At 44.2% G+C, this 57,671-nt stretch carries 60 protein-coding genes and 1 tRNA gene (1 of these 61 running past the window's edge); 55 read left to right on the forward strand and 6 right to left on the reverse strand.

Features of this window, described 5'->3' with window-relative positions:
* Positions 1 to 253 precede the first annotated feature (253 nt).
* The 11 genes from DWX57_RS11630 (at position 254) to DWX57_RS11685 (ending at position 12,022) form a co-directional block, all read left to right on the forward strand.
* Positions 254 to 324: transfer RNA gene (locus DWX57_RS11630), tRNA-Trp, on the forward strand.
* Between the two features lie 185 nt (positions 325 to 509).
* Positions 510 to 1,415, forward strand: coding sequence for a cysteine synthase A (cysK, locus tag DWX57_RS11635; protein ID WP_055147632.1), 906 nt, complete (start codon positions 510 to 512; stop codon positions 1,413 to 1,415).
* 141 nt (positions 1,416 to 1,556) lie between these two features.
* Positions 1,557 to 3,086, forward strand: coding sequence for a glycoside hydrolase family 32 protein (locus DWX57_RS11640; RefSeq protein ID WP_120124312.1), 1,530 nt, complete (start codon positions 1,557 to 1,559; stop codon positions 3,084 to 3,086).
* A gap of 263 nt (positions 3,087 to 3,349) precedes the next feature.
* A complete protein-coding gene (locus DWX57_RS11645) occupies positions 3,350 to 4,162 on the forward strand; it encodes a hypothetical protein (protein WP_243106228.1) in 813 nt (270 codons plus the stop codon).
* A gap of 50 nt (positions 4,163 to 4,212) precedes the next feature.
* Positions 4,213 to 4,422 (forward strand): helix-turn-helix transcriptional regulator, encoded by a 210-nt coding sequence (locus DWX57_RS11650; RefSeq protein ID WP_118017118.1) that lies wholly within the window; start codon positions 4,213 to 4,215, stop codon positions 4,420 to 4,422.
* Between the two features lie 55 nt (positions 4,423 to 4,477).
* Positions 4,478 to 5,257, forward strand: a complete 780-nt coding sequence (locus DWX57_RS11655; protein ID WP_120124317.1) for a DUF3169 family protein — start codon at positions 4,478 to 4,480, stop codon at positions 5,255 to 5,257.
* Positions 5,258 to 5,479: 222 nt separating this feature from the next.
* Positions 5,480 to 5,938 carry a ferritin-like domain-containing protein gene (locus DWX57_RS11660; RefSeq protein ID WP_120124319.1) on the forward strand — a complete coding sequence of 153 codons (459 nt, stop codon included), beginning with the start codon at positions 5,480 to 5,482 and terminating at the stop codon, positions 5,936 to 5,938.
* Positions 5,939 to 6,196: 258 nt separating this feature from the next.
* Positions 6,197 to 7,348, forward strand: a complete 1,152-nt coding sequence (locus tag DWX57_RS11665) for a DNA/RNA non-specific endonuclease (protein WP_243106229.1) — start codon at positions 6,197 to 6,199, stop codon at positions 7,346 to 7,348.
* A 422-nt stretch (positions 7,349 to 7,770) separates the two neighbouring features.
* Positions 7,771 to 8,400: a TetR/AcrR family transcriptional regulator gene (locus DWX57_RS11675; RefSeq protein WP_120124322.1), complete on the forward strand. Its 630-nt coding sequence runs from the start codon at positions 7,771 to 7,773 to the stop codon at positions 8,398 to 8,400.
* A gap of 123 nt (positions 8,401 to 8,523) precedes the next feature.
* Positions 8,524 to 10,287, forward strand: a complete 1,764-nt coding sequence (locus DWX57_RS11680; protein WP_117551028.1) for an ABC transporter ATP-binding protein — start codon at positions 8,524 to 8,526, stop codon at positions 10,285 to 10,287.
* Between the two features lies 1 nt (position 10,288).
* Entirely contained in the window at positions 10,289 to 12,022 is a 1,734-nt protein-coding gene (locus DWX57_RS11685; RefSeq protein WP_120124324.1) for an ABC transporter ATP-binding protein, read from the forward strand.
* Between the two features lie 89 nt (positions 12,023 to 12,111).
* Here the strand turns inward: DWX57_RS11685 and DWX57_RS11690 are convergent, their stop codons facing one another.
* Together DWX57_RS11690 and DWX57_RS11695 are read right to left on the reverse strand one after the other, a co-directional pair.
* Positions 12,112 to 12,348: a hypothetical protein gene (locus tag DWX57_RS11690; RefSeq protein ID WP_015533578.1), complete on the reverse strand. Its 237-nt coding sequence runs from the start codon at positions 12,346 to 12,348 to the stop codon at positions 12,112 to 12,114.
* A gap of 103 nt (positions 12,349 to 12,451) precedes the next feature.
* A complete protein-coding gene (locus DWX57_RS11695; RefSeq protein WP_120124327.1) occupies positions 12,452 to 13,138 on the reverse strand; it encodes a Crp/Fnr family transcriptional regulator in 687 nt (228 codons plus the stop codon).
* 145 nt (positions 13,139 to 13,283) lie between these two features.
* On the opposite strand from DWX57_RS11695, the gene DWX57_RS11700 reads away from it, so the two are divergent.
* From DWX57_RS11700 to trhA, 6 genes are all read left to right on the forward strand, one after another.
* Entirely contained in the window at positions 13,284 to 14,123 is an 840-nt protein-coding gene (locus DWX57_RS11700; RefSeq protein WP_120124330.1) for an ATP-binding protein, read from the forward strand.
* 34 nt (positions 14,124 to 14,157) lie between these two features.
* Positions 14,158 to 14,706: a hypothetical protein gene (locus DWX57_RS11705; RefSeq protein ID WP_117551021.1), complete on the forward strand. Its 549-nt coding sequence runs from the start codon at positions 14,158 to 14,160 to the stop codon at positions 14,704 to 14,706.
* A gap of 207 nt (positions 14,707 to 14,913) precedes the next feature.
* On the forward strand, positions 14,914 to 16,356 hold the full coding sequence (locus DWX57_RS11710; protein WP_117551019.1) for an MATE family efflux transporter: 1,443 nt from the start codon (positions 14,914 to 14,916) through the stop codon (positions 16,354 to 16,356).
* Between the two features lie 60 nt (positions 16,357 to 16,416).
* Positions 16,417 to 17,127, forward strand: coding sequence for an ABC transporter ATP-binding protein (locus tag DWX57_RS11715; protein ID WP_015533583.1), 711 nt, complete (start codon positions 16,417 to 16,419; stop codon positions 17,125 to 17,127).
* Entirely contained in the window at positions 17,124 to 18,722 is a 1,599-nt protein-coding gene (locus DWX57_RS11720) for a putative ABC transporter permease subunit (RefSeq protein WP_120124333.1), read from the forward strand. The genes DWX57_RS11715 and DWX57_RS11720 overlap by 4 nt, the downstream gene beginning before the upstream one ends.
* 40 nt (positions 18,723 to 18,762) lie before the next feature.
* The gene (gene trhA / locus DWX57_RS11725) at positions 18,763 to 19,515 is read left to right on the forward strand and encodes a PAQR family membrane homeostasis protein TrhA (protein ID WP_120124336.1); all 753 of its coding nucleotides are present in this window, start codon (positions 18,763 to 18,765) and stop codon (positions 19,513 to 19,515) included.
* A gap of 52 nt (positions 19,516 to 19,567) precedes the next feature.
* Here trhA and DWX57_RS11730 read toward each other — a convergent pair whose 3' ends face one another.
* Positions 19,568 to 20,617 carry a site-specific integrase gene (locus tag DWX57_RS11730; RefSeq protein ID WP_120124338.1) on the reverse strand — a complete coding sequence of 350 codons (1,050 nt, stop codon included), beginning with the start codon at positions 20,615 to 20,617 and terminating at the stop codon, positions 19,568 to 19,570.
* A gap of 181 nt (positions 20,618 to 20,798) precedes the next feature.
* Positions 20,799 to 21,191 carry a helix-turn-helix transcriptional regulator gene (locus DWX57_RS11735; RefSeq protein ID WP_165852799.1) on the reverse strand — a complete coding sequence of 131 codons (393 nt, stop codon included), beginning with the start codon at positions 21,189 to 21,191 and terminating at the stop codon, positions 20,799 to 20,801.
* A 156-nt stretch (positions 21,192 to 21,347) separates the two neighbouring features.
* Between DWX57_RS11735 and DWX57_RS11740 the strand changes: the two genes are divergently transcribed.
* From DWX57_RS11740 to DWX57_RS11835, 20 genes are all read left to right on the forward strand, one after another.
* Entirely contained in the window at positions 21,348 to 21,545 is a 198-nt protein-coding gene (locus tag DWX57_RS11740; protein WP_120124344.1) for a helix-turn-helix domain-containing protein, read from the forward strand.
* A gap of 49 nt (positions 21,546 to 21,594) precedes the next feature.
* Positions 21,595 to 21,780, forward strand: a complete 186-nt coding sequence (locus tag DWX57_RS11745) for a LysR family transcriptional regulator (protein WP_120124346.1) — start codon at positions 21,595 to 21,597, stop codon at positions 21,778 to 21,780.
* Positions 21,777 to 22,193, forward strand: coding sequence for a helix-turn-helix domain-containing protein (locus tag DWX57_RS11750; RefSeq protein ID WP_120124349.1), 417 nt, complete (start codon positions 21,777 to 21,779; stop codon positions 22,191 to 22,193). The genes DWX57_RS11745 and DWX57_RS11750 overlap by 4 nt, the downstream gene beginning before the upstream one ends.
* Complete coding sequence (locus DWX57_RS11755) at positions 22,186 to 22,482, forward strand: hypothetical protein (RefSeq protein ID WP_120124352.1); 297 nt, start codon at positions 22,186 to 22,188, stop codon at positions 22,480 to 22,482. Before DWX57_RS11750 ends, DWX57_RS11755 begins: the two co-directional genes overlap by 8 nt.
* A gap of 13 nt (positions 22,483 to 22,495) precedes the next feature.
* Positions 22,496 to 23,266 (forward strand): helix-turn-helix domain-containing protein, encoded by a 771-nt coding sequence (locus DWX57_RS11760; protein ID WP_133300887.1) that lies wholly within the window; start codon positions 22,496 to 22,498, stop codon positions 23,264 to 23,266.
* A gap of 12 nt (positions 23,267 to 23,278) precedes the next feature.
* Positions 23,279 to 24,145, forward strand: coding sequence for an ATP-binding protein (locus DWX57_RS11765; RefSeq protein WP_120124357.1), 867 nt, complete (start codon positions 23,279 to 23,281; stop codon positions 24,143 to 24,145).
* A gap of 3 nt (positions 24,146 to 24,148) precedes the next feature.
* Complete coding sequence (locus DWX57_RS11770) at positions 24,149 to 24,433, forward strand: hypothetical protein (protein ID WP_120124359.1); 285 nt, start codon at positions 24,149 to 24,151, stop codon at positions 24,431 to 24,433.
* A gap of 1,100 nt (positions 24,434 to 25,533) precedes the next feature.
* The gene (locus DWX57_RS11775) at positions 25,534 to 25,956 is read left to right on the forward strand and encodes a hypothetical protein (RefSeq protein WP_120124362.1); all 423 of its coding nucleotides are present in this window, start codon (positions 25,534 to 25,536) and stop codon (positions 25,954 to 25,956) included.
* Positions 25,957 to 25,970: 14 nt separating this feature from the next.
* The gene (locus DWX57_RS11780; RefSeq protein ID WP_118649796.1) at positions 25,971 to 26,840 is read left to right on the forward strand and encodes a hypothetical protein; all 870 of its coding nucleotides are present in this window, start codon (positions 25,971 to 25,973) and stop codon (positions 26,838 to 26,840) included.
* Positions 26,841 to 26,951: 111 nt separating this feature from the next.
* Positions 26,952 to 27,722, forward strand: coding sequence for a sigma-70 family RNA polymerase sigma factor (locus DWX57_RS11785; RefSeq protein WP_120124364.1), 771 nt, complete (start codon positions 26,952 to 26,954; stop codon positions 27,720 to 27,722).
* 756 nt (positions 27,723 to 28,478) lie between these two features.
* Positions 28,479 to 29,123, forward strand: coding sequence for a sugar O-acetyltransferase (locus DWX57_RS11790; RefSeq protein WP_120124367.1), 645 nt, complete (start codon positions 28,479 to 28,481; stop codon positions 29,121 to 29,123).
* Positions 29,117 to 29,860: a tRNA pseudouridine(38-40) synthase TruA gene (truA, locus tag DWX57_RS11795; protein WP_120124369.1), complete on the forward strand. Its 744-nt coding sequence runs from the start codon at positions 29,117 to 29,119 to the stop codon at positions 29,858 to 29,860. The genes DWX57_RS11790 and truA overlap by 7 nt, the downstream gene beginning before the upstream one ends.
* Positions 29,861 to 29,889: 29 nt before the next feature.
* Entirely contained in the window at positions 29,890 to 30,537 is a 648-nt protein-coding gene (locus DWX57_RS11800; RefSeq protein ID WP_117551062.1) for a DUF6709 family protein, read from the forward strand.
* A gap of 42 nt (positions 30,538 to 30,579) precedes the next feature.
* Entirely contained in the window at positions 30,580 to 31,392 is an 813-nt protein-coding gene (locus DWX57_RS11805) for a threonine/serine exporter family protein (RefSeq protein ID WP_117551007.1), read from the forward strand.
* Between the two features lie 13 nt (positions 31,393 to 31,405).
* The gene (locus tag DWX57_RS11810; RefSeq protein WP_055222929.1) at positions 31,406 to 31,870 is read left to right on the forward strand and encodes a threonine/serine exporter family protein; all 465 of its coding nucleotides are present in this window, start codon (positions 31,406 to 31,408) and stop codon (positions 31,868 to 31,870) included.
* Between the two features lie 46 nt (positions 31,871 to 31,916).
* A complete protein-coding gene (locus DWX57_RS11815) occupies positions 31,917 to 32,195 on the forward strand; it encodes a hypothetical protein (protein ID WP_120124372.1) in 279 nt (92 codons plus the stop codon).
* A gap of 173 nt (positions 32,196 to 32,368) precedes the next feature.
* On the forward strand, positions 32,369 to 33,847 hold the full coding sequence (locus DWX57_RS11820; RefSeq protein WP_120124374.1) for a DUF6034 family protein: 1,479 nt from the start codon (positions 32,369 to 32,371) through the stop codon (positions 33,845 to 33,847).
* A gap of 70 nt (positions 33,848 to 33,917) precedes the next feature.
* Entirely contained in the window at positions 33,918 to 35,360 is a 1,443-nt protein-coding gene (locus tag DWX57_RS11825) for a DUF6034 family protein (protein ID WP_118649792.1), read from the forward strand.
* Between the two features lie 116 nt (positions 35,361 to 35,476).
* Complete coding sequence (locus DWX57_RS11830) at positions 35,477 to 35,695, forward strand: hypothetical protein (protein WP_118649791.1); 219 nt, start codon at positions 35,477 to 35,479, stop codon at positions 35,693 to 35,695.
* 12 nt (positions 35,696 to 35,707) lie between these two features.
* Positions 35,708 to 35,923 (forward strand): hypothetical protein, encoded by a 216-nt coding sequence (locus DWX57_RS11835; RefSeq protein WP_015533594.1) that lies wholly within the window; start codon positions 35,708 to 35,710, stop codon positions 35,921 to 35,923.
* A gap of 121 nt (positions 35,924 to 36,044) precedes the next feature.
* Here the strand turns inward: DWX57_RS11835 and nrdD are convergent, their stop codons facing one another.
* Positions 36,045 to 38,240 carry an anaerobic ribonucleoside-triphosphate reductase gene (gene nrdD, locus DWX57_RS11840; protein ID WP_022216859.1) on the reverse strand — a complete coding sequence of 732 codons (2,196 nt, stop codon included), beginning with the start codon at positions 38,238 to 38,240 and terminating at the stop codon, positions 36,045 to 36,047.
* Positions 38,241 to 38,530: 290 nt separating this feature from the next.
* Here nrdD and DWX57_RS11845 point away from each other — a divergent pair, with 290 nt between their 5' ends.
* From DWX57_RS11845 to DWX57_RS14175, 16 genes are all read left to right on the forward strand, one after another.
* A complete protein-coding gene (locus DWX57_RS11845) occupies positions 38,531 to 39,406 on the forward strand; it encodes a phosphoribosylaminoimidazolesuccinocarboxamide synthase (protein WP_004850368.1) in 876 nt (291 codons plus the stop codon).
* A 297-nt stretch (positions 39,407 to 39,703) separates the two neighbouring features.
* The gene (locus DWX57_RS14250) at positions 39,704 to 40,492 is read left to right on the forward strand and encodes a hypothetical protein (RefSeq protein ID WP_133300888.1); all 789 of its coding nucleotides are present in this window, start codon (positions 39,704 to 39,706) and stop codon (positions 40,490 to 40,492) included.
* On the forward strand, positions 40,446 to 40,805 hold the full coding sequence (locus DWX57_RS11855; RefSeq protein WP_207666524.1) for a hypothetical protein: 360 nt from the start codon (positions 40,446 to 40,448) through the stop codon (positions 40,803 to 40,805). The genes DWX57_RS14250 and DWX57_RS11855 overlap by 47 nt, the downstream gene beginning before the upstream one ends.
* 12 nt (positions 40,806 to 40,817) lie before the next feature.
* The gene (locus DWX57_RS11860; RefSeq protein WP_117550995.1) at positions 40,818 to 41,759 is read left to right on the forward strand and encodes a glycosyltransferase family 2 protein; all 942 of its coding nucleotides are present in this window, start codon (positions 40,818 to 40,820) and stop codon (positions 41,757 to 41,759) included.
* Between the two features lie 2 nt (positions 41,760 to 41,761).
* Positions 41,762 to 42,220, forward strand: coding sequence for a GtrA family protein (locus tag DWX57_RS11865; RefSeq protein WP_119998053.1), 459 nt, complete (start codon positions 41,762 to 41,764; stop codon positions 42,218 to 42,220).
* 36 nt (positions 42,221 to 42,256) lie between these two features.
* On the forward strand, positions 42,257 to 44,230 hold the full coding sequence (locus DWX57_RS11870) for an NAD(+) synthase (protein ID WP_120124381.1): 1,974 nt from the start codon (positions 42,257 to 42,259) through the stop codon (positions 44,228 to 44,230).
* 251 nt (positions 44,231 to 44,481) lie between these two features.
* Positions 44,482 to 44,823, forward strand: a complete 342-nt coding sequence (locus tag DWX57_RS11875) for a phenylpyruvate tautomerase MIF-related protein (RefSeq protein ID WP_015533597.1) — start codon at positions 44,482 to 44,484, stop codon at positions 44,821 to 44,823.
* Positions 44,823 to 45,377 (forward strand): phosphatase PAP2 family protein, encoded by a 555-nt coding sequence (locus DWX57_RS11880; RefSeq protein ID WP_199669326.1) that lies wholly within the window; start codon positions 44,823 to 44,825, stop codon positions 45,375 to 45,377. Before DWX57_RS11875 ends, DWX57_RS11880 begins: the two co-directional genes overlap by 1 nt.
* A gap of 422 nt (positions 45,378 to 45,799) precedes the next feature.
* On the forward strand, positions 45,800 to 47,551 hold the full coding sequence (locus tag DWX57_RS11885) for an ABC transporter ATP-binding protein (protein WP_015533601.1): 1,752 nt from the start codon (positions 45,800 to 45,802) through the stop codon (positions 47,549 to 47,551).
* A 60-nt stretch (positions 47,552 to 47,611) separates the two neighbouring features.
* Positions 47,612 to 49,528, forward strand: a complete 1,917-nt coding sequence (locus DWX57_RS11890; RefSeq protein WP_207666527.1) for an ABC transporter ATP-binding protein — start codon at positions 47,612 to 47,614, stop codon at positions 49,526 to 49,528.
* Positions 49,529 to 49,824: 296 nt separating this feature from the next.
* Entirely contained in the window at positions 49,825 to 50,328 is a 504-nt protein-coding gene (locus tag DWX57_RS11895; protein WP_120124385.1) for a DUF2798 domain-containing protein, read from the forward strand.
* A gap of 75 nt (positions 50,329 to 50,403) precedes the next feature.
* Positions 50,404 to 52,593: an Eco57I restriction-modification methylase domain-containing protein gene (locus tag DWX57_RS11900; RefSeq protein WP_120124388.1), complete on the forward strand. Its 2,190-nt coding sequence runs from the start codon at positions 50,404 to 50,406 to the stop codon at positions 52,591 to 52,593.
* Positions 52,594 to 52,744: 151 nt separating this feature from the next.
* Positions 52,745 to 53,563: a pyridoxamine kinase gene (locus DWX57_RS11905; protein WP_015533605.1), complete on the forward strand. Its 819-nt coding sequence runs from the start codon at positions 52,745 to 52,747 to the stop codon at positions 53,561 to 53,563.
* Positions 53,560 to 53,838, forward strand: coding sequence for a TIGR04076 family protein (locus tag DWX57_RS11910; protein ID WP_117550975.1), 279 nt, complete (start codon positions 53,560 to 53,562; stop codon positions 53,836 to 53,838). Before DWX57_RS11905 ends, DWX57_RS11910 begins: the two co-directional genes overlap by 4 nt.
* Positions 53,839 to 53,958: 120 nt before the next feature.
* Complete coding sequence (locus tag DWX57_RS11915) at positions 53,959 to 54,378, forward strand: hypothetical protein (RefSeq protein WP_055147572.1); 420 nt, start codon at positions 53,959 to 53,961, stop codon at positions 54,376 to 54,378.
* 35 nt (positions 54,379 to 54,413) lie between these two features.
* On the forward strand, positions 54,414 to 54,575 hold the full coding sequence (locus DWX57_RS14175; protein WP_015533608.1) for a hypothetical protein: 162 nt from the start codon (positions 54,414 to 54,416) through the stop codon (positions 54,573 to 54,575).
* An 85-nt stretch (positions 54,576 to 54,660) separates the two neighbouring features.
* Here the strand turns inward: DWX57_RS14175 and DWX57_RS11920 are convergent, their stop codons facing one another.
* Positions 54,661 to 56,022, reverse strand: coding sequence for an MATE family efflux transporter (locus DWX57_RS11920; protein ID WP_022216274.1), 1,362 nt, complete (start codon positions 56,020 to 56,022; stop codon positions 54,661 to 54,663).
* A 255-nt stretch (positions 56,023 to 56,277) separates the two neighbouring features.
* On the opposite strand from DWX57_RS11920, the gene DWX57_RS11925 reads away from it, so the two are divergent.
* Positions 56,278 to 57,324, forward strand: coding sequence for a GDSL-type esterase/lipase family protein (locus tag DWX57_RS11925; RefSeq protein ID WP_120124394.1), 1,047 nt, complete (start codon positions 56,278 to 56,280; stop codon positions 57,322 to 57,324).
* A 68-nt stretch (positions 57,325 to 57,392) separates the two neighbouring features.
* A protein-coding gene (locus DWX57_RS11930; RefSeq protein WP_117874481.1) for an SGNH/GDSL hydrolase family protein crosses the window boundary here: on the forward strand, positions 57,393 to 57,671 show its 5' portion. Its footprint extends 876 nt past the window's final position; only the first 279 of its 1,155 coding nucleotides appear in the window; the start codon lies at positions 57,393 to 57,395; its stop codon lies beyond the right edge, outside the window.

The raw sequence follows: 57,671 nt of genomic DNA on the forward strand, positions 1-57,671 counted from the left end.
AAGTACTAATAGGTCGAGGACTTATCCTTAGAGGTTTCTAAGAGATAAGCTTTGGAGATACGCAAGTGTGCATGATATCTGCAAGGTGCAGAATCTAAGGCATACACAGTAAAGAATAAAGTTTACTTTGAAACAGTCGTTGGTTGTTAGATGGGGTTAGGTTACTAGCTTTCTGTGTGAAATTCTGAAGGTACAAAATAAAAGTACCGAGAAAATTTAACGCTGCAACAGGTGTTAAATTTTTTCTGTATATAGGGGATTGGTCAAATGGTATGATAGGGGTCTCCAAAACCTTTGGTGGGAGTTCGATTCTCTCATCCCCTGCTAAAAAGCCTTGAAAACTCAGTGTTTCAAGGCTTTATTTATATTAGTGGGAAGGGAAATGGCAAACTATGAAAAAGGAGAATGAACCACATTAATATAAAGGCAGTTCTATATATTTTATAGTGACTTTGGTGGAAAAATATGTAAAATATTATAATATAAAGTAAAGAGAAGAAGGGATTAATATGTATTACAATGATGTGCTTGATCTGATAGGGAATACTCCGCTTATGTGTCTGAAAAAGTCGACAGGATACAATATATTTGCCAAGGCGGAATTCCTTAATCCTGGTGGAAGTATTAAAGACAGGATCGCAAAAAACATGCTGGAGGTTGCAGAGAGTGAGGGAAAACTCAAGCCGGGAATGACTATTATAGAGCCTACGAGCGGTAATACCGGAATAGGGCTTGCACTCTGTGGTGTTCAGAAAGGTTATAAAGTGATAATTGTGATGCCGGAGAATATGAGTGAGGAGCGAAAGAAGGTTATCAGGGCATTTGGTGCTGAGCTGGTACTTACGGATCCGGTTCTAAGCATCGGTGGTGCTGTTGATAAGGCAAATGAGATAGCAGAATCTGATCCAGAGAAGTATTTCATGCCGCAGCAGTTTGTCAATCAGGCAAATCCAGATGCGCATTATCGCACAACAGCAGTTGAGATGTGTGAACAGCTTGGTCAGAAGATAGACATATATGTGTCTGGTGTTGGAAGTGGAGGTACTCTCCAAGGTATAGCTAAATATCTGTTGGAGAAAAATCCAGATACGAAGATTGTTGCCGTTGAGCCTAAGGGAGTGTCAGCGCTACATGGAGATGGCCCGGGAATCCATCAGATACAGGGAATAGGCGATGGATTTATACCGGATGTCCTGGATACATCACTGGTAACAGATGTGGTGGAAGTGGCGGATAAGGATGCCATTGAGATGGCGAGACGACTTGCCAAAGAACAGGGACTTCTTGTAGGTACGTCATCCGGTGCAAATGTATGGGCGGCTATGAAGATGGCAGAAAAATATGGGAAAGATAAAGTTATAGCCACAGTTATGGCGGACAGGGCTGAAAGATATTTCAGTGTAGGTTTATTATAAAATAGGAAATAAATTTATTTAGGGACATTTTCAAGAGATGCTATGTATGGTACAGTGGAAATGTCTCTATTTTATTGATTTAAATGTGTTATTTGAAAGAACGCAAAATATAAACCATGTAAGTATAAAGGAGAAAAAGAGATGGATATAAATGGGAAGATGACGGGAAAAAATGTGGTTAGCGAGGCACTTGCTGCATCGAGGGAATACGAAACTCAGAATGAAATAGATAAGAATGAGCGACCGTTGTTTCATGTGACTCCGCCTGTCGGTTGGATGAATGATCCGAATGGATTTTCTGTGTATAATGGTAAGGTGCATTTGTTTTACCAGTATCATCCGTACAGTACGGAATGGGGACCTATGCATTGGGGGCATCAGGTCAGTGACGATTTGATAAGATGGGAGCAGCTTCCTGTGGCGATTGCACCTGATACGATATATGATGCCGAGGGCTGTTTCTCAGGTACGGCCATTGAAAAAGATGGAGAGCATGTCCTGATATATACCAGTGTTATGAAAAATCCCGACGGTGATGGGGTATTGCAGAACCAGAGCATAGCGGTTGGTGATGGCGTTACATATAAAAAAATACAGAATAACCCGGTGGTGACCGGAGATATGCTGCCGGAGGGATTGAGCAGAGCGGATTTCAGAGATCCGAAGGCATGGCTTGAGGATGGCAGATACTATATGGCTGCAGGCTGTGTGGATCAGGATAATAAGGGGCTTGTGGTATTACTTTCGAGCGCTGATATGGAAAGCTGGACATTTGAGAGTATCCTTGCACGGAATGAAGGTGATCTGGGCGGCATATGGGAATGCCCTGATTTCTTCAAATTAGACGATCATCATGTACTTCTCGTATCGCCTACGGGAATGAAAGCAGAGGGATATGAATTCCACAATGGAAATAATTCTATCTATTTTGTTGGAGAATTTGATAAAGGTGAGAAGAAATTTGACGGTGGAGAGCCATTATCACTTGATTATGGAACAGATTTCTACGCGCCTCAGACTACACTTTTGCCGGATGGCAGAAGGATAATGATAGCGTGGATGCAGTCGTGGCATAATCTGTGGATACCCGGTGGACAGAAGTGGCAGGGAATGATGACGGTTCCGAGGGAGATATCTCTGAAAAATGGACGCTTGATACAGAAGCCAGTGAGAGAGATAGAGAAGTATCATGCTAATATGGTCAGGTACTCAGATGAAGTAGTGAGTGGACGGCGTAGTCTGGAAGGTATAAGTGGAAGAAGTCTGGATGTGACATTTGTAATCACTGGAAACAAATACAGCAGATTTACCGTGAATCTGGCAAAGGGAAGCGGATATTATACTCGATTTATATATGACAGAGAAAATAATATAATAGAGATGGACAGGACATTTGCCGGATTTGAGAAAGATGTGGTGTGTATCAGAAGGGCCTGCGTGAAATCAGCAGAATGTTACGGGGATGTCAAGGGAAAGGTTGATGAACAGCAGGAGGCTCAAGATAGTATAAAGCTCAGATTTATACTGGACAGGAATTCGATAGAGCTGTTTGTAAATGATGGAGCTATGACAATGAGCACGGCGATATATACACCTATTGAAGCGGATGGAATAGAGCTGTTATGTGAGGGACAGGCAGTCGTGGATGTGGAGAAGTATGATATCATTTAACAAAAGATGATCTTGCTCAATTGTTTAGTTGTTGCACTGCCAGGCATCAGTCTGGCGGTTCTCCAGGTTTCAGGTGCCTCCGTTCCAACATTGAGATGACAAGGAAAGTTGTCAAAAGTTATTGACAACTTTCCTTGTCATTTGTTATACTCCATTGTAAAAGAAATGACAACTATAGTTGTCATTTGACATATATAATATATATATAGCTTGAATTTGGAATGGGATTTTAGTGGTAAGAATTAAAATGGAGTTATGAGGATATGAGGAAAAAGCAAGGTGTAAATAAAAAGGACAATCTAAGTGAAAATGGCATGGATAAAGGTAATAAGAAATCTACCTGTGAAACACTACAAGCTATGTTTGAGGGCATGATCGTCTCCCAACCAGTGGACAAATTGAAGACGCAGGTCAAGGGGTATTCCGTGACAATGATCACAGAGAGAATGTTAAAGAAGAACAAGCTGGGGGATGTTATTGCTGAGATCTGTGATATGACTGAGCTTGAGCGCGAAATCCGCCAAGGTCTGGAAAATGGACTCCCTGTGTATGGTTTCTTCAGAAACAAGCAGATGTGGAGCTGCTTTATCTTTGATAAAGAAGATATTGCCAGGAGTGAGTTGACGCCTGAACCTGAAAGTGGCAAGGATGTACTCAGTATATACAAGCTTAGAAAGTATTACATTCATCCTGAGGTGGAGGATCTGGCAGATGACATGATGGAGGTTGCCCACAGCAATGTGTATCAGAATGTGATAGATGTATTTGGAGATGGGAAGAGTGATGGATTCTTTTTGAGGGATAAAATATATGTGTGTAAGCGCGATAAAACCACTGGCGCACCACTTGGAATTATCATAGGTGTTGCACTTGGTATAGTGTATGGAATGCTGTTTGACAATTTGGCGCTTGGAATTTCCATTGGATTCTGTTTTGGAATAAGCTTTTCCATGATATGGGGGACATCCACACATAAGTATGCAGAGCATGGGCTGGCAGACAGAGCAGAAGCTGAAGATGCGGACAATGTAATAAAAGGATTGGGCTCTGATGGAGAGGACGGCATAAACAGATAATGGACCTTATTATGATGACAATACAGATTAACAAGCTGGAGGTGATATAGATGCCGCTGTACAACAGGCTGAAGGAATATCGGGCGAAGCTGGGAGTAAACCAGCAGGAGATGGGAGCGTTGGTGCAGACCTCGAGGCAGACGATAAGTCAGATAGAGAGGGGAGATTACAGTCCATCGGTGACTCTGGCACTCAAGATCGCAAAGGTGTGTGGTGCCAGTGTGGAGGATATATTCCAATACGAGGATGATAAGGAATGATTCCTGACATATGGATAAGGTCGTGTTAATTCATAGAATGAAAAGAGGATATGAGATGAAGGATACTGATAAAAAAGTGAACAAGAAAAGTAATCTGAAGATATATATAATATTTGCGGTCATGATCCTGGCAAGTCTGCTGGGAGGTTTCCTGGCGGGAAGGCTTGCCGCGGTGAACAAGGACACATTGGATGGGGTCAACTGGGATCATATATGGTGGATAACAGCTGATACGCTGCCTATAGTATATGGTGTGCTCATGCTGGCGACGTTTGTGGTGTCATTTGTCATGTATGGGAAGATAAAGAGGATGATCAGAGGCTGGGACGGAGAGAACGAGGATGTGATAGTGGATATAGAGAGTCGGATCACGACTGCCTCATATCTCCCGTGTATCATCGTGTTCGTTGGACTTGTGTTGTTTCCGGTGTGTATATACGCTGTGGACAGGACGTACAGTGATGGGCGTGGCACATTCCTGACAGTGCTGTCTGAGCTCGTATTTCTGATATCTATGGCACTGTATTGTGTGGTTGAAAAGCTTGTTATCGATGAAGAGAAGAAGCTTAACCCGGAGAAAAGCGGAAATATATTCGATATGCATTTTCGCCGTGACTGGGAGAACACATCGGACGAGGCTGAGCTTATCATGATAGCCAAATCCTCCAAGAAGGGATTTATGACTGGAATTAAGGCAGGATTTGTCATGTGGATACTTACGTTTATGAGTATGTTTGCATTTGACACAGGCGTGATGCCAATAGTGGCTGTTGGACTTGTGTTGATTGTAATGTATGTGGCTTATTGCAGAGAGTTTGTGAGACTACAGAAATAAAATAAATATATGTGATATAATGGCGGATGGCTGTATGACAATTGCAGGGCATTCGCATTTTATTGTATGACACGGTCCTGAGATTTTTCATTGCCATACATATATATAAATGACCAGAAGGCAGAAAAATATAAAAAAATAGAGATGTAGGAATAGAGCTGTACTATTTTGGACAATAATATCTATGCGATGGGATGAATTTTAATCGAAAGGAGTATTGCTATGATATTAAAGGAAAAAGAGAAAACAGTTATCCAGGATCTTCAGACACAGGAGAAGTCCTGTGTGGAGAAATATGGAAGATATGCGGAGCAGGCGAAGGATCCTGAGCTTAAGAATCTGTTCCAGACTATACAGAAGGAAGAGCAGAAGCACTATGATTCACTTACCCAGGTGCTTGACGGACAGGTTCCACAGTGTGACTGCAGTGACAGCGATGGAAAAGATTATGAGCCAAAGCAGACATACAAGATGATGGACGATTCAGAGGATAAGAAGAATGACGAGTTCCTTGCAACAGACTGCATCGGAACGGAGAAGCTTGTGTCAGGCGAGTACAATGGAGATATATTTGCATTTGGCGAGAGCGCGGTGAGAAAGCTTCTGGCGGATATACAGATCGAGGAGCAGAATCATGCGGAGATGCTCTACAAGTATAAGGTCGCAAATGGAATGGTGTAGGGAAAAGCTTACACAAGGGAGTATAAATTGTAAGGAGGATATGTATCACATGTGGTATATATCCTCTTTTTTGTTGCAATGATTCGTTAAAGCAGCTAGTGAAAACTCTTTGTTTTGAATTGAGGTTTTATGCGGGGATGTATTCACAAAACGGATGACAAAATGTAGAATGTTATTATACATTTTGGAAAAAAGATAGCTAAATTTTAATAGGATGTATATAGGCAGGGATAACATTTTCAGAGAGGAGAATGTGACGTGAAAAGAAAATTTTACAGTGTACTGTATGTAGCAATATTTGCATTGCTGATGTCCGGGTGCAGTATGTCAGGAATTGCGGATGGCAGCAGGTCTGCGGTAAAGGGATATGAGAAGGAGACTGTAGAAGATACCTCAGAATCAGAGAATACCACAGCTGCGGAGAAAAAAGATAACGCCGGCAACACGTCACCTGAAAGCAGTGCGGCAGCATCTGAGAATATTGCAGATCAGCAGGCTTCGAGCATGGAGATTGCTGATATTCCCATATATTCGGGAGAGGCATATTATGAGATAAATGGCAATGTGCCTTATTTCAGTGAGGATGAGATGGTGACGGAGGCATTTGAGAATTACAGCGATCTGGACTTTCTTGGAAGATGTGGAGTTGCCTATGCCAATATCTGTAAGGAGATTATGCCAACGGAGGAGCGCGGCGAGATAGGTATGATAAAGCCTTCAGGGTGGCATACAGTTAAATACAATGATCGTATAGACGGCAATTATCTGTATAATCGCTGCCATCTGATCGGATATCAGCTTGCCGGGGAGAATGCAAATGAAAAGAATCTGATAACTGGAACCAGATATCTGAATGTCACTGGCATGCTGCCATTTGAAAATGAGGTAGCTGATTATGTGGAAAGTACTGGAAATCATGTGCTTTACAGGGTTACACCTGTATACGATGGAGACAATCTGGTTGCGTCCGGAGTGCAGATGGAGGCGGAGTCCGTGGAGGATAAAGGCGCAGGAGTAAGTTTCAATGTGTATGTGTACAATGTACAGCCAGGCGTGATAATCGACTATGCTACAGGGGACAGCGAAGCGGATCCGGATTATGTGGTGCCGGGGGAGAATGCCAGCACTAAAGTATCAGAGGAAAAAGGAGATGATGACCAGACAGCAGAAGCTGGAATGATCGGAGAAACTCAGGATACGGAGTCAGATATTGGCAGTGATACATCGGAGATCCAGAAGGAGTATGCGGATGAGGATACATACATAGTCAACACCAACACCGGTAAGTTTCATAAGCCATCATGCAGGAGTGTGAAACAGATGAAGGAAGCGAATAAATCTGAGAGAACGACCACAAGGGACGAGCTTATATCTGAGGGATATGAACCTTGTAAGAACTGCAATCCGTAGTTGGACTTTGCCTGGGATTCTGATACACTCAGAACAAATTAGGAGAGAGCTTCATCGGATAGTGACCGCAGTTAAGAAAGATGGAGAGGTAGGTCTTGAGTATATGAAGAGTGTGGAGATAGAGAAAAGAATAAGACAAGAGAGCAGAGAAGAAGAGAGAAAAACTAATTAGACAATCACTTGATATCGTATTGTATATCAGGTGGTTGTTTTTTATAAGGGTAAAGCGCATATTTTATCAAAAATTTGATATGGCTGAAAAATTATCAAAACAGCACTTGACAACAGGGGGATTATATATAAAATATAACAGTGTAATATAACACTGTTATATTTGCGCGTGTCTGATGGTTGGTATGGCACTTGCATTTGGAATCTGTTTCGGTCAGAAGCGAGGCATATTAAACGGGAGAGGAGTCTTTATGACAGAAAAAGCAGAAAATACAAGACAAAACATACTGAATACGGCACTGAAGCATTTCCTTGAGTACGGATTTGTAGGGACATCGCTCAGAAGCATTGTGAAAGATGCCGGACTTACAACAGGTGCATTCTATAAATATTATCCTACAAAGGAGGCTCTTTTTGATGCGCTGATAGATCCGTATGTGGAGGAGCTATATGGGATATATGACAGCGTTCTTGAGGAGTTTCAGAGCCTGCCACCGGAGAAGCAGACTGAGAACATGGCAAGCGCATCCGGGAACGGAATGGATCAGATGGTGAATTACGTGTATGACCATTATGATAATTTCAAACTTTTACTGCGGTGCAGTGACAATGAGAAGTATGGAGATATGATACATAATCTGGTAGGCCGTGAGATGAGATCTTCAAAGCAGTATGTGGATGAGATGCACAGAGCCGGTATAAATGTGCCGGACATAAGCGACAGCCTTTGTCATATGATATATAGTGGTTTTTTTTCGGCGATATTCCAGATCATAGAACACGACATGGATCGCGAGACTGCGATAGAGAATGTGGGCAAGCTCAAGAAATTCTACACTGGAGGTTGGGAGAGACTATGGAAGGTGCAGTTTCCGGAGTAGTCAGTAGTTATGCGGCAAGGTAAAATACCGAACCGCATAATTTTAAACTATGGGGTTAGACGAAACTAATGCGAATAAGCGAAAACGAACAAGTTTTTGCTCAAGATATAAGGAGGAGAAAAAGTGGAAGAAAAAAAGAAATCAGCGGTGAGCTGGGTCCTCACATGGGCGGGGCAGAAGAAGTCATCCTATGTGTGGAGCGTCATTTTGGCGGTTATCAATGTAGTATTCAAGATAGTTCCGTATTTCATCATTGCGGACGTGGTCAGGATGTTCCTTGACGGGGATAAGGATCTCAGGGAATATATGTTGAAGGCTCTTATCATAGCGGGCTCGTTTATACTTGCTGAGCTTTGCCATAGCGTATCAACGGCATGTTCCCACAAGGCAACATTCAACGTGCTTGCAAATATCAGAAAGTCATGCTGCGACAAGCTTGCAAGGGTGCCGCTTGGATACGTGAAGGATACGCCATCGGGTTCGTTCAAGAACATTATGGTGGAGAGAATAGACAGCATAGAGACGACTCTGGCACATGTTGTGCCTGAGTTTACATCCAACCTGCTGGCGCCTATCATTGTCATCGTGTATTTTTTCATGGTTGACTGGAGACTTGCGTTGTTCTCATTTATCCCGATAGTCGTTGGATTTGTAACGTACATGGGCATGATGATCGATTTCCAGGAGAACTACAACAGGACAGTTGAGAAGACCAAGGCGCTGAACGACGCAGCAGTGGAGTACATAGATGGAATTGAGGTCATCAAGGCATTTGGCAAGACAGAGAGCTCATATGCCAAGTTCACAAAGGCGGCAAAGGAGAACGCAGACTCGTATATCAACTGGATGAAGAAGTGCTCATTCTTCCAAGCAGCCATGTTCGTCATCACACCGTACACACTTGCAACGGTCCTTCCGATAGGTGCGCACTATGTGTCAAATGGTTCGCTCACCACAGCGGATTTCGTTGTGTGTATCATCCTCTCACTTGGAATAGTCGGTCCGCTGCTCACAATCGGTTCATACACCGATGATCTGGGCAAGCTGTCGACAGTCATCGGAGAGGTTACAGGAATCCTGGAGCAGCCTGAACTCGTAAGACCTGAGCACACAAAGGCACAGCCGAAGGACAATGGAATAAAGGTTACAGATATCACATTTGGCTATCACGACAAGGAGATACTCCACGGCGTGAGCATGGATATAAAGGCGGGAACGGTAAATGCGATAGTCGGTCCGTCGGGAAGCGGAAAGTCTACAATAGCCAAGCTGATAGCTTCACTGTGGGATGTGAACAGCGGAAGCATAGAGATCGGAGGCGTGGACATAAAGGATATCGCGCTGACGGATTTCAACGACAGGCTTGCGTATGTGTCACAGGATAATTACCTGTTCAACGAGACAGTCAGGGACAACATAAGACAGGGAAGACCGGATGCCACGGACGCCGAGGCCTTCGAGGTAGCCAGAAAGAGTGGTTGCTACGACTTCATCATGAACCTTGAGAACGGATTTGACACCGTGGTCGGCGGTGCAGGTGGACATTTGTCGGGCGGTGAGAGACAGAGGATATCCATCGCCAGGGCGATGCTGAAGGACGCGCCGATAGTTATACTGGACGAGGCAACAGCCTACACCGATCCGGAGAATGAGGCCATACTTCAGAGCTCTATCGCCAAGCTTGTGGCGGGTAAGACGCTGATAGTCATAGCCCACAGACTTTCCACCATCAAGGATGCGGATCAGATATTTGTGGTAAATGCAGGAAATGTGGAGGCTCATGGAACACATGAGGAGCTTCTTAGCAAATGCACACTTTACAGGGATATGTGGCAGGCGCACATCTCGGTCAAGGATACGGCAGGCGATGAAAAGGAGGGCGAGTAATATGTTTGGAGTATTAAAAAAGTTCTTCCTGTTCTCAGGTAAGGAAAACAGCCGCAAATTCAAGCGTTCAATAGTGATAAGCCTGATAGATGCACTGGCATCGGCACTGAAGATCCCGGCTATAATGTGTGTCCTCATGGGCGTTATAGAAGGAAAAGACCTTGGAAAATATATACTTGGTTCAATAGCCATCATGGCGGTATCGATCGTAGTTGGAATACTGTGCAAGATGTCGTCGACCGTGCTGCAGACAGAGGGTGGCTACACCACAGCGGCATTCAAGCGTATAGAGATGGCGGAGCACCTCAGATATGTGCCGATGGGATATTTCAATTCCAACAGTATAGGCGAGATCGCATCCGTCACGACAAATACCATGGAGAATCTGGGAGATGTGGCTACGAGAGTAGTCATGCTCACGACTCAGGGACTTCTCGAGACATCCATGATCATACTCATGATCCTGCTCTGCGACTGGAGGATCGCGCTGGTATCATTTGCAGGAGTTGCCATATTCCTTGTGATAAATACTGTGATGCAGAATGCCGGCAAGCAGGCATCTTCGGCGAAGATTGACTGTGACACTGAGCTCATAAACCAGATCATGGAGTACATACAGGGCATATCGGAGGTCAAGTCCTACAACCTCATCGGCAAGCAGACGAAGAGACTCAATGCGGCAAATGAAGCCTGCGTCAGGGCAAATGTAAAGATGGAGCTTGTCTATGTCCCATATCATTTTCTCCAAAGCATTGTGACAAAGCTTACAGGGGTAGCGATAATAGGACTTTCGGCTTACTTTTATATAAATGGCAGCATGAGCGTTCTGTATGCTGTGGGTATGTCGATCGCGGCATTCATGCTCTACGGGGGCCTTGAGACCATGGGAACATTTTCATCACTGATACATGTGGTCAGTGTGTGCGTAGACAAGGCAAATGTAGTGCTCGGACTTGACACAATGGATATAGATGGAAAGGAACTCAATCCTGAAAATCACGATATAGAGGTTAAGAATATAGAGTTCTCTTACGACAAGAGAAAGATAATAGACGGAATCTCACTCACCATACCGGAGAAGACAACGACGGCGATCGTCGGACCATCTGGCGGTGGAAAGACAACCCTGTGCAATCTGATCGCCAGATTCTGGGATGTGGATTCGGGTGAGATAACCTTGGGCGGAACAAATGTTAAGGATTACAGCATGAACAGTCTCATGAACAACTTCTCATTTGTATTCCAGAATGTATATCTCTTTGCTGATACCATAGAGAACAACATCAAGTTCGGAAGGCCGGAGGCAACCCATGAAGAGGTTGTGGAGGCTGCAAAGAAGGCGTGCTGCCATGACTTCATCAGCAAGCTTCCTGACGGTTACAACACTGTGATCGGTGAGGGCGGTGCAACCCTCTCAGGCGGTGAGAAGCAGAGAATATCCATAGCCCGCGCCATCATGAAGGATTCACCTATCATCATCCTTGACGAGGCGACTGCAAATGTCGATCCTGAGAACGAGAAGGAGCTTACTCTTGCAGTGGATGCCCTGACAAAGGAGAAGACGATCATCATGATCGCCCATAGACTCAAGACCGTAAGACATGCGGATCAGATAGTAGTGGTGGATCAGGGAAGAATAGCCCAGAAGGGAACCCACGAAGAACTCATGAAGCAGGACGGAATCTACAGGAGATTTGTGGATTCGAGAGAACTGGCAGTTAGCTGGAAGATATAAGTGAAATGTATCCTGTGAAACACAGAAGACAGGTGTCAGATAATCGACACCTGTCTTTTGCTTTGGGATATTAGTTATCAGTTCGCAGCCTACTCAAAATCGTCCTCATCATAATCGCAGTCGCAGTTACAGCCGCCATCGCTGCAGTTGCCGTTGTATGAGCCAAATGTCTGGCTCTTTCTAGGAGAGCAGAGCATTCCGAGCACAAGCCCTGTGAGGAATGTGCAGATAGCGAAAAGCACGGCCTCTCTTGTTGAGTAGTCTTTATCCTTTACGACAACAGTGAATTTGTTCCATCCGTCTTTGATAGTTTTCATTGGTTTCATTGAAATCCCTCCTGATCATATTATATTGATAAATCCTGAATCAGGGAAAATCCCCCATCTGTAATGAATTTCCCTGAACAGTTAATTACATGATACATCAACATCACACATCAGTCCACCCCTGGGCAGGAGACTTAAGAACAAAATGAGATTTGTGGAAGTCAATCAGCCCATCAGTCTTCATCCTGCCAAGTTCAGTAGACAGTCCACTGCGGTCCACGGACAAAAAGTCAGCGAGCTGCTGTCTGGAAAATGGTATATCAAATTCGTTGCTGCCATGTCTGTGCATCTCCGATGACAGGTAGGAGAGCAACTTATCCCTGGTTGTTTTCTGGCTCATGTGCTTTGATTTTTCGCCGAGCCTCAGGTTCTTGCCGGCGAGATCGCACAGGAGATTTCTTATCATCTGATTATGTCTGCCACATGTTACCGGGCAGGTGGTGAGCATTTTTTGAACATTCAGAAACAATACAGAACTTGCAGCTTCAGCATATACGCTGACGTCGAGTACGGAGCCAGGGGTACAGGCATATGATTCCGCAAACGTGTGTCCGGGCATGATGGCAGACATGACGCTTTGACCACCCCAGTAATCCTCCTGGATGACTATCGCTTTGCCTGTAAGCAGCAATCCTATATATTCTGTTGTGTTGCCAGCCATGAGAATACACTCATTTTTTTGGTATTTTTTGATGATTGCACCCAGACAGTCCAGTACGGAGTCAACGTCATCAGCGGTGATACTGGAAAAAAGACTGGATTTCAATAATGTGTCCATGTATTTGTTCATATTACCTCTTAGTGGGGACGCTTCTTTTGTCACAAGGATTGTCCTTGGAAAGTATAACATTTTTATGTTGAAAATTCAACATACACAAATGCTCTGACTGAATATAATGACGTTAAAAGCAGGAAAAAGATTGGAGGAAATATATATGATAAGAAGAGTTATACAGATAGACGAGGACAAGTGTAATGGATGTGGAGCCTGTGCAAATGCGTGCCATGAGGGTGCTATAGGCATGGTAAACGGCAAAGCAAAGCTGCTCAGAGACGATTATTGTGATGGACTTGGCGACTGCCTGCCGTCGTGTCCTACAGGAGCCATAACATTTGTGGAGAGAGAGGCGGCTGCGTATGATGAGGCGGCAGTCATGGCAAACAAACAGGCAAGATTCGATGCAGAAAAATCCAAAAATATGGTTGGCTCAGGAGTGATGCATGGAAAAAGTCCGGCACACTCCGGTTGCCCTGGTTCTATGGCGAGAAGCATATTCAGGAGACCGGCAGCAGCTTCAGGTGAAGCAGTACAGGCAAGCTCATATGAACAGGCAGCAGTAGAATGCGTACAGAGTACAACTGATAAAACAGTCAATCAGCAGGCGGGTGACATATATAATTATGAGCGCCCGAGCCAGCTCACACAGTGGCCGGTGCAGATCAAACTTGCCCCGGTAAATGCGCCATACTTTGATGGTGCAAAGTTGCTTATAGCGGCGGACTGTACAGCCTATGCCTATGCATCGTTCCACGAGAAATTCATAAAGGGACATGTGACTCTGATTGGCTGTCCGAAACTTGACAGTGTCGATTATTCAGAGAAACTTACAGAGATTATCAGGCGAAATGACATACAAAGTGTTACAATAGTCCGTATGGAGGTTCCTTGTTGTGGAGGACTGGAGATGGCTGCGAAGAAGGCACTTCAGGACAGCGGCAAGTTTATCCCATGGCAGGTTGCAACAATATCAATAGATGGAAGAATTCTTGACTGACATTCTCTTCACAGCACCATGAAAGGTAAAGACAATGGAAGATAAAATAAGAATTACAACTGAGACAGGCAGTCGTCTGGTCGGTGCTCTGATAGGGCTGGTGAGAGCCACTGATGGGATGATGCATGTGACTGATGATACAAATAACATAATAATAGAAGGTTTGCACATGTCTGATATTGCTCTTGGCATCTCTGATGCAGACATGAAGGCGATGATCGCAAGGGTGCATGCTGATAAGCATACAATTGTCCCTGACTGCAGTGTATGCGGTGCACCATGTGGCAGGACTGCAGATTATGATTGGGAGAGCGTGTACAGAGAAGAACGGACAGAGCACGAGGAAGGCAATAGTGATGGCAATGTGGCAGAGCCTTCTGTCATATCGGACGTGCGGATAGACATACTTTCCACACTTCAGAAGATATCCCACAGAGTGATCTCCGGGGAGATCAACGCAGATGGCGAGGTGAACTTCAGTGTGTGCAGGGCAGTATTTGCACTGGGGGAGAACTGGAGTGACGGCGAGCTTGAGAGAGTAGAGCGTGAGCTTGAAGATTTGTCAACCAACAACAGTATGTAACAATGGCACACAAAAATGTAATACTTGAAAATAACAAGGCTTGGCGCATCACAGATGGAATGAAAGTGGTGCGCTTGTTAAAATTAATAAGAAAATACTTCATACTACAGGTATAAAGCCATTGCAAATACAATTATTCGGGAGTACAATAGTCGGACGCATCAAATTAAATGATGAAAGAGATAATAACAGGAAAAGGTAACAAAAATGGGAAGTGCTGCTACGGGCTTTGTAAAAAATAATAAAAAGGTGACATGGAAAGAATTTGCCAGAATGCTTGCTGTACTTGCTGTGCCTATTGCGATGCAGAATCTGCTGGCGACCACCGCCAGTATGGTTGATACCATCATGATAGGAAGTGAGGGCGAGATCGCCGTTGCGGCGGTTGGCGTGTGTGCACAGATAGGATCACTTTTGTTTTCAACATATTGGGGATTTGTCAGCTGCTCCCTTCTGTTCATGTCTCAATACTGGGGTGCCAAGGATCCGGAGGGAATGAACAAAGCATTTGGTCTGGCGATCATATGTGCGGGAATATTTGGAATAGCATTTGCGGTGGTGACTGTGGTTGCACCGGGGTGGATACTTGGAATATATACAGATAAAGTAGAGATCATAGCACTTGCGAAGCCATATATGAGAATAGTTGGATGGTCTTATCCGCTTCAGGTATTTGCCGCAATAATTACAGCACTTCTTAAGTCAACGGAGAGGGTGAAGGTGCCACTGGTGTGCTCGGTCATCTCACTTTTACTCAACTTTTGTATAAATTTTGTGTTGATCTATGGTAGATTTGGTGCTCCCAAGATGGGAGTTGCCGGTGCGGCTATAGGTACACTGGTGTCTGGTATCGTGAACATAGCGCTGCTCATTCTGTATCTTGCAAAGAGCAGGCATGAGATAAAGTTCAGTGCGCGAAAGGCATTTGATATTGATATGGGATTTGTGAAGTCCTATGCGTCCAAGGCATTCCCGATCGTATGCAACGAGATCCTCTATGGCGTGGGCCAGATGATAATCAACGTTGTCATGGGACATCAGAGTGATTCCGCCATAGCCGCCATGGCTGCATTCCGTGTATGTGAAGGGTTTGTATATGCATTCTTTGGTGGTCTGGCAAATGCGTCCAGCGTTGCCGTGGGAAATGAAGTTGGCGCGGGTAATCTGGACAGGGGACTTTCCTATGCCAAGAGAGCTGCACTGGTATGTCCTGCCATCACATTCACAATTGTGCTCATCACGATGCTGCTGCACAATCCGCTGTTCGGATTGTTTGGACTCGGGGCTGAGGCGATGATGTACACAAAGTATATGCTTATAATATATCTGTTCTTCGGAGCAGTCAGAACATGCTGCTATATACAGAACGAGTGCTTCCGTGCAGGCGGTGAGGCCATCGTTGGAACAGTTATGGAGATCAGTGGACTGATGTTGTTTTCGGTCCCGGCTACATGGGTAGCAGGAATGGTGCTCAAGCTGCCATTCCTCGCAGTGTTCTCATTTGTTTACACGGATGAACTTCTGAGATTTGTCATACTCACGCCGTATCTACTGAAGGGAAGATGGATCAAACCTATGACGGGACCTGGTCGCGCGGCACTTGATGAGTTCAGGGGCAGGATGAAGCGAAATAAGCATAGAGCGCGATAATCTATGGGGACGGAGGGGGCAGGTATCTCCGTCCCCTGTTTTGAAAAAGGAGAAAATAATATGCTGCAAATAAAAAATCTCACAAAGAGATACGGAGATAAGTTGGCGGTGGACAATCTAAGCCTACATATAATGCCGGGGGAGATATATGGTTTCATCGGACACAACGGAGCAGGTAAGACAACCACTATAAAGGCGTGTACAGGGATCCTGAATTTTGAGGAGGGAGATATCCTTATAGATGGTGTGTCCATAAAGGAAAAACCGCTGGAATGCAAGAAACAGATGGCATATATTCCTGACAATCCAGATATGTATGATTTTATGACCGGAATCGGATATTTGAATTTTATAGCAGATATATTTGACGTGCCGGAGGAAGTCAGGGACGAGCTCATAGACAAATATGCTGACGCATTTGAGATAAAAGACAACCTAGGACAGCTGATATCCGAGTATTCCCATGGTATGAAGCAGAAACTGGCAATCATATCAGCATGGATACATGAGCCGAAACTTGTCATCATGGATGAACCGTTTGTCGGACTCGATCCAAAGGCTTCCCATATACTCAAGCAGATGATGAGAAAAATGTGTGATGACGGAGGGGCGATATTCTTCTCCACACATGTATTGGAAGTCGCAGAAAAGCTGTGCGATAAAGTGGCGATCATCAAAGGCGGACGACTGGTGAAGGCGGGCATAATGGAGCAGGTGAAGGGAGACGAGTCACTTGAATCCGTGTTCCTTGATCTGGAGGGTGAGTCATGATAAGGATATTGATGAAGAAACAGCTTAAGATGCTGTTCAGTGGATTTTTCGTTGACCGGAAGACTGGAAAGTCCAGATCCAAAGGTGCTGTAGTTCTGGGTATCATCAGTTATGTGGCAGTGCTGCAGGGCTGTATGGGAGCCATGTTCGGAATGGAGGCATATTCGGTGTGTGAGCCGCTTTGTTCTGCGGGGCTTGATTGGATGTACATGGCGATGATGTCTATGATGGCGTTGACCATCGGTATATTAGGAAGTGTGTTCAATACATATGCGAGCTTGTATCAGGCAAAAGACAATGACCTGATGCTGTCACTGCCCATCCCGGTCAGGGCTATATTATTTGCAAGACTGTCAGGAGTGTACATCATGGGTGCGATGTTCGCCGTGACCGCCATGGTTCCCGGTATCATAGTATATGGAATAGTAGCCCATCCCGGTGTGTGGCCGGTCGTGTCATCTATTATAGTGCTGGTTCTTCTGACATTTGTCATACTGGTGCTCTCATGTATACTTGGCTGGGTAGTGGGGAAGATAGGCAATAAGACCAGAAATAAGAGCTTTGTGACAGTTGTATTGTCACTGGCATTTATAGCCGCATATTATGCTGTATACATGAATGCAAATAAGCTGCTCTCAAAGATCCTGGCAAACAGCGGAGAATACAGTGCAAAGATAAAAGGTGCTGCATATCCGCTCTATTCAATTGGTCGTGCGGCTACAGGAGATGGACTGCAGCTGGCGTTTGTGGCAGCAGGCACATTGATCATCTCTCTTGCAGTGTGGCTGGTACTTGAGAGAACATTCATCGGAATCGTGACGACAAAAGCCGGACATACCAAAAGGAAGAATATAATAAAAGCTGCAAAGGCGCAGAGCCAGGATGCAGCACTTCTTCAGAAAGAGTTCAAAAGACTGGCAGCTTCTGCCGTATATATGCTCAACTGTTCCCTGGGGACATTGATGATGATCGCTATGGCAGTGGTTTGTCTTGTTAAAGGACAGTATGTAGTAGATATGATTACGAAAACTCCCGGACTACCGGATGGTGTACTTATAATTGGGGCGTGTATAGCCGTATGTGCCGCCGCGTCGATGAATGATCTGACTGCACCATCGATATCTCTGGAGGGAAAGAATCTTTGGATCGTGCGTTCGCTTCCAGTCACATCGTGGCAGATACTCAGGGCAAAACTGAGGATGCATGTGATACTTACCCTGATTCCGGCGCTGATCCTTGATATAGTGATGCTTGTTTTTGTGACACCATCACTTGTAGATGGCGTGATGATGTTACTGATACCATGTCTTTATGTGTGCCTGACTGCATATATAGGGCTTGCAGTCAATCTCAAGATGCCAAAGCTTGACTGGACGTCGGAAGCATCAGTCGTGAAGCAGAGCATGGGTGTACTTGTTGCTATTTTATCGAATTTTGTATATATTATTGTACTTGTGGTGGGATATTTGTTATTCGGAGGTTTTACCGGAGCGACAATGTATCTAGCAATAAGCACTGCATTGACGGCAGCCGCTGCAGTTTTGTTTAGAATATGGCTGAAGAGACGTGGGGTGCAGGTGTTTGAGGCGCTTTAGCGGTATAAATTATAGATAGAAAGAAGTTTCAGGATTAAATATGGCAGAAATAAAGAACTCGGAATTAGATATGAGTAGTCAGCAGAAAGCTGAACTGGACAAAGAGAAAAGAAAAGAAGAGAAGAAAGAGGCAAAAAGAGCAAAAAGGCAGCACTACAGGGAACTGAATGAGCCGCCAAAGCTCACCGTTCTCGAGGAGGTGGGAAATGCTGTTACCCACGGAATAGGAGCAGGGCTTGCCATAGCCGGCCTTGTCCTTCTTCTCCTGAAGTCAGACACAGGACTCAAAGTGATGGCATCGTGTTTTTATGGAATATCACTGATATTGATGTTTCTCATGAGCTGTCTGTATCACTCATACAAATCCGGTCTGGCAGTCAAGCGGCTCTGGAGAAGATTTGACTATTCCTCGATATATCTGCTGATAGGCGGAACATTTGCTCCACTGTACCTTGTATACTGGGGAAATGTGCTTGGAATAGTGTTGTTCTGTGTGCAGTGGGCACTTATCATAGCGGGGATCACCATCATATGTGTGTTCGGACCGGGCAGGTTCAGACCGATACACTATACGCTGTACTTCGTCATCGGATGGAGCGCTATCATGTTCATTCCGGGCTGGTTCAGAAATGACAAGCCGCTTCTGGGATGGATCGTGGGCGGTGGTATTGTCTATACGCTTGGCATGATTCCATTTGTGAAGGACACCAAGGGGGCGCACTTTATCTGGCATATCTTTGTGATGCTGGGGGCTGCGCTGCATTGGTTTGGGATGTACCTTTTTGTATATTAAATAAAATCAATAAAAATAAGGGGTTGCCGTTATGGTAGCCCCTTATTTGATACTAATTTGATACGATTATATTATTAAGCCTGTCAGCCACTTCCTGATGTCTGCTTGGGTACAGATGGCCATATATCGACATTATCATCTGTGGAGTGTCTCCGATACGCTCAGCGATCAACTGAGCAGTGAACCCCATCTCGATCAATAACGACACGTGGGAGTGTCTCAGGTCGTGGATCCTGATAAATGGCACACCGGACAGCTTGCAATATTTGATCATTGCATTGCGAACCAGGAAATGCGAAAAATCAAATATGCGGTCGTGGCTTTGTATGCCATATATGCGCTCTGTGTAAGCCTTCAGATCATCCATAACAGCTTTAGGCATAAATATGCGCCTTGTGCTGTTGTTTGTCTTTGGTGGCGAAATATAGCCGCCTTCTGTCTCATGGTACGTCTTGTTAATGCTGATCATGTTGTTTTCATGGTCAATATCTGCCGGTGTGAGTGCCAACAGCTCACCAATACGCATACCGCCATAAAATAATAGCTCTATGGCCATGCGTGCCCTGTCGTTGTCAAGGCTTGCCATAAACTGGTTGTATTGGTCAACAGTCCAAAAGTTCAGTGATCTGGTATGCTTGCCTATATGCCCAGCTTTGGTGCATGGGTTAGAGGTCAAGCCGTAATATTGCACGGCATAATTGAAGATGGTTGAAAGTGTTGTGTTTATCCGGCATAGATAACCTTCTGAATATCCAGCGGTCAACTGGTCATTCTGCCATGCCCTTATATCCGCCGGGGTGATCTCATTTACCGGCTTATCTTTGAAATATGGCAATATCCTGTTCTTGAATACGTTTATTTTGCCGTCAACACTGCTCTGCCGCAGTCTATGGCTTATATCATCGATATAGACATTATAAAGGCTCTGAAAGCTCATAGAGGGCGTGCCCTGCTGCCGTTCCAGGAATTGCCGTTCCCACTCTTTAGCGTCCCTCTGGAGCTTAAAGCCACGCTTTAACTTCTGCTTACGCTGTCCGGTGTAATCCGTGTAATAGAATTTGCAATAAAATGTATTTGTCTTGGTGTCCTTGTATACTGGCATTGTTTACCCCTTTCCAGCTTGGCGGCATAGAAAACAAGATAAATTTGTCTGTATATGTGACCTGTGTCATGCGTGTGTTGCTCCTGTGGCTGTCGGATTTCACCATATTTGAATTTTAATGTGCTAGACGTTAATTTATACCCTTGTGCAAATAAAACGGCTTAAATCGAAAAATACAGCGTCATTCCTTTTTGTACTCCGGTATCTTGCTAAGATCATCAACATAGCTTGCCGCCTTTTCCTGCCCTTTGTCGTTCAGTTTGGCAAATGAGGCTTTAAGTTGTTTTAATAATGGTTTTTCTTTTATTTCCATTGCTTGGGCGAATTTTTCAGCATCAACCGATATAATATATGGTTTTTCTCCTGAGATTAAAGTAAAAATATCTACGTTAAGAATAGATGAAAGCTCTGTCATCTTGTCCATGCGTGGGTATGCTGTACCCTTACACCATCCATTAACAGAAGATTTTGCTATTCCCATTCTTTTAGCTAATTCAGATTGTGTTATATTATTTTTCTTTAGTAATTCATTTAATCTTTGAGCAAATTCTTGATTTTTTTTACTATTTCCCATTTTTGATACACCTCCACACATACAAGATACAGCAAAACCGAACAAAAGTAAATAAAAAAGTACGGCAAAAACGAAAAAATGCTTGACAGTTAGTTAAAACCGAACTATCATAAAAACACGGTAAGTCAAAACCGAACAAAAAAGGAGGTGAAAAATATGAAGTTTGACCGTAAGAAGTTAGACATAGCAATGGCAAGAGCTTGCAAGAGCCGCAACGACCTTGTTGCAGCAGGCATAAAGCCAACCACAATATCACAGGCTTGCACTGTTGATATGAGACCATCAACAGCCGGGAAGATCGCAAAGGCTTTAGACTGCGACATAACCGAGTTGTTGGCAGATGAATATTTATAAACAATGGAGAGCTTGGCGGCATAGAAAACAGGATAAGGAGGCGTAAAGGATGGACAAGCTTTATTTGAATGTAAGCGATGTTATGGAGCTTTTGGGCGTTTCAAAGTCAAAGGCTTATCAGATCATTAAGGACCTGAACGGCGAAATGTCAGCTAAGGGCTATTTAACAGTGAATGGAAAGGTAAACAGACGCTATTTATATGAGCGTTGCTATCAGGAAGGAGCAGGAGCATGAGGAAGAGGGCAGGAATAAAAGAGCTCAGGCAGTACAGAGGAATGACACAGGGAGATCTAGCCGGAATGATAGGCGTATCACCGCAGGCGTTGCAGCGTTGGGAGACAGGCAAGCGGACACCAAAGAAAGACACGTTAGACCGTATATATAACGCTTTGGGAGTGTGCGATATTATCACCATAGGCAACCCGAACGACACACCGGCAAGCGAGATTGTAGGCGACAACGTAAGCGTTGATGTTCAGGAAGATGAAGAGGTTTATAGTGTGACAAAAAAAGAGCTTATGGCAATGGCTTATGACGTCATGGATGATCTGTTATATACATGTGCTTCAAAAGATGAAATGATGGTGATGAACTTTGCGTTAAGCAGGCTGATAACAGAGATAACAGGAGGTAATGAAGATGAATAATATAGAACATCACGACACTAGATATTCCATGGAAGGATGTTTCATGGATGTAATAGGATATACAATACTCACGGACTACTTAGAAAGATATGGGGCATCCAAGCAGTCAGATGCTGACGCTAAATTAACATTGGTTATGATGCAGACTGCAGTTGATACCTTGACCACTATCAAACAGACAAGTGATAAGACTGCTATTAAATTTCAGGAGGTAAACGAGAAAACCGAGAGCTTTAAGAGCTTGCTGGATGATGTGGAGCCGTTCGCCTCTGTGGATCCTGAGGAATAGAGAGGTGTAACATGTGAAGAACAACAAAGGAGGCTATGGCGTTGTGTTTCAGGAGATAATGGATAATGACAAGTTACACAGAGACAGTAAGGTAATATATGCGTATCTCTGTAGCTATGCGGATACAAAGGGGGTATGTTATCCAACAAGGGCACGAATACAAGCAGCTTTGCAGATGAGTGAAACGACATTTTCAAAATATATAAAGCCTCTTGTTGAATTTGGAGTTGTTGAGGTTGAGAAAACAAAGACAGCGAAAGGACTACTTGGAAGAAATGTATATCATTTAACCCATACCATACATATTATAGATACCCCACAGCATGGAGCCCCACAGCATGGAGCACCACAGCATGGAGCCCCACAGCATGGAGCCCCACAGCATGGAGCAACTCAACCAAGGAGCACCAGAGAGGAAAGCACAAACAATAATATTATTAACAATACTAATTTAAACAATAATAGTTCTAACAGTAATAATATAAACATTCCATCTGACGATAGTTCTAATAAAGACGATAATAATAATATATTTAACACTACTTCTACAACTACCGTAAGAAGGGAGAATAACCAGGGTGACGAAGAACGGAAGTTCACACCTCCGACACTTGCCGAGCTTATGGAGTATAAAGACTATTACCCAAAAGTTAATTTATACAAGTTCTTTGAGCATTACGAGGGCAACGGATGGATCAAGAAAGATGGTTCACCAGTGGACTCATTGAAAGCGTTGAAAACATTACTTACACAATGCAATATTGGCAATAGGGATTATATGTAAGGAGGTGAGGACGTGAAGGACATAACAGACAGCAGAATTATAAAGCTTGCATTTGACAAGAATGTGCAGTCGATGACGCCAGAAGAGCACATAGAGCGCAATATCTATATGCGGCATAAGCTGAAGGGCACAACGCACGAAAATGCGACAGATGAAGAGCTGGACCATGCAAGGTTAAAAATGATCGCTCAGGGCTTATATTATGAGTTTGAGAACGAAGTTGTTAGACTGGGGCACAATGAGACCTGGGCGGACGAAAGACGGCGTAGGGCGGCCATACCGGCTATATATGAGGGCATGGGAGCGCAAGACTTTGATTTTGATATATACGGCAAGGACATGGCCATGGCCAAGGTCAAGGCCATAGTAAACGGCTTTATATTAAAATTCAGCTTGTGGCAGCGTGAAGGTAAAAACCTGTATATCTATTCAAAGACCAAGGGAACAGGCAAGACCATGTTATCCTGTATACTGCTAAATGAAGTCACAATGCGACATATGACACCGGCAAGGTTTATAACAGTATATGACTATCTGAATACAGTCACAGAGAGCTGGAAGGACAAGACGGGCGACACAAGCGCAAGACTGAGAGACATAGAGACCACCCAGCTGCTCATACTGGACGATATAGGGGCTCAGGATCCGAACAAGCTTGTCAATGATTCGCTATTCAAGCTTATAGACAGGCGATATTCTAACATGCTGGTAACTATATTCACCAGCAACAAGAAAATAAATGATCTGGGGCTTGATGATCGTATTATCAGCCGTATAGAGGAGAAGAGTATTTTGGTATCACTTCCAGAGGTATCTATAAGGCAGAGAAAGGCACAGAGCAAGCAGGAAGAGTTTTTATCACGATTAGAGGAGGATTAAACAATGGCAACTATACCAGTTTACGGCAAGATAACACCGAAAGAAGATAGGGCAACATCTATTTATGAGGCCAATGACACTATGAAAATGTTGGGATATATGACGCTACCAGGCGATGTAAAGAGTTCTGAAGTAGAGGACATTATAAACGCATATGTACCGAATGTATCGAAGAGTTTACACAGCTTTATGGTGTCGTATGGCATTGATGTGCTATTACTTGGGTACATATACGGCAAGAGAGCCGAGAGGGCTAGAAGGGCAAAAAAAACAACCCAGACCGCCTAACACCTTTGACAATCCGGATTGTTTTATAACACTACGATCAGAAAAAAGGATAAACACCAGTACAGTATGCTCTGACACAACATACAAGCTCAATATATCCAAGCAATCCGGATATGTCAAGGATTAATTCACAAAAAGGTGCTGGAACACCTGGGGGAAGTTACCCCAAACAAACCGAGGGCTTATGAATAACGTTTTGATCGCAGAGGGCACTCTACAGGCTTGTAGGGTGTCTTTTTGTGCGTTTAAGGGGTGACAATTTGTGTCACACCCTTACAAAACCCAACATTAGAGGATATACAGGCCAAGAAAAACCAATATACACATGTAATATTCAAAAAGAACATTTGCAGACCTGTAGGGGCTTTTGATGTGCTGAAGGGGTGAACGTTTTGTTCACTCCCCCTGAATCAGGGGAGTGCTTGATGACTGCCTAGATTTAATCTAGGCAGTGTTGCAGATGCGCTCCTTGTGTGTTCTGACCTTATTCCCATTTTTGGGAAAAAGGTGGATAAACTACTTCAGAAAACTTCAGTTTTACTACAGAAAACTACAGGTCAGATGTTAATAAATGTTAAGGTTCGAACCTATAACGAAGCTAGGGGGTACCCCGAATTAGGGCAGCCATAAAACATGTCAAAACATGTCATTAGAGAATATATACAGAGCTCCCCGAACGAATCGTTCTGTCAGGGTACAAGCGTACTTTAGGTACGGTTGTTCTAAGGTGTCATTAAAACGATGACACCCTTAATTGCTAACAAATGCTAACGTCAGAACGGAAAGGGTGCCCATACCCTCATTAGTAATGACCCCATCCCGGATGTTAACCAATGTTAACCTTATGATGGCAAATGATGGCATGAAATGTTAGTAAATGTTAGTCTAATGCTGACATTGAAAAAAAATATAAAAAAATTTTTACCTTATTAATAAATGGTTTTGAATGCTTTACATACACCTTTATATGTTTATGGTGTGCTATATCCTGTTTTTGTGTATTTTTGCCTGTTTGGGGCTCTGTTGACTTCTGGCGGTGAGTTGGATAGATTGGATATATCAAGCCCACCTAGGGCGTAAAACGAAGGGAGCGCAAGCACATGAATATTACTGGAATGAACCAGGGTAATACCGAAGATCAGGACGAGAAGAACGGCACCGGCTTATTTACACAGGAGCAGGTAAATGCCATTGTAAGCAAGAGGCTAAAGGAACAGAAGGCCGCCCTTGCTGCAGAGCTTGACCAGAGGGAGAAAGATATAAATAAACGAGAGATGGCAATCAGAGCGGCGGAACTGCTCAGTGAGAAAGGGTTAGATAAAAGCCTTGCATCTGTGCTCAAATACGACACAGAGGAAGAGTTAAAGACCGCTATAGATGCCATTAGCAATATACAGGGCATGAAAGCAGATCAGGACGGCAGCGGCAAGCCTGAGAGGCGTCATATAATCGAGAACAGACTGCCAGAGTTTAGGGAGAGCGTAGAGCCCGACCAGTTCAAGAAAGCTTTCGGCCTGGAATAGAAAGGGTTGATTAGATGGCTATAAATTTAACAGATAAATTTGAACCTTATGTTGATGAGGTATTTACAAGTGACAGCAAGAAGTCACTGCTTACAAATAACGATTTTGAGTTCTCAGGAGCGCACACAGTCAAGGTGTACAAGATCAGCACCGGCAGCATGAACGACTACGACAGAACCGGAACCGGCTCAGGTGTTGAGGGTTCCAGATATGGCAAGGTGGAGAGCCTGGACGCCACAACAGAGGAGTTCACACTGAAAAAGGACAGATCATTCACATTTGCCATTGATAAGCTGGACACAGACGAGACAGCGCAGCAGTTACAGGCAGCATCAGCATTATCAAGACAGCAGAGGGCTGTTGTAGTTCCTGAGGTAGATACATACACCTATGGAGTCATGGCAGCAGGTGCAGGAAATACACCGGCAGCCAAGGAGCTGACAATTGATAATATCTATGATGAGATCACCGCAGCCACCGAGGCACTGGACGACGCAGAGGTGCCAGAAACAAGCCGTGTGCTTGTTGTAACACCTGCAATATACCGCTTGATGAAGAAGAGCAAGGATATAGTGCTTGAAACTGAGGTTGGGGCAGATATGAGAGCTAAAGGCGTTATAGGTAACCTGGACGGCCTCACAGTCATTAAGGTACCAGCGGTAAGACTCCCGAAGGGGTTCGGCTTTATGGTGGCTCATCCGTGCGCTACCGTGGCACCTACGAAGTTAGAGGATTACAAGATCCATCAGGATGCACCAGGCATCAGTGGTGCACTTGTAGAAGGTCGTATAGTGTATGATGCCTTTGTTCTGGAGAACAAGAAGAAAGCTATATATTACCAGGCTGTGCCGGTGGCTTCACAGTCAACAGAGGGACACCAGTAAGGCAATAAATACGCCTATTCCTCCCCGTGGGGCGTATTTGACTATATATATTGTTTGTTGTAGAGCTCTCACAGTGCGTTGTGGGGGCTCTTTTGGTAAGGAGGCTTATAGATGACCAATGAAGAGCTTGTTGAGCTTATACAGAGCGGTGAGAACGTCACAAACAACATGGAGCAGTTATATAATCAGAATCATGGCATGATCTACAAGATTGCGAGAAGATACACCTGGGGGGCGTCCTTGGAAGATCTGATGCAGGAGGCTTATATCATACTGTATAAAGCTGCCATGCATTATGACAGGTCAAAGGGGGCCAACTTCTGCACATACATGATGATATGGCTTGATGGACAACTAAAAAGGTATGTCAGACAAACAAACCGCATTATCGGGCTGCCTATGTACAGGCAGGAACAAATATATAAATATAATACGATCAAGAGCATATACACACAGAAATATGGCCGAGAACCGTCACGGCGTGAATATGCGAACTATATAGGCGTTAAGCTGGAAGAGGTCGACAAGATAGAAGATATAATATATAGCACTGTAAAGAGCCTGGATAAGTCTATAGCAAGCGATGACGAGGATTCACACACTTTGAATGATATAGTAGGCAAGGAGTGCGAAGAATTGAACAATGCGTTGGATGATGCAGCAATGGCCGAGATCTGGGCGATTGCTGAGCGTGTATTATCTCCGAAACAGTGGGAAGTTATAGAAATGAAGTACAAGAATAAATGCACTATAAAAACCATGAAGGAAAAGCTGCAGAGTTCATACCAGGCAATCAACGATACAGAATATAGGGCATTATTGAGGTTAAAGCATAATGGAGCAGTGCAGAGCCTTGCGGAGAGTATGGGCATACCTATTTGACGATGTAAGTTGGACATACGTCGTCAATGCCCTGGTGATACTACAACGATACTAAAATAAAAAAATACTATGGAAAAATGGAAAAATCAGCACGGAAAAGCACGGAAATAAGCCATTTTAAAGGCTGTGGAAATGGTAAAAATATATTTATGGTTTGGGATGTACCTTTATGTGTATTGAGGACGGACGAAAAACTGCTCTCCAGTTTGGAAGGCCCCTTAGCATATATCTCCAATCACGCTAATCTTCCTTCGTTTCAGCTTGCTTATATTTGCACTGCGCTCTGCGCAGGAAAAGGGCGTCCCTGCGCACCGCTCCGGCAATAAGCGCTGAAACTCAGTCGATTACGCTACCGATTGGAGATATATGCTAAGGGGCATTATTCAAACTGGAGAGCAGTTTTTCTGATAGTGATAGAAGCTTATTTGCCTAGCCTTACTTTGACTGGTTTCCATATGCACTCGGCTCTGACTGCGATAAGGGCGTTTGCAGTCGCCGCCTCGGCAGGAAGCGTCGAAGCAAGGCAGTCTGCATTACCGATTGCCCACATATATCATGGGTTTTATTTTTGCCTGAAAATAGTTGACAACGATTGAATAGATTGTTCTATTTCTGTTACCGATAGAAGTTTATTACTTATATTGGATTCGATTTACGAGTAATTATATTTGCGGTTGATTGCAGCCATAAAGAATGGTATCTTTTAGGCAGATATAAACATGATGATTAAATATTATAATACGAGGAGGAAATTCTATGGACAGAGTAGAGAAAATGCTTGGCAGAATGAAAGCTGGTAAGTTATATAAATGTGTGGACTGGGATCCGGAGGGGAAGGCGAAGGATCTGGTTGATAAGTTCAACGGTGCTCCGAGGTCTGAGACAATGACAAGAACCGGCGAGTATCTCGGAAAATTATTCGCACACATGGGAAAGGAGTGTTACATAGAGCCGCCATTTTACTGCGACTATGGAACAAATATACATGTGGGAGACTATTTCTATGCAAATACAGGGCTGATAGTTCTGGATCAGTGTGACGTCATCATTGGAGATCATGCATTTCTGGGACCAAGGGTCAATATATACTGCGCATGTCATCCGATAGATGCGATGATCAGAAATGCCGGTGTGGAGCTTGGCAAGCCGGTCACAATAGGCGATAATGTATGGATCGGCGGCAATACGGTCATCAATCCGGGTGTGACCATAGGTTCAAATGTTGTCATAGGCTCAGGGGCGGTTGTCACAAAGGATATTCCGGATGGTGTGATAGCTGCTGGAAATCCATGTAAAGTCATAAGACCGATAACAGAAAAAGATAAGCAATATTGGCTTGAACAGGTAAAGGAATTTGAGGCAGACACAGGCGAGCAGGTCCCTGGAGAGGACATATGGTAAATTACAGATTTACTTTCAGCTATGATGGCACACGTTATCACGGCTGGGAGAGCAAGACAAATGCGGATACAGTGGAGGGGCGAATAGAGGCGGTCCTAACCAGGATGGTCGATGCAAAGGTCGATATCCATGGTGCAGGCAGGACTGATGCGGGAGTACATGCCAGAGCCATGGTGGCGAACGGAAGGCTAGAAACAGATAAGACTCCGGAAGAGATAAAAGATTATCTGAACAGATATCTGCCTGCGGATATCTGCGCGCTTGATGTTGCTGTGGCCGGGGACAGGTTTCATGCAAGGCTGAATGCAACCGGTAAAGTCTACGAATACACGCTGTATGTAGGTGCTGAGAAACCTGTATTTGATAGAAATTATGTGTGGTGTGTGCCACAGGGCAGTATACTTGATGTGGATGTGATGAAAAAGGCTGCATCGTATTTTGTCGGAAAGCATGATTTCAGATCTTTTTGTGGCAACAATAAGATGAAGAAATCCACGGTCAGAACTATATACGATGTGGATATAGTCAAGGAGGGAGACTACGTCCACATGAGATTCCATGGAAATGGCTTTTTGCAGAACATGGTGAGGATACTGACCGGAACACTGGTAGATGTTGGATATGGGAATATGAGTGCGGAGCATATTCCTGAGATCATAGCCGGGATGGACAGGCAGCTGGCGGGGCCTACGGCGCCTCCACATGGACTTTGCCTGATGAAGGTGGAATATGACTGAGTACAATTAAGAAAATGGGGTTAAAACAGATGATAAAGAAGCTTGGAACAAAGTACAGGATAAAATGTATTATTGGAGCAGTGATATTTGCAGCAATCGGAATCTCCGGTGTTGCTGCAGCAATGGGGGTAGATGAAGGATCGATATGGATAGGGCTTGGATCCGCGATGTTCCTCGCATTTGCGGCATGGTTTGTATCCCTGGCAATAAGGCAGAGCAACATAAGAGACGTACTGGATTACTGCAAGAAGAAGCCAAATCCTGAATATGAGATGGAGAGGATAGAGCAGTTTTACAGATCAGGTGCTGCAGTGAATGGCCTCAGATTAAATAACGAGTTCTTCATGTATATCAAGGGTGACACGGTGAATTTTGCCGAGACCAGGGAGCTTATGTGGGTATATAAGCTCATAACCCAGAACAAAGTGTACGGAATCAAGGCGGGTAAGTCTTACCAGATCGAGGTCAGGCTGAATGATGGCAGCGGAATGGCGCTTCCGATGAGGAAGGAGAAGGACTGTGATGACATCCTTGCATACATAGAAAGCATGGTTCCATACATAATAATAGGATACAACGATGAGATAAATAAGATATATAACCACAATCAGAAGGAACTGGAGAAAATGGTGGATGAGAGAAGACACCAGTACTTCCAGCAGGTTCCAATGAGATAGATAATGGCATGAGGTATATCTGTACAAAAAGGATGGTGGCATATGGGTATGGCGGATATTGACAGGCACAGCGGAATGGAGAAGCTGCGGGATATGCCTCAGGGAAGTCCGGAGGATGTGAAAATGCTCGGCCTGTTCATGGATGTGGGAGCCATGATGATCCGGAATGGCTCGGAGGTGAAGAGAGTGGAGGATACACTCAGACGAATGGGAGCTGCTTATGGAGCAGAGCGTATGGACGTATTTGCTATTACATCCACTCTGGTATGTACCATGAACATGCCGGATGGATCGGTGTGCTCCATGACCAGAGGAACCAGGGATGGGACAAAGACGGACTTCTGGAAGCTGGAGCGGATAAATGCCCTGAGCAGAGAGTATTGCAGACAGCCACTAGCCACTGAGGGCCTGAAAGAACGAATTGAAGAGATAGAGCAGGCATCAGCGCCGAGATTCCGGGTGTGCGTGGGAAGCGTGCTGGCGGCGGGAGCGCTTGCGGTATTCTTCGGCGGAACCATACTTGATGGAGCTATGGCGGCGGCATTTGCTGTGGGGATATGGCTGATGCAGATATATTTCGCCCCGATATGTACCAACAACATACTGTTTAATTTTCTGAGTTCATTTGTCACGGGTGTACTGATCGGACTGGCAGGGCACGTGCTTCCAATACATGAGGACAAGGTCATGATAGGAGATATCATGCTGCTGATCCCGGGGCTTGCGCTGACAAATGCAGTGAAGGACATGTTTGTAGGGGATACCATAACGGGAAGTCTGAGGCTGGTTGAGTCGCTGCTCTGGGCGGCGGCGATAGCGTGCGGATTTGCACTGGCGGTATTTATCACGATTTAGGAGGTGCAGACAAGTGCAGCAAACGATCATACAGGTTGTCACTGCTCTATTAGGTTCGCTGGGATTTGCTTTTATGTTCAATCTAGGAAAGAGAAATGTGATACCGGCGGCGGTCAATGGAATGTGCACATGGATAGTATACATTCTGGTCAGAAATATCATAGATGACGTATTTATCCCATCTCTTGCGGCAAGCCTGTGGGCTGCCATATATGCTGAGATAGCGGCAAGGATCATGAAAGCACCGGCAAATCAGTATCTCATAGTCGGACTTATCCCGCTTCTGCCGGGGGCTCCGCTCTATTACACACTGAGCGCGGCATTTGATTCAGACTGGAAGGCCGCAAGCGCATATGGCAATTCCACAATGCTGTTCGTGCTTGGGATTGCGGTGGGAATAAGCGCAGTCTGTGGATGTGATGACATAATAAGGAGGCTTAAGAACAAAAAGACTGAAAGCTTGAGTAAACACATATAAGGTGTTATGATACAGGTTAAGTGTTATATTAAGGAGATCGAGGGTTATGATTGAGAAGTATGGAAAAAAGCTGTTTATATTGCTTGGATGTGATGTAGTATATTTTATATTGTGGGTTATACCGGCCATAAGGATACCTGCTTCATCTGCGATTTTTACCGGACTTGGGCTTATGACCATGACGGCACTCAGCTTTGTTGAGGTTGAGGATGATACATTTGACAGGGTGACAGGTGATGAGAAGTGGTTTAAGATAGCCTTTCTGGTGGGAGCGGCACTCACGCTTGTGGGGATCATACTCCTGCTGATGTTTTTCAAATTCTAAATATAATGTGGATTACAGATCCCTTCCGTATGATTAGGTACATCATACGGAAGGGATTTTTTCGTCTTAAGAATATCTTAAAGTTCCCGGCAATTGTTTCTTAATGTACACCCATTTTACAATACATTATGAGCAGAGACATTTCTGAAGTTTAATGTGAAGGGAGGCAGAAAATGTCAGGAAATTCGTGGCGGAAAACTGCGCTGGTCATGTCTGTACTTGCCGTATGTGGCATATGTGGCTGTGAGAACAGGTCGAGCGGTGATGAGGACAGGACAGAATACATATATGGTGATTCCATTGAGGAGGATCATGGCGGAGGACTACTCGGTATAAGGCTTGGCGTTCCTGATAGCTGTGATCTAACATTTGATACCGGTCATTCAAAGCTTTCGGAGATAAGTCTTGTGGATGATGACATACAGGTTGCAAATGTGGACAGGGCGTATACTGTAAGCTTTGACAGGATGCGGATGGATACGTCGAGGATACAGGACATGGTGGAGAGTGTATTTGACAAAGACCAGGGAATATATTGCCGTGATGACGGCGACGAGAATATGACGAAGGAGGAGATACAGAAGGAGATAGACCTCATAGAGGTGTACAGGCAGCAGGCTCTGGAAGAAGGGCAGCAGGATGTTGCGGAGATATATGAGAGTGACATAGCAGAGACGAAGAGGCGGATGAAGGAAGCCCCCGATTCGTATACGCCGGTCAGAGAATATACGACAAATAAGATATACATAGGCCAGCATGACGGTGAACAGTACAGCCTGTGGATATCCGGGGATGACACAGCAGATGCATCTGGCAGGGTAAGCATAGTATATGAGCCGGCGGGTGATCAGGAGCAGAAATATCTTGCAGATGTGGAAGATGCAGTGATGACGGAGACCGCCGGGCAAAACTATTTTGGCGGCGATATTGAAGACCAGGAAAATAAATGTGGGATAGATGAAAATACAGCAGAGCATGAAGCTCAGGCATTTCTGGATAGGATGGGAATATCCGGAATGGCAAAATGCGGAAGTCAGGCTGTGGTGAGGTCGTGGCTGGACAGCGGATTTGAAATTATAAAAGCTGAAAAGAATGGGTACATGTTCGAATTTGGAATACAGATCGGCGGAGTGGATACTGCCTATATAGACCCGACAGGAGTGGATAACCTGAAGAATAAAAATGGTTACGTCATGTACGAAGGTGACAGGATATCCGTATGTGTGGATGACAGCGGAGTGTTTAATGTGAGAGCAATCTTAAGTACGGATACGGATTCATTTGTCAGGGAAAAGGTGGATCTCCTAAGCTGGGAAGATATGGTGAATAAGGCTGACGATAGCATAGCGGAATATTATGAAAAATATCATACCGACTATTCAGAGGTGCGGTTTAACAATGTGAAATTTATGTATGTTCCCTGTATACAGGATGGAGAAAATCTTGTGTACATACCGGCATGGGTACTGACCCAGTCTGAAAATAATGACATCTCAGAGGAGCATGGCACATACGATAATATAGTGCAGCTTGTGTACATAAACGCAGTGGATGGAAGCTGTGTAGATATAATTGAGACTGCAAAATGTCTTGAGACATGGTACGGAACAGACCCGGGGACTGGGGCAGGAACAAAAACCATATCAAAATAAATGTGCTGATATGGTCAGGTGAAATGTCTAATATATGAATATTTGCGAAATGACAAGGAGGAAAATAATCATGGGAAAGAGAGCGACAAGAATAGCGGCATGTGTGCTGGCAGGAGTGATGGCGATGCAGATGACAGGATGTGGAAATAAAAAGGTTGATTATACATTGGATGGAGAGTCGGGTTCGGCAAGTGGATACAGTGATGATGGCAGTAACGATGCGGGTGGCAGCCTTGCAAAGAGTCTGGGAATCCCGGAGAAGTGTGATGAGACATTTGATGTGGGCAATTCGGGCTTGTCAGAGATAAGCTGTTCCGGTTCGATAGATATTCCTGATACGGATTCCATGAAGAGGGTATATTACAGCACTATGAAGCTTGATGCTGCACAGATACAGAGCATTGTCGAGGGACTCCTGGACAAGTCCCAGGGCATATATATCCGCAAGGATGGAGTGCAGACCAAGGATGAGCTGAAGAGTATGATAGAGAGTACAGAGAAGTTCAAGAAGGAGGCTCAGGGTCAGGGGGATGATTCGTCGGATGCCTGGTATGATACCCAGATAGAGACATACAAGAAGCAGATGGCAGATGCACCGGATTCACTTCCTTTGCTGGAGAATTATGATGACCCGTATTCATCGTATACAGGCAAATATGGAGACAAGGAATATACGGTGAGTATATCACAGTATGGCGGTGAGGATGACAATACAGACGCAGGTGTGTATATATCATTTTACAAATCCGAGAGTGAGGAGAACAAGCTTTTGGATGGTGTGAGCGGCGCAACATACACCTATGTGACGGGCATCAGCAATGCCACAGACATAGATCTGACCAATGTCACAAATGAGAGCAAACTCACGGAGAACGATGCCATATCCCAAGCGATGAATTTCCTCTCAAAGATGGGGATAGACGGTATGGAGAGTACAAAGACAGAGCCGCTTGCCAGAATATGGTCGGATGACAATGGCGAGGTAAAGCAGACCAAGGTGAGTGGATACTCGGTAACGCTCAGCAGGTCTATATACGGAGCAAAGGAGAGAGAGGGCGAATTATATAACGTTGACAATCTCCAGACACAGAATGGCTATATGTTTGAGCCTGGTGACAGTGTAACATTAAATATTGATGATGATGGAGTTGTAGATATGTTTGCCCAGCTTTACACAGATCCTTCATCCCTGCAGGCGGAGGATGTGGAACTCATGAGCTGGAACGACATGATCGCAAAGGCAAATGAGGGCATTGCAACATATTATGAGAAATACCAGACCAGATATGGCAAGGTTCAGTTCAACAACGTGGCACTCAGATACATGGCGACAGCAGATGACGATGGAAAGCTCTGCTACATTCCTGCATGGATATTTACACAGAGCGAGGAGCTCCGGGGACAGGACACGGTAGGGGAGATATCCCAGATTATATGTATAAATGCAATTGACGGAAGCTGCATTGACATAGTGGATAATGCCAAGAATATGAAGTTGTGGGAGACGTATTAAATGGATTATTACATCTAAATCTATCAAAAATTACATTTGCATTAATTATCACAAATTAGGGTATATAATATGTTTTGGTGTTAGCTTGTGTAATTTATGTGCAGATGATATTATGAATGATAGGAGAAGTTGTGAGATTTGTTTATAATACATTTATCTTGGATAGGGCAGAATATGCAAAAATCTGCAGAGAAATAAATACGAATTATAGTAAATACGAAGGAAAAACATACGCAGTACATATTTCGTATGGAATAGATAATAAACCATATTGGTATTATTTTGAGAATCATGGATATGATAACTATAATATATATATGAGAATAGAAATGTAAGGGGGCGTAGTTATGGAAGAATTAAGAAAACTGCTCAACAATATAGATGATTCTTATTTTGAGTTTGTCTCGGCTATGGAGCATTATGCTCAGAAGAATGCAGCAAGATTAGAAATGCTCACTGCTTATATCAAAAGAAATCCAGGCGTAAAATCCGCAGATGTTATAAAGTTTGTTTCGGATCAGCCGGATTTTGCAGATGATGCCGCTTACATGAGGGTATGCTAGATATTGTAGTTATAAGAAAGTAATAAAAATACAGACAGTCAATTGTTTTTTGAGGTCACTTCATTCACAATTGTGCTGTCTGTATTTTTATTTGAAAGTATCAGTTTTAAGCTGACTAATTCTACAGGTGAAGGACTCTGTCCTTGATCTCCTGTGTACGTCCCTGATTCCAGAACTGGGTTCCGATATAACCGCAGGTACGTCTTGCAACGAAGAGAGTGTTCTGGTCGCGGTTGCCGCAGTTAGGGCACTCCCACACCAACTTGCCATAATCGTCTGTCACGATCTTAATCTCGCCGTCATAGCCACATTTCTCACAGTAGTCGCTCTTGGTGTTGAGCTCTGCATAGAGAATGTTGTCGTATATGAACTTCATGACTTCAAGGACTGCGTCTATGTTATTCTGGAGGTTTGGAACCTCAACATAGCTGATGGCGCCGCCCGGTGACAGCTTCTGGAATTCTGACTCAAACTTCAGCTTGCTGAAGGCGTCTATGTGCTCGGTTACATGTACGTGATAGCTGTTGGTTATGTAATTCTTGTCTGTTACGCCCGGGATGATGCCGAAACGCTTCTGCAGATTCTTGGCAAATTTATAAGTAGTGGACTCCATAGGTGTTCCGTATACGGAATAGCTGATATTCTCAGCGGCCTTCCACTCAGCACATTTGTCGTTGAGCTTCTGCATTACAGCGAGCGCAAATTTCTTGCCTTCCTCGGATGTATGTGTTTTGCCGATCATACGGACACACATTTCGCAGAGACCGGCATAGCCAAGGGAAATAGTTGAGTAGCCGCCGAAGAGCAGCTTGTCAATCTTCTCGCCTTTCTTAAGTCTTGCCAGCGCACCGTGCTGCCACAGTATAGGAGCGACATCTGATATGGTTCCGAGCAGTCTTTCATGTCTGCATCTGAGTGCCTTGTGACAAAGCTCAAGACGCTCGTCCAGGATCTTCCAGAATTTGTCCATGTCGCCGTATGATGAACATGCCACATCAACAAGATTGATGGTCACGACACCCTGGTTAAAACGTCCGTAATATTTGCGGGATCCATCAGGATTCCTGATGCCGTCCTCCTTTGTAGGAAATGATCTGCAGCCCATGCATGGATATACGTCGCCGTCCTTCATCTCTCTCATGACTTTGGCGGAGATGTAGTCAGGAACCATACGTTTTGCGGTGCATTTGGCGGCAAGCTCAGTCAGATACCAGTATTTGGAATCTGTGGTGATGTTGTCCTCGTCCAGAACATATATGAGCTTAGGAAATGCCGGAGTGATCCAGATTCCCTTCTCGTTCTTAACTCCTTTGATCCTCTGATTCAGGACCTCCTCTATGATGAGTGCCAGGTCATCCCTTGTCTGTCCCTCAGGAACCTCATCCAGGTACATGAACATGGTGACAAATGGTGCCTGTCCGTTACATGTCATCAGGGTGATGAGCTGGTACTGTATAGTCTGTATTCCACTTTTGACCTCGTTCAGAAGTCTCTTCTCTGTTATCTTGTCGATAATGGCATCATCAAGGGATTCGCCACAGTCCTTGCGCTCCTCGATGACCTGTGCACGGAGCTTCTTCCTGCTAACATCCACAAATGGTGCCAGATGAGACAGGGTAAACGTCTGCCCGCCGTACTGGTTGCTGGCAACCTGTGCCACGATCTGCGTGGTGACGTTGCATGCCGTGAAGAAGCTGTGCGGCTTCTCGATCATGGTCTCACTGATCACTGTTCCGTTCTGCAGCATATCCTCAAGGTTGATGAGGTCACAGTTGTGCTCCTTCTGAGCGTAGTAGTCAGAATCATGGAAATGTATGATTCCGGCCTCATGTGCCTCAACTATATCCTCAGGCAGAAGCATTCTCTTGGTCAGATCTTTGGATACCTCACCGGCCATGTAGTCACGCTGTGTCGAGTTGATCACCGGATTCTTGTTGGAGTTTTCCTGATTGACTTCCTCGTTCATATGGTCTATGAGCGCAAGGATTCCGTTGTCCGTGGTGTTGGACTTACGTGCGAGCTCTCTCTTGTAACGGTAACGCACATATTTCTGTGCAACCTCATATCCTCTCATCTCCATGATACCGGTCTCGACCATATCCTGAATGTCCTCCACGTGAACTGCGTGGGACATTGATTCTATCTGTTTCTCCAGGTTGTCCGCGATGGCGTGAACCTGATATTCGTTGAGCTGGTGGAGTTTGTCAACCTCATTGTTGGCAGCTTTGATGGCATTCTCGATCTTTGACAGGTCAAATGTCACCTCTTCTCCATTCCTTTTGATTACGTGTACGTGTGTTTTAGCTTCCTCTGACACAGCAATAGCCTCCCTCAAAATATGTGAACACAATATATTTGGTGGAAATAATGTGAAGCACCCACTAGATATTGTGCTCTGTTATTATAGTCATCACAAATGATATTGTAAAGATGAAAAATGTGCTTTTACACAATAAAAATCCCGTGAGGCGCATAAACCTTGACAAATTTTGAGAAAAAATTTTTGAGGGCTTCCAAAGCCTTGACAAGCAACCATAAAAAGTGATACACACTTATATGAATACAATTTCTAACAGGTATTAATACAAATATCAAGGAGATAAAAAAATGCAGGAATTAAAGCCAATCAAAGAAGGTAAGGTACGTGAGATTTATGACAATGGAGACAGCCTGATCATGGTAGCTACAGACCGTATAAGCTGCTTCGATGTCATCCTCGACAATGTAATTTCCAAGAAGGGGACAGTTCTGACACAGATGTCAAAGTTCTGGTTTGACATGACGCAGGATATTCTTCCTAACCACATGATCTCAGTTGATGTAAAAGATATGCCTGAGTTCTTCCAGCAGGAGAAGTTCGATGGCAACAGCATGATGTGCAGAAAGCTTGAGATGCTTCCAATCGAGTGTATCGTTCGTGGATACATCACAGGAAGCGGTTGGGCAAGCTACAAGGAGAATGGCACAGTATGTGGAATCAAGCTCCCAGAGGGATTAAAGGAGTCTGATAAGCTTCCTGAGCCTATCTACACACCATCAACAAAGGCCGAGATTGGCGATCACGATGAGAATATATCATATGAGCAGAGCATTGCTCACCTTGAGAAGTACTTCCCTGGCAAGGGCGAGGAGTACGCTTCAAAGCTCAAGGAGTACACCATCACACTTTACAAGAAGTGTGCAGAGTACGCACTTACAAGAGGAATCATCATTGCAGATACAAAGTTTGAGTTTGGTCTCGATGAGAATGGCAATATCGTTCTCGGCGATGAGATGCTTACACCTGACAGCTCAAGATTCTGGCCAGCAGATGTATATGAGCCAGGTCATGGCCAGCCATCATTTGACAAGCAGTTCGCACGTGACTGGCTGAAGGCTAATCCTGACAAGGGCTGGAAGCTTCCAGAGGATGTCGCTCAGAAGACTATTGACATCTACCTTGAGGGCTATGAGAAGCTTACTGGCAAGCCACTTGGAAAGTAAATCCTACACTATATAGCATCAGACTGTTATATTATTAAGAATAAGACTTCCGGCGTAATGATGTGCCCGGGAGTCTTATTTTTGTGTTTTTACGCTTCCCAGGCTGTGCTCTTTAAACGGTATTTTGAAACTGCGCTGCACTAGAAGTACAAGAGGTTCTGAATCCTGGTAAAACGGTACGCAGGAAATGAAGTATATTGATTAAAATGGCATTAAATGATAAAGTAAAAAATAAAAGTTATATACGGCAATTTTATAAACTAAATTTGTGAGACACTTATAAAACCAAGGACAGTTTTGGATTTAGATCTAAAAAATTTCTCTGCGCAAAATGGAAATTTTATTATTAGAATGGGGACCTCACTGGATAACGGATACAGTTATCCAACTCCGATATACTATTGTGATTTTTTTCTATATCCTGTGGCTTTTCTATATTATATGACGTTTTTACCACTTATAGTTGTTGGGGTATATCTTATTTATAATAGTAAAAAGCCGCGCATTAATGAGTGGATATATTTGGCGTTGGGAATGTCTGGGATTATATTGAGTCATGTATTGACCTGCGAGATAGTAGTCGTAAATCTTATTATTTTATGTATAGTTTTATTAAAAAGAACATTAAAAAAAGAAAGAATTATGGCATTCATAAAAGCTGCCATAATGTGCTTAGTACTTACAATTTGGTATTTGCTTCCATTTATTGATTACTTCGTAAGCCAGGAAACCATAGTACAGGCTGGGGATTTAAGACTTTTAGATAATAGCTCACAAGAAATAATAGACATATTTCAGCTGTTTGCTCCTGGAAATGAAGGTTGGAAGTGCATCACTTTAGGTGTAGCTTTAATTTTATCTTTGGGGATTACATTATATCGCCTATATAAATACTCTTCCAAAGAAGGTAATGAAAAAGCAATTTTTTGTATAAAAATCTTCAGTGCGTTTGGTATTGTAAACACATTATTCATATGTAAATTTTTCCCATGGGGTAGTATCCAGCAAATTCTGGGAATAGATGGATTAGGGTATCAGGTTGGAAGTATTCAGTTTTCATGGAGATTTGATTTCAGATTATCATAAAAACAAAGGAGATGCATATTTAACAATAAAAAACGATAGCACAATAGATGATGCGATTGTTCAAGTGCCTATTTTTAATTATAAGTATTATACGGTATTTGATAAAAATAATAAGAAATTAGATTTGGTTGGTTCTGTAAATAATTGTGTGACATTCAAGGTACCACCAAGATATAATGGAACATTAACTATAGGATTTAGAGAGCCGATAAGCTGGAGAATTTCAGAAATAATTTCAGCTATAGGTTTTATAGTTGCATTATTTATTGGTATAAAATTACTCGTTGCGAAGAGAAGAAAAAATATTAGATAAGGAGAATGTGTGATGATTAGTTTAATAGTTCCTTGTTATAATGAGCAAGAATCACTACCGATTTTTTATGATGAAGTAACAAAGGTAGTAAGAAATATGGGGGTAGAATATGAGCTATTGCTCGTAAATGATGGTTCAAAAGATAAAACATTGGAAATAATGAGGGAGCTTTCTGCAAAAGATGAACATGTTAAGTACCATTCTTTCTCAAGAAATTTTGGCAAAGAGGCTGCAATGTATGCGGGCTTTTGTAATGCAAAGGGGGATTATGTAGCTGTTATGGATGCTGATATGCAGGATCCACCATCATTGTTACCACAGATGTTAAAAATTCTGGAATCCGGAGAATACGACTCAGTAGCTACAAGGCGGGCTGATCGTAAAGGCGAGCCAAAAATCAGAAGCTGGTTTGCCCGTAAGTTTTATCAGATCATTAATAAAATATCAGATGCCGATATTGTGGACGGAGCAAGAGACTTCCGTCTTATGAAGCGCGAAATGGTCGATGCCATAGTGGAAATGGGCGAGTATAATAGGTTTTCAAAAGGCATATTTGGGTGGATCGGTTTCAATACATATTGGCTGCCGTATGAGAATATTGAAAGAGTTGCCGGTGAGACTAGCTGGAGTTTTTGGAAACTGCTGAAATATGCAATAGATGGCATTATTAATTTTTCACAAGCTCCTCTTTCAGTGGCCTCTTGGTTTGGAATGGCAATGACTTTTGTGGGCTTTTTAAGCCTTATTTTGGTGATAGTCAGAAGATTGGTATTCGGAGATCCTGTTGCCGGATGGGCATCTATAATATGTGTAATCATATTTATAGGTGGAATACAGCTTTTCTGTTTAGGAATAATGGGGCAGTATATAGCTAAGATGTACTTGGAAACAAAAAAGAGACCACACTATATAATATCTGAAACGAATGACAAGAATTCAAAGAAGGTTAATTAGCAATGAAAAAAAAGGATATTTTTGATAAAATATTTGAACTTCCGGGGCTAAGAGTATTTGAACCACTATATAGTAAGTATAAAGAAGTGATTTTATATTTAGTATTTGGAGGATTAAGTTTTATAGTAAGCATTTGTACTTATGCACTATTTAATGTGTATTTGGGTATCAATGAGTTGATAGCGAATATTTTATCGTGGATAATTACTGTATTATTTGCTTTTTTGACAAATCGTATATGGGTTTTTGATTCTCCTACAAGTGGTGTGCAAGACTTTCTGAAGCAGATGGCAGCCTTTTTTGGTGGACGAATAATTACATTGGTAGTAGAAGAAGTAATTCTATTAGTATTTATATCTATACTTGGTTTTGATAGTATGGTAGTTAAGATTGTTGCACAGATTATCGTTATATTACTTAATTACATCATAAGTAAGTTGATTATATTTAAGAAAGACTAAACAAGATGAAAGCCAAATGTAAGGAGGAATTCATACATGAAGAATATGCTGCGTGTGGCGGCCGTTACGCCGAAGGTTCATATCGGAAGTGTCAGCGGAAATGTCAGAGAGATAATGGATATATATGAAGAGTATAAGGATGCTGCGGATGTCATAGTGACGCCAGAGTTGTCTATCACGGGATATACCTGTGCGGATCTGTTTGAGAACAGAAAGCTCATAGATGGCGCGAGAAGAGGTCTTCTTCAGCTTGCCATGGCGACTTGTACCGGTCAGTCGGCACTGGTGGTCGGTCTGCCATTTGAGGTGGACGGGGAGCTGTTCAACTGTGCGGCGTTCCTGCAGGGCGGAAGAGTCATGGCCATCGTGCCGAAGACTTACCTTCCAAACTATGGCGAGTTCTACGAGAAGAGATGGTTCTCAGCCAGAAAGTATGATGCGGTGATGGTAAATCTCATGGATCCGGAAGATGATGGAGATGAGCTTGAATATGATGGCAGCAGGGCTGTTGGCAGTGAAGTGCTGTTTGGCAATAATGTGATGATAGATATGGGCAGCGGAGACCAGAGAGTAAAGCTTGGTATAGAGATATGTGAGGATGCCTGGACGCCTGTGTCACCGGGAAGACTTCTCGCCATGGCGGGAGCAGAGGTCATACTCAATCTTTCCGCGTCAAATGAGGTCATCGGAAAGGCTGCATACAGGCACAAGCTGATAGGAAGTGTGTCGTCGGACTGCCTGTGCGGATATGTGTATGTGTCGGCGGGAATGTACGAGTCCACATCGGATCTGGTATTTTCAGGACACAATCTGATGTACGAGAACGGCAAGCTCCTCGGCGAGGTAAAGCCATTTGAGGAAGGGGTGCTGATAAGGGATATAAGTCTCACCAAGATCAGACACGACAGGATAGCAAACAAGTCATTTGCCGACTGCAAGCGTGATTTCGCATTCAGAAAGTATGAGACGGTGGTGTGCGATACCCCACTCATGGACAAAGGAAATGTGCTCATGAAGGTGAAGATGACACCATTTGTCCCATCGGGAAATAAGCTTGAGAGGTGCATGGCGATATTCAAGATGCAGGTTGCCGGACTTCAGAGAAGGATAGAGGCGACCCACTGCAAATGTGTGGTCGTGGGAGTGTCAGGCGGACTTGATTCCACACTGGCTCTGCTGGTTTCGGCACAGGCGGTGAAGAATGCGGGACTTCCATCTACAACTGTCGTGGGAATCACCATGCCGGGATTTGGAACGACAAACAGGACGAAGAATAATTCTACGGAACTCATGAGACTGCTCGGCTGTGACAGCAGAGAGATAAGCATAGCTGCATCGGTGAGACAGCATTTTGCCGATATCGGACAGGATGAGAGCGTGCATGACATAACTTACGAGAACTGTCAGGCGAGGGAGAGAACACAGATACTCATGGATGTCGCCAACAAGGAGGGTGGATTCGTGGTTGGAACCGGAGATCTCTCGGAGCTGGCACTTGGCTGGTGCACCTTCAACGGCGACCATATGAGCATGTATGCTGTGAATACAAGTATACCAAAGACTCTGGTGCGCTCACTTGTGAATGAGGTTGGACACTTCATGGAGGTGGATGGATTTGAGGGCATCGCGCCGATCATAGACGATATCATAGACACACCGGTCAGCCCGGAGCTGCTTCCACCGAACCCGGACGGAACCATCGCGCAGAAGACGGAGGACACCGTGGGATCATACATCCTGCACGATTTCTTCTTATATTATACACTTCGATATGGAATGTCCCCTGAGGAGGTAAATGAGTTGTGCAAGGAGGCTGTAAGACAGAGTGACGAGTACAATTTCTCAGACAGCGAGATCGACAAATGGCAGAAGGTATTCTACACGAGATTCTTCCGCCAGCAGTTCAAGAGGAACTGTATGCCGGATGGCGTGAAGGTCGGAACCGTATCGGTCAGCCCGAGAGGAGATCTGAGACTGCCGTCTGAGATAGAATTTGAGGACTTTTTGTAGACATTTGCCTGGGATAGTTATTAATATGGCAGAATCATAATAGCATACCAATCAGGGGTCGCTCCCGCTTAACTCAGCCTGCAACGGTACTAAGGTGCCGCCTGTTGCGCCACCTAAGGACCGGCGGCATCGTATTCCCCTGATTTGGTAGTGCTATTATGATTTTGCCACAATATAGCATACAAAGACAAATGTCTACAAAAGTCGTGTATATATTTTATATGAATAATATAATTTAGGAGGACAAAGAAATGCCATTTATAGATTCAAAGGTTACAGTGAAGATGAGCGATGACCAGAAGGAGACTCTCAAGAGCAGTCTCGGTCAGGCGATAACAACGATGAACAAGACGGAGAGCTACCTTATGGTCGGCATCAACGATGGATACGACCTGTTCATGGGCGGAAAGAAACTTGATAAGGGTGCATATGTGGAAGTCAGCGTATTCGGTGATGTGACTCCTAAGGCATGTGATGCCATGACAGGAAAGATCTGCGATATATTTGCAGATGTACTTGGAATCCCGGGAAATGCGGTGTACGTGACTTACCACGGCGTACATGACTGGGGCTGGAACGGCGGTAATTTCTGATGTGGGAGATAGAAGTCCTTGACGCTCTCCAGAATATACATACCCCATGGCTTGACAAGATCATGGTGGCGATCACATCCCTTGGAAATGCGGGAATACTGTGGATAGTGCTGGCGGCTGTGCTGCTGATCATTCCAAAGACGAGGAAGGCAGGGCTGTGCATGGCCATCGCACTTATCCTTGATCTTCTCATAACCAACTGCCTGTTAAAGAATCTGGTCGCCAGGACAAGACCATATGATGTGGCGAATTTTACAGATCTGATAGTGAAGAAACCAAAGGATTATTCCTTCCCATCGGGACACACGGCGGCATCATTTGCGGCTGTCACGGCGTTGTTCATGAGGAAAGAGAAGCTTTTGGGCAGTATAGCATGTGTTGTGGCTGTGTTTATTGCTTTTTCAAGGATGTATCTGTATGTACATTTTCCGACGGATATTCTGGGTGGTATAGTGGTAGGAGTGGCATCCGGAGTGGCAGCAGGATTTATACTTAGAGCGATTGATAAGAAGCTTGCAGCCAGGGCGGCAGGTACAGATATAGAAAATCAGTGAAAACCAGATTGTGAGGATAAAGATTTCCATGAGCAACATGATTTGGCGAGTCGTTGGTTTGGAGAAATACAATCATGAGTGGTAGACAGTTTTGAAGACATTGACTTTGGAGATTCAGGAATATCTTGAAAAAGAGCGGAAATTACATATTAGATCTCTATAAAATGAGGCATATGGACTAAAAAGATGTTCATATGCCTTATTTTAATATGTCTTTAAATACTTTAAATACACAGAAATTTCACAAACAAAACGCCTCTGTATACTATTGACATTAAAAAATAGAAGTATTAATATTTATGCAACTTGCGTCAAATCACACATAGCTGACGATCAGATATCGCATATCATAAATCAAATTCCTGATTTTGTGCATCTGAGGATTCTGTCAGCATTTCAAACTGAAACAAGGAGGAAATAGAATGATCAAAACATTGCTTGGTCAGGTGGGCGAGTACAAGAAGGACTCGATACTTACACCTGTTTTTACGGCGGCAGAGGTCTTCATGGAGATCCTCATTCCATTTGTGACCGCCAAAATAATTGACGAAGGAATCAACGGACAGGACATGAGCAAGGTGTATATGTATGGCGGACTCATGCTTGTACTGGCTTTCCTAAGCCTTTTCTTTGGAGTGATGGCGGGCAAATTCGCTGCCAGCGCATCGACGGGATTTGCATGCAATCTGAGGGAGGGCATGTACAGGAACGTACAGGAATTTTCATTTACAAATATCGACAAGTTCAGCACCGCCAGTCTTATAACACGTATGACGACTGATGTGACAAATGTACAGAACGCGTACCAGATGCTCATACGAATCGCAGTCCGTGCGCCACTCATGCTCATTTGCAGTATGATAATGTGCTTTACAATCAACGTGGAGCTGTCACTTGTATTTGTGGCAGCACTTGTGGTTCTTGCATTTGGATTGTTCTTCATCATATTCAAGGTAACACCTATATTTGACGAGGTGTTCAGAAACTATGATAACCTGAATGCCAGTGTTCAGGAAAATGTATCAGCGATAAGAGTTGTAAAGGCATTTGTCAGGGAAGAATATGAGGATAAGAAGTTTGGGAAGGCAGCAGAGGTTCTTGCGGAACTGTCCATAAAGGCTGAGAGTCTGCTGGCTTTCAACAATCCTATCATGATGTTTGTCATCTTTACATGTATGATGCTCCTGTCGTGGATCGGAGCACACTTCATAGTCAGTGGTAGCATGACAACTGGAAATCTTACATCACTTTTCAGCTATGTCATGAGTATGATGATGTCGCTGATGATGCTGTCCATGGTATTTGTCATGATCTCCATGAGTATGGCAAGTATGAGACGAATATCTGAGGTCCTTGAGGAGACACCTACCATGACCAATCCTGATGAGCCGATCATGGAGGTCCCTGATGGAAGAATAGATTTCAACCATGTGGACTTCGTGTATAAGGCCGGAAGTGCGGAGGATACACTGAAAGATATAGATATTCACATAAAATCCGGTGAGACGGTCGGCGTGATAGGTGGAACCGGATGTGGTAAGTCGACATTTGTCAATCTGATAAGCAGACTGTATGATGTGAAACCGGACGGTGGTTCGGTCTGTGTCGGAGGACATGACGTGCGTGATTACGATATGGAGGTCATCCGAAATGAAGTGGCGGTTGTGCTCCAGAAGAATGTGCTGTTTTCGGGTACGATACTTGATAACCTGAGATGGGGCAAGGCGGATGCCACGGAGAATGAGTGCCGTGAGGTGTGCGAGCTTGCCTGTGCGGATGAGTTCATAGACAGGATGCCGGATGGATATAACACCTGGATCGAGCAGGGCGGAAGCAATGTGTCTGGTGGTCAGAAGCAGAGACTCTGTATTGCCAGAGCGCTGCTCAAGAGCCCGAAGGTACTCATTCTCGATGATTCCACAAGCGCAGTTGACACCGCTACGGATGCGAAGATCAGGCAGGCATTTGCAACCAAGATACCGAACACCACCAAGATCATCATATCCCAGAGAATATCAAGTGTGCAGGATGCTGACAGGATCATAGTTCTGGATAACGGAATGGTCAGCGGCTTCGACACACATGAGAATCTGTTAAAGAACAACACGATATATAAGGAGATCTACGACGTACAGATGTCTGGCGGCGGTGATTTCGATGAGAAGATGAATTAATTATGAAGGAAAGGAGGCAGTGTAATGACAGGAAATACAGAGAAATACAGTGAAAATAAGATGGATGATAAAGTGGATGCAGGGCTGAAGAGACCTGGAAAGGATCAGGGCAAAAATCCCATGAAGGCACTTGGAAGGCTGATCAGATATATTCTTAAGGAATACAAGCTGGCATGTATTACGGTTGTGGTCAGCATACTTATATCGGCGCTTGCGATACTGAGTATATCGATGTTCATGCAGAAACTTATCGATGTATATATTGAACCGATGATGAAACAGAGCTCACCTGATTATGGTCCCCTGGCCCACAGGATGCTGGGGCTTGGACTTATACTTGTGCTGGGAATAATCTGCGCATACGCGTACAACAGGATCATGGTAAATGTGACTCAGGGAACCATGAAGAGGCTCAGAGTTCAGCTCTTTGAGCGAATGGAATCTCTTCCGATATCTTTCTTTGACACACATGCACATGGAGATATCATGTCGGTGTACACCAATGATGTTGACACACTCCGTCAGGTCATAAGTCAGAGTATGCCGCAGCTTATCAACTCAAGCATCACATTTATCTCAACACTCATTGCGATGATAGTTCTTGATATACCGCTCACGGTGCTGTCAGTCGTCATGGTACTTATCATGATAAAGGCGACGTCGAGCTTGGGCGCGAAGTCGGGAAGATACTTCATGAAGCAGCAGCAGGATCTTGGAAAGGTCAACGGCTATATAGAGGAAATGATGAGTGGACAGAAGGTTGTCAAGGTGTTCTGCCACGAGGAAAAGGCATATGATGATTTCTGCAAGTTGAACAGATCTCTTCAGGACAGCGCCTACAAGGCCAATATGATAGCCAACATCACCATGCCGGTGAATGCAAACCTTGGAAATATAAGCTACGTTCTTTGCGCAGTGCTGGGAGGTGTACTTGCAGTAAATGGCTGGTCAGGTCTTACCATAGGAACGCTTGTGGCATTCCTGACGCTTAACAAGAGCTTTACGATGCCGGTGACGCAGATAAGCCAGCAGATCAACGCCATAGTCATGGCGGCTGCCGGAGCTGACAGGGTATTTACCATGACAGACGAGAAGCCTGAGGAGGACGAGGGCTATGTTGAGCTGGTAAATGCAAAGAAGGATGCAGATGGCAATCTCACAGAGACTGAGGAGAGGACCGGACTCTGGGCTTGGAGACACAGGCATGAGACTGGCGAGATCACATACAGGGAGCTCACAGGTGAGGTTGAATTTGAGAATGTTGACTTCGGTTACAATCCGGATAAGATTGTTCTTCACGACATCAATATGTATGCAAAGCCTGGTCAGAAGATAGCATTTGTCGGAAGTACAGGTGCGGGCAAGACGACGATAACCAATCTGATAAACAGGTTCTACGATATACAGGACGGCAAGATAAGGTACGACAATATCAACATAGGCAAGATCAGAAAGCCGGATCTCAGACGAAGCCTTGGAATAGTGCTTCAGGATACACATCTGTTCACAGGAACAGTCATGGACAACATAAGATATGGCAAGCTGGATGCCACGGATGAGGAGTGCATCAAGGCTGCAAAGCTTGCAAATGCTCACGATTTCATAAAGCGACTTCCTGACGGTTATAACACAATCCTTACTGGCGATGGTTCAAACCTCAGTCAAGGACAGAGACAGCTTCTTGCGATTGCAAGGGCAGCGGTTGCGGATCCACCGGCATTGATCCTTGATGAGGCTACATCATCCATCGATACGAGAACTGAGGCCATGGTATCAAGGGGAATGGATGCCCTCATGGAGGGAAGAACGTCATTTGTCATAGCGCACAGACTTTCCACGGTCAAGGATGCAGACTGCATCATGGTCATGGAGCAGGGACGCATCATAGAGAGAGGCACCCACGACCAGCTCATAGATATGAAGGGCAGATATTATCAGCTGTACACTGGCAAGAAGGCCGTAGCTGGGCAGGCGTAAGCCGAATTGTTTATAAAAAACAGAAAATTACTTGCAATTTAAAAATATTTGTGCTACCATAAGGGCAATTAATGGTAGTCGCAGTTAAGCTCAACGAGATGAAAGTTTCGTTGGGCTTTTTATTTTCGTAAGGAGGGGCCCGCGTAAGCGGGAGGAATCCTTGCAGAGGAAGCGCACTGATGTGCGCGCAGGTCATCAAGCTACGCTTGACGACATGTTGCGAAGCACGCATGCGCCTGCGCGAAGCGCTTTTGAATGCGCATGCTCAATATTATTTTCGTAAGGAGGAAATTATTATGCCACAAAACAAATTACAGGAATTCGTATTCACAACAATCATGGCCATGTTCATGGTCTATGGAATGATCTGCTACAATGTAGCATTAAGCACAGGAGGTTTCACCAATCAGACATTTGTCATGGCACTTCATGAGATGCCGATCATGTGGCCGATAGCTATAGTGCTTGAGCTTTTCGTGGTTGGAAAGCTTGCACCAATGCTTGCATTCAAGATCGTGAGACCGACTGACAGACCACAGGTGATAACCTTCATGATATCATTCTACATCTGCATAATGATGTGTCCAATCATGAGCCTTATAGCAACTGTTTTGTTCAAGGATTCACCAAGTGTTGGTACACTTATCCAGACATGGGGAATGAATCTCCCTGTTGCACTGCTCTGGCAGCTCTGCTATTGCGGACCGCTTGTGAGATTGATATTCAGAACCATATTTAAGAAACAGCTTTCGGGAGCAGGATGCGCCGAGACATCAAATGAGCCACAGCCAGAGGCTTAACCAAAAGTGTAGACAAAGCCCGCGTGAGGTGTTACAATCCGTTCAAATTGTAGTTTTTAGGACAGAGGAAGAGTAGTGAGTGATATACATATAACGCTGGGCGATCTGTGTCAACAGCTCTCCATATCGAGGGCAACGGGTAGAAATTGGCTCAGACTTGGGAAAATTGAATCACAGGGCAAGCAGCCTGATGGTGCGGTGTATTTCACCGAGGACTATGTCAGGTCTGTAAATGAATCACTGAGAACGGGGAAACGTCAGTCACTTCGCAGCCGCAGGAATAAGGGATACGTGTCCGGGAAATGTCTGTATGACAGATACGTGTCCGAGGACTGTGTAAGCGCACATGAGGTAAAAAGACTTGCGGATCTACTTGCAGAGCGGGGGGTATGCGTGACAGAGACTGTTATGAGAGCTCTACTGGCTGACTGCGCACTTAAGCTGCTGATAAGCAGTGGGGCTGTAGTACGCGACAAATATAGTGACGCCCAAACCGCAATGGCACAGAAAGAGGCTGGCTCCGGAACAGAGGATTATCCGGTGATAGCTTGCTATGCAGAGAATGAACTTCTCATGGCATATATTGATGGAAGAATTCAGGCTGGTGTCTGGAATGTTCTGATTGACGATATAATCGGGAACCCTGGGAAAACTGCAGATTGGATAAAGGCTAACAGAGAATTCTTTGATATCCACTATGAGTATCAGAATGGAGAGGATGTACCTGGATTGCTTTATATGTCCATAAGGGATATTGGAAGCCGCAAGGCGGCGGGATCATATTACACCCCGACGGATATAGTCAGGAAGATGCTGGATGATGTGTATAGTGACATGGAAAATGGTGATGAGAGAAGGAAGCAGCGGCTTCTGGATCCATGCTGCGGAACAGGCAATTTTCTGATACAGCTGCCGGATGATATAGAGCTTTGCAACATATATGCATGTGATATAGATGAATTCAGCGTACAGCTTGCAAGGTTCAATCTGGCACTGAACAGACTGACAGATAAAGACGTTTTCACTGAGACCGCAGGCATACAGACTATATGTGAGAATGTGGCATGCAATGATTTCCTTATAAAGGAGTTGTTTGTGTCAGAAGACAGCGGTGAATATGAAGAACATAGAGGAAATAAAGAATTTAAAGAACTTAGAGAATTTACAGATCACGGATTCGACATTATAATCGGAAATCCTCCGTGGGGATATGCATTTGGCAGTGATATGCGGAGATACCTGAAAACGGCATACAGGACAGCTCAGGGAAAAGGCATTGAATCATACGATGTGTTCGTAGAGAGAGCTCTTGAATTGCTGGAATACGGAGGTGCGCTTGCATTTGTGCTTCCGGAGGCATTGCTTGACGTGAGAAATCACAGCGCAGTCAGACAGATCATAGCAGAGTCGGCAAATGTGAGACATGTGAATTTTGTTGGTGATGTATTTTCTGGCGTTCAGTGTCCTGCAGTGACTTTGAGACTTGAGAAAAGCCGTGATGCCGGCCACTGCGAGGGGGCAGAGATCGAGAAAAACGGTGAAGCATTTGTCATCAGAGACGACAGGCCACTGGACGCTCATGGATTTGCGCTCAGAATAAATGATGAGGAGTACCGTCTTCTGGCAAAACTAGAAGCTGCGGAGAATTGTGTGTGCCTTAAGGAACGGGCGGATTTTGCTCTGGGTATTGTGACAGGGGACAATAAGAGATATTTGTCAAACGACTGTCTTGATGGAATGGAGCCGGTGGTGACTGGTTCAGATGTGTACAGGTACAGGTATCAGGATTCTGGTAAATACGTGGATCCGGATCTGGCTTTGTACCAGCAGGCGGCACCTGCCAAGCTTTACCGTGCACCGGAGAAACTGATATACAGATTCATCAACCGCCAGTTGGTATTTGCATATGATGACAGGCAGAGACTTACGCTTAACAGCTGCAATGTGGTCATTCCACGTGTGGAAAGGCTGGACATGAAGTATATCATGGCTGTGCTTAACTCCCGGGTGGCACAGTATATGTATGAGAAGCGGTATCATGTGGTAAAGGTGCTGAGGTCTCATATTGAATCAATTCCGATACCGTTGGCAGATGTGAGGTCGCAGCAGGAGATCATCCAAATGACGGACAACCTTATGACATGTGAGCACAGGGGTGATCTGTATGACGAGATCGATGATGCCGTGCGAAGACTGTATGGTGTGAGCGATGAAGATTATGAGTTCATCAGACGGACTTTATCTGGAAACAGATATATGTTATAAAGGTAGATGGAATATGATACATTTTAAATAAAATTTTTGTAATGGGAACCCGCCGTCAAGGCTGGGGATTCCTTACGAAGCACGCATACGCCGCGCGGGACGCCTATAAAAATGCGCATGTTCCATTAATAATAAGAAAGAGGAAGAGATGATGAACAATATACTTCTTATAAATGATATGGCAGGCTACGGAAAAGTGGCACTGTCAGCCATGATACCGATCATGTCCAACATGAAATTTCAGGTGTACAACCTGCCGACAGCCCTTGTGTCAAACACACTGGACTACGGTAAATTCGATATTCTTGAGACCACCGGCTATATGAAGAACAGCATGAGAGTGTGGGGTGAGCTTGGATTTACATTTGACACCATAGCAACCGGATTTCTTGTATCGGAGGAACAGACCAGGCTTGTGGCTGAGTTCTGTGAGAAGAAGAAAGACCAGGGTGCGTTTATATTTGTCGATCCGATCATGGGCGATGACGGAATCCTGTACAACGGTGTTACGGAGAATACGGTTGGCTATATGAGACAGATGTGCAAAGTGGCGGATCTCATAGTGCCAAACTGCACAGAAGCAGCATTTCTTGCCAGCAAATACACTGACAAGAGGATACTGACCATGGCGGAGGCCGAAGATCTGGCACATACGCTTCACGGATATGGAGCAAAGACCGTAGTTATTACCAGCGTGAATATAGATGGACAGACAAGCACTCTCCTGTTGGATGGCGAGACAGACAAAATGAACGTGTTCCCATATACAGAGATTCCTGTGAGATTTCCGGGAACCGGTGATATATTCTCTGCTGTGCTTATCGGAAAGTACAGAGGCGGACACAGCATAGAAGACAGTGTGCAGTCAGCCATGAAAGTGGTGGAGAAGCTTATAGCCTTGAACAAGGACAATGTTGACAAGTATAAGGGAATCCCGCTTGAGCAGTACATAGAGGTGATAACGGAATGAGCAGACCGCAGATCAAGATAACACTCATAGACCGCAAAGGCCCTCACGGCTGCCACAGGGGGCATAAGATAGGTGACAGCTACGATTTTGATACTGAGCGAGGGCAGCTCTGTCCCATGGCCATGCATGTGGCATTTCCATATGTGGATATTCTTAGATATGGTGGAACCATCCCGGGAAATGAGCCGGGAACTGCAGTGTTCTGTTGTCCTGATGTGGACACGATCAATGTGTTCAGGATAGAGGTTGTCCAGTCTGAGCAGGATAAAAATTGACAAATAAACGGCAAAGAGACAGCTAAAGAAGCGGTGTATCGGAAGAAAAAAACTCCCTTATATAATATAATACATGGTAAGTAAGACAGATGTATTTATCAAGTATGGGAGGTGGCACATATGGCAGGATGCAGAGCGCATTACAATATATATGCATGGATAATTGCTGTGGTTATGTGCGTCTCATATCTTGGAGTTTGTGGGCTTTACAACCCGAATGTCAGGAATTATTCTGCGCATTCGGTATCATTGCTTGGTGAGAGTCGGGGAATAGACGCCGGGAACAACGATGTGCTCATGGTTGACAGTTCTGCGGGGCTTGTGATCCAGACAAGAAACATACGGACTGGAAATTCAGAAGAATCCATAGACGATACATGGATGCTGTCGGCGGTTCTTGCGGCATTGCTGTTGAGTCTGATATTCTGTGTATGTGCATCTGCAGGCAGATATCCCGAGATGACAAACAGCCGCAGATGGATACTCCTGGAATATATACACAGGTCAGACGGGAAAAAGCGCACCTTCATTGGGAATTAAATGTAATAGAGATTACCAGTGAAGGAGAGATAATTATGGCAATGGATATATTGGCTTATACATTTGGGGTTATAGCACTTGCAGCAGCAATCAAATGCTTTGTGGACGAAAACTGGGGTGAGAAGATGCACCGTGAATCAGAGGATATCACGGCTCCAGATGCAAAAGACATGACTCAGGATAAGAAGGCAGCTTAGATGATAAGCAGTTTAACCAGACAATAAAATAGAGAGAGAATTATTGATCCCACAGATATTATTATGGATATCTGTGGGATCATTTTTATTTTTTCATCCGGTTAAGCTCCGGTATTACGGTTAACAGCATTGTGAAAAAGCATGCGCTTCCTCCGAGTATATTTGATATAGGTTCAGCCATGAATACGCCATTTGTTCCGAGATGGAAAGCATACGGCAGCAGGTATGTAAGAGGGACTACGATGATCGCCTTTCTGAGCAGAGAGAAGAAAATCGCCTGCTTTTTCTTGTTCAGCGATTTGAAAGTAGTCTGGCCGATATACTGAAGCAGCATAAATGCAAATGCAGCGAAATATATTTTGAGAGCCGGGATGGAGTCACTTATAAGTGAACTGTCTGAGCTGAATACAGATATAAGTGCTCCCGGAGCAATCAGGATGATTCCCCATGCTATGACCATATATATCACTGCAAGCAGAGACATGATGGCTATGGATTTTTTGACATGATCGGGCTTTCTGGCTCCATAATTGTAGCTGATGACTGGGGAAGCACCTTCGGCTATTGACCAGATAGGAGTTTCGACGATCTGTCTGACGCTTGACACGATGGTCATGACTGACACATAGACATCGCCTCCAGTACGTGACAGGACACTGTTACAGCATATTGATACAAGGCTGTTTGTGAGCTGCATCACAAATCCAGCGGTTCCCAGACTGACAATATCCTTTGCATATGTCACACACTCCCTGAATTGTCCCAATGAAAGCAGCTTTACCTGCAATTCGGCTTTGTTCTTCAGAAAGTAGAGGACAAAAGCGGCAGACATGATTTGCGATATCACGGTGGCTATGGCCGCACCTCTGACGCCGAGATGTAGGACAAATATAAATACGGGATCGAGAATACAGTTGGCGGCAGCACCGACGGCCACTGTCAGCATACCTGTTACAGAATATCCCTGTGCATTGATGAATGGGTTCATGCCTGTTGATACCATGGATGGCAGAGTGCCAAGCAGATATATCATCATATATGGGTACGCATATGTGAGTGCGCTTTCCGATGCTCCGAACAGGACCAACAGCGGTCTTGCAAATATCATACCGACAGCCATGAGAATAATGGCAGCACCACATAACATAGTGAAGGCTGTATTCATTATGGTATCTGCGGTTTTATCATCCCCCATCCCTCTTCTGATTGAGAACAGAGGGGAACCGCCACTGCCAAACAGATTGCTGAAGGCAGTGATTATGATGGTGATCGGGAAACAGAGACCGACTCCGCCGAGAGCAGCGGTGCCCACATCAGGTATTCTTGCTATGTAGATCCGGTCGATCACGTTGTACAGCAGACTTATGAGCTGAGCCACTAGCATAGGCATGGCCACACCGAGTATATTTTGAGTTATCTTTCCATTTTCAAAGTTTACTCTTTTCATAGATTTCATTCCTTACAAAATGTATTGAATAGTTTACTTTCATATAATAGAACTGCAGTTAAAAATAATCAATAGACGTATATGGGGGTGTGTTATAGATATGAAACTACCTTCTCAATCATATTTTGTTTAAAGTGATTAAAAAATAATTAATATTTAACTAAATTAAGTTTGACTATTAGGTAGAGCTTAACTAATATGAAAACAGAAATGTATAATGTATATAGAACAAATGGAATGACAGGAGACAATATTATGAAGATCAAGCCAAATGATGTTATGATCAGGTATACAGGACGTATTGACTGGACAGATGCGGAGAAGCCGGTGTGGGTATATCCTTGTACATCTGCGGAGATGAAATTTACGGGCAATACTCTTAAGATAAAGGTGTCCAACAGAAACAATTACTGGAACAATTATCTGGGCTGTATAATTGACCAGTCACAGAGAAGTTATTTTTTGAACAAAGAAGGGATCACGGAACTGGATATAGCGGTTCCGGATAACGATACAAATGAACATTGTGTGCTGTTCTTCAAGAGACAGGATGCATGCCATGAGGTAACAATACTTGAGTATGAGATTGGAGATGGGGAGAGACTTCTTCCTTTGAAACCGCTGTCAGGCAGGCGAATAGAGGTGTATGGAGATTCGGTGTCAGCGGGCGAGGTATCGGAGGCTGTCGACTGCGTTGGAAAGGAAGACCCGGTACACAATGGCGGTTATTCAAACAGCTGGTATTCGTATGCGTGGATTACTGCAAGAAAGCTGAAAGCACAGATTCATGACATAGCCCAGGGAGGGATAGCTCTCATGGACAGGATAGGATGGTTCCAAGAGCCGAATCAGATTGGCATGGAAAGTGTGTGGGATAAGATTCACTACAATCCTACATTTGGTCCGGTGACAAAGTGGGATTTCTCCCAGTACACACCTCAGGTTGTTATAGTTGCTATAGGACAGAATGACAACCATCCGTATGATTTTATGAAAAATGACTATAACGGCAGGCAGGCGGAAACGTGGCGTGACCATTACATGAAATTTCTGGGAAAACTCAGGAAGACATATCCGGATGCACACATAATCTGCTGTACCACACTTCTCTGTCACGACTGTTCATGGGACAAGGCTATAGATGAAGTGGTTGACACTATGAATGATAAAATGATAACTCATTATGTATATGGAAGAAACGGATGCGGCACGCCAGGACATTTGAGGATACCGGAGGCGTGTGAGATGGCAACGGAGCTGGCCGAATATATAGAAGGTCTCGAAATTGAGGGGTGGAATTAAATTATATCCTAACTTAGAGGTAATATAGGATTATTAATGAGCTGATGTTCAAATATGGAGGATAAAGCATGGAAAATTATGATCTTGAAAGAATAAAATCAGTTATACAGCGCGCCCAGAGTGGACAGGAACTTACAATAGGGTTCCTTGGCGGTTCGATAACGCAGGGAAGTTTGGCGACGGAGCATGAAAATACTTATGCATACAGGGTATACAAGTGGTGGTGTGATACATTTCCACAGGCAAAGTTCAATTATGTGAATGGCGGAATCGGCGGTACGGATTCCTATTATGGGGTGTCAAGAGCGGTCACTGATGTGCTCATGTATCAGCCGGATCTAGTTGTG

The sequence above is a fragment of the Coprococcus sp. AF19-8AC genome (assembly GCF_003603115.1).
Classification (GTDB): domain Bacteria; phylum Bacillota; class Clostridia; order Lachnospirales; family Lachnospiraceae; genus Coprococcus; species Coprococcus aceti.

Coding starts and splice junctions, on each gene's coding strand:
- DWX57_RS11705 (WP_117551021.1), top strand. CDS start 14,158: ATGGAAGATAAAATAAGAATTACAACTGAGACAGGCAGTCGTCTGGTC.
- DWX57_RS11775 (WP_120124362.1), top strand. CDS start 25,534: ATGAATATTACTGGAATGAACCAGGGTAATACCGAAGATCAGGACGAG.
- DWX57_RS11710 (WP_117551019.1), top strand. CDS start 14,914: ATGGGAAGTGCTGCTACGGGCTTTGTAAAAAATAATAAAAAGGTGACA.
- DWX57_RS11685 (WP_120124324.1), top strand. CDS start 10,289: ATGTTTGGAGTATTAAAAAAGTTCTTCCTGTTCTCAGGTAAGGAAAAC.
- DWX57_RS11675 (WP_120124322.1), top strand. CDS start 7,771: ATGACAGAAAAAGCAGAAAATACAAGACAAAACATACTGAATACGGCA.
- DWX57_RS11700 (WP_120124330.1), top strand. CDS start 13,284: ATGATAAGAAGAGTTATACAGATAGACGAGGACAAGTGTAATGGATGT.
- DWX57_RS11690 (WP_015533578.1), bottom strand. CDS start 12,348: ATGAAACCAATGAAAACTATCAAAGACGGATGGAACAAATTCACTGTT.
- DWX57_RS11750 (WP_120124349.1), top strand. CDS start 21,777: ATGAGGAAGAGGGCAGGAATAAAAGAGCTCAGGCAGTACAGAGGAATG.
- DWX57_RS11660 (WP_120124319.1), top strand. CDS start 5,480: ATGATATTAAAGGAAAAAGAGAAAACAGTTATCCAGGATCTTCAGACA.
- DWX57_RS11720 (WP_120124333.1), top strand. CDS start 17,124: ATGATAAGGATATTGATGAAGAAACAGCTTAAGATGCTGTTCAGTGGA.
- DWX57_RS11910 (WP_117550975.1), top strand. CDS start 53,560: ATGAGCAGACCGCAGATCAAGATAACACTCATAGACCGCAAAGGCCCT.
- cysK (WP_055147632.1), top strand. CDS start 510: ATGTATTACAATGATGTGCTTGATCTGATAGGGAATACTCCGCTTATG.
- DWX57_RS11815 (WP_120124372.1), top strand. CDS start 31,917: ATGATTGAGAAGTATGGAAAAAAGCTGTTTATATTGCTTGGATGTGAT.
- DWX57_RS11805 (WP_117551007.1), top strand. CDS start 30,580: ATGGGTATGGCGGATATTGACAGGCACAGCGGAATGGAGAAGCTGCGG.
- DWX57_RS11920 (WP_022216274.1), bottom strand. CDS start 56,022: ATGAAAAGAGTAAACTTTGAAAATGGAAAGATAACTCAAAATATACTC.
- DWX57_RS11870 (WP_120124381.1), top strand. CDS start 42,257: ATGAAGAATATGCTGCGTGTGGCGGCCGTTACGCCGAAGGTTCATATC.
- DWX57_RS11740 (WP_120124344.1), top strand. CDS start 21,348: ATGAAGTTTGACCGTAAGAAGTTAGACATAGCAATGGCAAGAGCTTGC.
- DWX57_RS11865 (WP_119998053.1), top strand. CDS start 41,762: ATGAAAAAAAAGGATATTTTTGATAAAATATTTGAACTTCCGGGGCTA.
- DWX57_RS11755 (WP_120124352.1), top strand. CDS start 22,186: ATGAATAATATAGAACATCACGACACTAGATATTCCATGGAAGGATGT.
- DWX57_RS11860 (WP_117550995.1), top strand. CDS start 40,818: ATGATTAGTTTAATAGTTCCTTGTTATAATGAGCAAGAATCACTACCG.
- truA (WP_120124369.1), top strand. CDS start 29,117: ATGGTAAATTACAGATTTACTTTCAGCTATGATGGCACACGTTATCAC.
- trhA (WP_120124336.1), top strand. CDS start 18,763: ATGGCAGAAATAAAGAACTCGGAATTAGATATGAGTAGTCAGCAGAAA.
- DWX57_RS11730 (WP_120124338.1), bottom strand. CDS start 20,617: ATGCCAGTATACAAGGACACCAAGACAAATACATTTTATTGCAAATTC.
- DWX57_RS11735 (WP_165852799.1), bottom strand. CDS start 21,191: ATGGGAAATAGTAAAAAAAATCAAGAATTTGCTCAAAGATTAAATGAA.
- DWX57_RS11655 (WP_120124317.1), top strand. CDS start 4,478: ATGAAGGATACTGATAAAAAAGTGAACAAGAAAAGTAATCTGAAGATA.
- DWX57_RS11915 (WP_055147572.1), top strand. CDS start 53,959: ATGGCAGGATGCAGAGCGCATTACAATATATATGCATGGATAATTGCT.
- DWX57_RS11770 (WP_120124359.1), top strand. CDS start 24,149: ATGGCAACTATACCAGTTTACGGCAAGATAACACCGAAAGAAGATAGG.
- DWX57_RS11800 (WP_117551062.1), top strand. CDS start 29,890: ATGATAAAGAAGCTTGGAACAAAGTACAGGATAAAATGTATTATTGGA.
- DWX57_RS11875 (WP_015533597.1), top strand. CDS start 44,482: ATGCCATTTATAGATTCAAAGGTTACAGTGAAGATGAGCGATGACCAG.
- DWX57_RS11925 (WP_120124394.1), top strand. CDS start 56,278: ATGAAGATCAAGCCAAATGATGTTATGATCAGGTATACAGGACGTATT.
- DWX57_RS14175 (WP_015533608.1), top strand. CDS start 54,414: ATGGCAATGGATATATTGGCTTATACATTTGGGGTTATAGCACTTGCA.
- DWX57_RS11890 (WP_207666527.1), top strand. CDS start 47,612: ATGGATGATAAAGTGGATGCAGGGCTGAAGAGACCTGGAAAGGATCAG.
- DWX57_RS11645 (WP_243106228.1), top strand. CDS start 3,350: ATGAGGAAAAAGCAAGGTGTAAATAAAAAGGACAATCTAAGTGAAAAT.
- DWX57_RS11835 (WP_015533594.1), top strand. CDS start 35,708: ATGGAAGAATTAAGAAAACTGCTCAACAATATAGATGATTCTTATTTT.
- DWX57_RS11715 (WP_015533583.1), top strand. CDS start 16,417: ATGCTGCAAATAAAAAATCTCACAAAGAGATACGGAGATAAGTTGGCG.
- DWX57_RS11830 (WP_118649791.1), top strand. CDS start 35,477: ATGATAGGAGAAGTTGTGAGATTTGTTTATAATACATTTATCTTGGAT.
- DWX57_RS11745 (WP_120124346.1), top strand. CDS start 21,595: ATGGACAAGCTTTATTTGAATGTAAGCGATGTTATGGAGCTTTTGGGC.
- DWX57_RS11905 (WP_015533605.1), top strand. CDS start 52,745: ATGAACAATATACTTCTTATAAATGATATGGCAGGCTACGGAAAAGTG.
- DWX57_RS11640 (WP_120124312.1), top strand. CDS start 1,557: ATGGATATAAATGGGAAGATGACGGGAAAAAATGTGGTTAGCGAGGCA.
- DWX57_RS11885 (WP_015533601.1), top strand. CDS start 45,800: ATGATCAAAACATTGCTTGGTCAGGTGGGCGAGTACAAGAAGGACTCG.
- DWX57_RS11880 (WP_199669326.1), top strand. CDS start 44,823: ATGTGGGAGATAGAAGTCCTTGACGCTCTCCAGAATATACATACCCCA.
- DWX57_RS11790 (WP_120124367.1), top strand. CDS start 28,479: ATGGACAGAGTAGAGAAAATGCTTGGCAGAATGAAAGCTGGTAAGTTA.
- DWX57_RS11825 (WP_118649792.1), top strand. CDS start 33,918: ATGGGAAAGAGAGCGACAAGAATAGCGGCATGTGTGCTGGCAGGAGTG.
- DWX57_RS11895 (WP_120124385.1), top strand. CDS start 49,825: ATGCCACAAAACAAATTACAGGAATTCGTATTCACAACAATCATGGCC.
- DWX57_RS11845 (WP_004850368.1), top strand. CDS start 38,531: ATGCAGGAATTAAAGCCAATCAAAGAAGGTAAGGTACGTGAGATTTAT.
- DWX57_RS11780 (WP_118649796.1), top strand. CDS start 25,971: ATGGCTATAAATTTAACAGATAAATTTGAACCTTATGTTGATGAGGTA.
- DWX57_RS11820 (WP_120124374.1), top strand. CDS start 32,369: ATGTCAGGAAATTCGTGGCGGAAAACTGCGCTGGTCATGTCTGTACTT.
- DWX57_RS11785 (WP_120124364.1), top strand. CDS start 26,952: ATGACCAATGAAGAGCTTGTTGAGCTTATACAGAGCGGTGAGAACGTC.
- DWX57_RS11695 (WP_120124327.1), bottom strand. CDS start 13,138: ATGAACAAATACATGGACACATTATTGAAATCCAGTCTTTTTTCCAGT.
- DWX57_RS11650 (WP_118017118.1), top strand. CDS start 4,213: ATGCCGCTGTACAACAGGCTGAAGGAATATCGGGCGAAGCTGGGAGTA.